The organism is Actinacidiphila sp. bgisy167, from assembly GCF_057707665.1.
Genome location: NZ_JBYIQP010000010.1, coordinates 57,672 through 113,816, shown reverse-complemented (window position 1 = coordinate 113,816; position 56,145 = coordinate 57,672). Strand labels below are relative to the sequence as shown.

The 56,145-nt window shown below is 73.0% G+C and carries 52 protein-coding genes and 1 pseudogene (2 of these 53 running past the window's edge); 25 read left to right on the top strand and 28 right to left on the bottom strand.

All coding sequences use genetic code 11. The annotated features are described in order from the left end of the window. The 9 genes in view from AC3ET4_RS06550 to AC3ET4_RS06510 are tightly spaced (at most 43 nt apart) and all read left to right on the top strand, a layout consistent with a single transcriptional unit that may run on beyond the window. Positions 1-336, top strand: the end of a protein-coding gene (locus AC3ET4_RS06550) for a carbamoyltransferase family protein (protein WP_431946872.1). It extends 1,326 nt beyond the left edge of the window; the window shows 336 of its 1,662 coding nt (coding positions 1,327-1,662); the start codon falls outside the window, past its left edge; the stop codon is at positions 334-336. Then, positions 333-1,376 carry a glycosyltransferase gene (locus tag AC3ET4_RS06545; protein WP_431946870.1) on the top strand — a complete coding sequence of 348 codons (1,044 nt, stop codon included), beginning with the start codon at positions 333-335 and terminating at the stop codon, positions 1,374-1,376. Before AC3ET4_RS06550 ends, AC3ET4_RS06545 begins: the two co-directional genes overlap by 4 nt. Before the next feature lie 4 nt (positions 1,377-1,380). Continuing rightward, positions 1,381-1,998: a D-glycero-alpha-D-manno-heptose-1,7-bisphosphate 7-phosphatase gene (locus AC3ET4_RS06540; RefSeq protein WP_431946868.1), complete on the top strand. Its 618-nt coding sequence runs from the start codon at positions 1,381-1,383 to the stop codon at positions 1,996-1,998. Next, positions 1,995-3,026: a glycosyltransferase family 9 protein gene (locus AC3ET4_RS06535; protein ID WP_431946866.1), complete on the top strand. Its 1,032-nt coding sequence runs from the start codon at positions 1,995-1,997 to the stop codon at positions 3,024-3,026. The genes AC3ET4_RS06540 and AC3ET4_RS06535 overlap by 4 nt, the downstream gene beginning before the upstream one ends. Then, entirely contained in the window at positions 3,023-3,988 is a 966-nt protein-coding gene (locus AC3ET4_RS06530) for a glycosyltransferase (protein WP_431946864.1), read from the top strand. The genes AC3ET4_RS06535 and AC3ET4_RS06530 overlap by 4 nt, the downstream gene beginning before the upstream one ends. Continuing rightward, a complete protein-coding gene (locus AC3ET4_RS06525; protein WP_431946862.1) occupies positions 3,985-5,232 on the top strand; it encodes a glycosyltransferase in 1,248 nt (415 codons plus the stop codon). The genes AC3ET4_RS06530 and AC3ET4_RS06525 overlap by 4 nt, the downstream gene beginning before the upstream one ends. Positions 5,233-5,275: 43 nt before the next feature. Then, a complete protein-coding gene (locus tag AC3ET4_RS06520) occupies positions 5,276-5,905 on the top strand; it encodes a D-sedoheptulose-7-phosphate isomerase (RefSeq protein ID WP_431946860.1) in 630 nt (209 codons plus the stop codon). After that, positions 5,902-7,302, top strand: a complete 1,401-nt coding sequence (gene rfaE2, locus AC3ET4_RS06515) for a D-glycero-beta-D-manno-heptose 1-phosphate adenylyltransferase (RefSeq protein ID WP_431946858.1) — start codon at positions 5,902-5,904, stop codon at positions 7,300-7,302. Before AC3ET4_RS06520 ends, rfaE2 begins: the two co-directional genes overlap by 4 nt. Next, positions 7,299-8,339: a glycosyltransferase family 9 protein gene (locus AC3ET4_RS06510; RefSeq protein ID WP_431946856.1), complete on the top strand. Its 1,041-nt coding sequence runs from the start codon at positions 7,299-7,301 to the stop codon at positions 8,337-8,339. The genes rfaE2 and AC3ET4_RS06510 overlap by 4 nt, the downstream gene beginning before the upstream one ends. A gap of 40 nt (positions 8,340-8,379) precedes the next feature. Here AC3ET4_RS06510 and AC3ET4_RS06505 read toward each other — a convergent pair whose 3' ends face one another. From AC3ET4_RS06505 to AC3ET4_RS06495, 3 genes are all read right to left on the bottom strand, one after another. Further along, on the bottom strand, positions 8,380-8,901 hold the full coding sequence (locus AC3ET4_RS06505) for an AAA family ATPase (RefSeq protein WP_431946854.1): 522 nt from the start codon (positions 8,899-8,901) through the stop codon (positions 8,380-8,382). A gap of 39 nt (positions 8,902-8,940) precedes the next feature. Beyond that, entirely contained in the window at positions 8,941-10,143 is a 1,203-nt protein-coding gene (locus AC3ET4_RS06500) for a PP2C family protein-serine/threonine phosphatase (RefSeq protein ID WP_431946852.1), read from the bottom strand. A 381-nt stretch (positions 10,144-10,524) separates the two neighbouring features. Continuing rightward, positions 10,525-11,793 carry an MFS transporter gene (locus AC3ET4_RS06495; protein ID WP_431946880.1) on the bottom strand — a complete coding sequence of 423 codons (1,269 nt, stop codon included), beginning with the start codon at positions 11,791-11,793 and terminating at the stop codon, positions 10,525-10,527. A 538-nt stretch (positions 11,794-12,331) separates the two neighbouring features. On the opposite strand from AC3ET4_RS06495, the gene AC3ET4_RS06490 reads away from it, so the two are divergent. Continuing rightward, positions 12,332-13,078: an SDR family oxidoreductase gene (locus tag AC3ET4_RS06490; protein ID WP_431946850.1), complete on the top strand. Its 747-nt coding sequence runs from the start codon at positions 12,332-12,334 to the stop codon at positions 13,076-13,078. Next, a complete protein-coding gene (locus AC3ET4_RS06485; protein ID WP_431946848.1) occupies positions 13,069-13,878 on the top strand; it encodes an SDR family oxidoreductase in 810 nt (269 codons plus the stop codon). Before AC3ET4_RS06490 ends, AC3ET4_RS06485 begins: the two co-directional genes overlap by 10 nt. Before the next feature lie 89 nt (positions 13,879-13,967). On the opposite strand, the gene AC3ET4_RS06480 is transcribed toward AC3ET4_RS06485, so the two are convergent. Together AC3ET4_RS06480 and AC3ET4_RS06475 are read right to left on the bottom strand one after the other, a co-directional pair. Next, the gene (locus AC3ET4_RS06480) at positions 13,968-14,318 is read right to left on the bottom strand and encodes a DUF3140 domain-containing protein (RefSeq protein ID WP_431946846.1); all 351 of its coding nucleotides are present in this window, start codon (positions 14,316-14,318) and stop codon (positions 13,968-13,970) included. A 3-nt stretch (positions 14,319-14,321) separates the two neighbouring features. Continuing rightward, positions 14,322-14,537: a hypervirulence associated TUDOR domain-containing protein gene (locus AC3ET4_RS06475; RefSeq protein ID WP_431946845.1), complete on the bottom strand. Its 216-nt coding sequence runs from the start codon at positions 14,535-14,537 to the stop codon at positions 14,322-14,324. Between the two features lie 397 nt (positions 14,538-14,934). Between AC3ET4_RS06475 and AC3ET4_RS06470 the strand changes: the two genes are divergently transcribed. Further along, positions 14,935-16,128: a hypothetical protein gene (locus AC3ET4_RS06470; RefSeq protein ID WP_431946843.1), complete on the top strand. Its 1,194-nt coding sequence runs from the start codon at positions 14,935-14,937 to the stop codon at positions 16,126-16,128. A 32-nt stretch (positions 16,129-16,160) separates the two neighbouring features. Continuing rightward, positions 16,161-16,745, top strand: a complete 585-nt coding sequence (locus AC3ET4_RS06465) for a hemerythrin domain-containing protein (RefSeq protein ID WP_431946841.1) — start codon at positions 16,161-16,163, stop codon at positions 16,743-16,745. Between the two features lie 72 nt (positions 16,746-16,817). Here the strand turns inward: AC3ET4_RS06465 and AC3ET4_RS06460 are convergent. After that, positions 16,818-17,017, bottom strand: a pseudogene (locus AC3ET4_RS06460) (cold-shock protein). Positions 17,018-17,402: 385 nt separating this feature from the next. Between AC3ET4_RS06460 and ctaD the strand changes: the two are divergent. Further along, the gene (ctaD, locus tag AC3ET4_RS06455) at positions 17,403-19,127 is read left to right on the top strand and encodes an aa3-type cytochrome oxidase subunit I (protein WP_431946839.1); all 1,725 of its coding nucleotides are present in this window, start codon (positions 17,403-17,405) and stop codon (positions 19,125-19,127) included. Continuing rightward, positions 19,124-19,495: a hypothetical protein gene (locus AC3ET4_RS06450; RefSeq protein WP_431946837.1), complete on the top strand. Its 372-nt coding sequence runs from the start codon at positions 19,124-19,126 to the stop codon at positions 19,493-19,495. Before ctaD ends, AC3ET4_RS06450 begins: the two co-directional genes overlap by 4 nt. 28 nt (positions 19,496-19,523) lie before the next feature. Here the strand turns inward: AC3ET4_RS06450 and AC3ET4_RS06445 are convergent, their stop codons facing one another. The 5 genes from AC3ET4_RS06445 to AC3ET4_RS06425 form a co-directional block, all read right to left on the bottom strand. Continuing rightward, positions 19,524-20,051: a hypothetical protein gene (locus tag AC3ET4_RS06445; protein WP_431946836.1), complete on the bottom strand. Its 528-nt coding sequence runs from the start codon at positions 20,049-20,051 to the stop codon at positions 19,524-19,526. A 212-nt stretch (positions 20,052-20,263) separates the two neighbouring features. After that, positions 20,264-20,503, bottom strand: a complete 240-nt coding sequence (locus tag AC3ET4_RS06440) for a DUF6480 family protein (RefSeq protein WP_431946834.1) — start codon at positions 20,501-20,503, stop codon at positions 20,264-20,266. A 105-nt stretch (positions 20,504-20,608) separates the two neighbouring features. Beyond that, entirely contained in the window at positions 20,609-21,241 is a 633-nt protein-coding gene (locus AC3ET4_RS06435) for a UdgX family uracil-DNA binding protein (protein ID WP_431946832.1), read from the bottom strand. Positions 21,242-21,334: 93 nt separating this feature from the next. Continuing rightward, positions 21,335-22,225 (bottom strand): Rieske (2Fe-2S) protein, encoded by an 891-nt coding sequence (locus tag AC3ET4_RS06430; protein WP_431946830.1) that lies wholly within the window; start codon positions 22,223-22,225, stop codon positions 21,335-21,337. 130 nt (positions 22,226-22,355) lie between these two features. Next, positions 22,356-24,068: a PP2C family protein-serine/threonine phosphatase gene (locus tag AC3ET4_RS06425; protein ID WP_431946828.1), complete on the bottom strand. Its 1,713-nt coding sequence runs from the start codon at positions 24,066-24,068 to the stop codon at positions 22,356-22,358. A gap of 277 nt (positions 24,069-24,345) precedes the next feature. On the opposite strand from AC3ET4_RS06425, the gene AC3ET4_RS06420 reads away from it, so the two are divergent. Beyond that, the gene (locus tag AC3ET4_RS06420; RefSeq protein ID WP_431946826.1) at positions 24,346-25,002 is read left to right on the top strand and encodes a HemK2/MTQ2 family protein methyltransferase; all 657 of its coding nucleotides are present in this window, start codon (positions 24,346-24,348) and stop codon (positions 25,000-25,002) included. Between the two features lie 16 nt (positions 25,003-25,018). Next, the gene (locus tag AC3ET4_RS06415; protein ID WP_431946824.1) at positions 25,019-25,258 is read left to right on the top strand and encodes a CDGSH iron-sulfur domain-containing protein; all 240 of its coding nucleotides are present in this window, start codon (positions 25,019-25,021) and stop codon (positions 25,256-25,258) included. Positions 25,259-25,279: 21 nt separating this feature from the next. Here the strand turns inward: AC3ET4_RS06415 and AC3ET4_RS06410 are convergent, their stop codons facing one another. Both AC3ET4_RS06410 and AC3ET4_RS06405 read right to left on the bottom strand, forming a co-directional pair. Continuing rightward, entirely contained in the window at positions 25,280-25,444 is a 165-nt protein-coding gene (locus AC3ET4_RS06410) for a hypothetical protein (RefSeq protein ID WP_431946822.1), read from the bottom strand. A gap of 158 nt (positions 25,445-25,602) precedes the next feature. Further along, positions 25,603-26,793, bottom strand: a complete 1,191-nt coding sequence (locus AC3ET4_RS06405; RefSeq protein WP_431946820.1) for a zinc-dependent alcohol dehydrogenase — start codon at positions 26,791-26,793, stop codon at positions 25,603-25,605. Between the two features lie 294 nt (positions 26,794-27,087). Between AC3ET4_RS06405 and AC3ET4_RS06400 the strand changes: the two genes are divergently transcribed. Beyond that, positions 27,088-28,896 carry a thiamine pyrophosphate-requiring protein gene (locus tag AC3ET4_RS06400; protein WP_431946818.1) on the top strand — a complete coding sequence of 603 codons (1,809 nt, stop codon included), beginning with the start codon at positions 27,088-27,090 and terminating at the stop codon, positions 28,894-28,896. Between the two features lie 123 nt (positions 28,897-29,019). On the opposite strand, the gene AC3ET4_RS06395 is transcribed toward AC3ET4_RS06400, so the two are convergent. The 9 genes from AC3ET4_RS06395 to AC3ET4_RS06355 form a co-directional block, all read right to left on the bottom strand. Next, complete coding sequence (locus AC3ET4_RS06395) at positions 29,020-30,021, bottom strand: ABC transporter permease (protein ID WP_431946816.1); 1,002 nt, start codon at positions 30,019-30,021, stop codon at positions 29,020-29,022. Continuing rightward, positions 30,018-30,938 (bottom strand): ABC transporter ATP-binding protein, encoded by a 921-nt coding sequence (locus AC3ET4_RS06390; RefSeq protein WP_431946814.1) that lies wholly within the window; start codon positions 30,936-30,938, stop codon positions 30,018-30,020. Before AC3ET4_RS06390 ends, AC3ET4_RS06395 begins: the two co-directional genes overlap by 4 nt. Positions 30,939-30,979: 41 nt before the next feature. After that, the gene (locus AC3ET4_RS06385; protein WP_431946812.1) at positions 30,980-31,249 is read right to left on the bottom strand and encodes a hypothetical protein; all 270 of its coding nucleotides are present in this window, start codon (positions 31,247-31,249) and stop codon (positions 30,980-30,982) included. Between the two features lie 318 nt (positions 31,250-31,567). Then, complete coding sequence (locus AC3ET4_RS06380; RefSeq protein WP_431946810.1) at positions 31,568-31,783, bottom strand: hypothetical protein; 216 nt, start codon at positions 31,781-31,783, stop codon at positions 31,568-31,570. An 82-nt stretch (positions 31,784-31,865) separates the two neighbouring features. Next, positions 31,866-32,150 carry a winged helix-turn-helix transcriptional regulator gene (locus AC3ET4_RS06375; protein ID WP_431946878.1) on the bottom strand — a complete coding sequence of 95 codons (285 nt, stop codon included), beginning with the start codon at positions 32,148-32,150 and terminating at the stop codon, positions 31,866-31,868. Between the two features lie 173 nt (positions 32,151-32,323). Continuing rightward, positions 32,324-32,692 carry a hypothetical protein gene (locus AC3ET4_RS06370; RefSeq protein ID WP_431946884.1) on the bottom strand — a complete coding sequence of 123 codons (369 nt, stop codon included), beginning with the start codon at positions 32,690-32,692 and terminating at the stop codon, positions 32,324-32,326. A 153-nt stretch (positions 32,693-32,845) separates the two neighbouring features. Next, complete coding sequence (locus AC3ET4_RS06365; RefSeq protein ID WP_431946808.1) at positions 32,846-34,162, bottom strand: ATP-binding protein; 1,317 nt, start codon at positions 34,160-34,162, stop codon at positions 32,846-32,848. A gap of 1 nt (position 34,163) precedes the next feature. After that, positions 34,164-34,946, bottom strand: a complete 783-nt coding sequence (cseB, locus tag AC3ET4_RS06360) for a two-component system response regulator CseB (RefSeq protein WP_431946807.1) — start codon at positions 34,944-34,946, stop codon at positions 34,164-34,166. 144 nt (positions 34,947-35,090) lie between these two features. Continuing rightward, the gene (locus AC3ET4_RS06355) at positions 35,091-35,942 is read right to left on the bottom strand and encodes a DUF3152 domain-containing protein (RefSeq protein WP_431946805.1); all 852 of its coding nucleotides are present in this window, start codon (positions 35,940-35,942) and stop codon (positions 35,091-35,093) included. 189 nt (positions 35,943-36,131) lie between these two features. Between AC3ET4_RS06355 and AC3ET4_RS06350 the strand changes: the two genes are divergently transcribed. The 4 genes from AC3ET4_RS06350 (at position 36,132) to AC3ET4_RS06335 (ending at position 43,159) form a co-directional block, all read left to right on the top strand. Next, positions 36,132-36,812, top strand: coding sequence for a response regulator (locus tag AC3ET4_RS06350; protein ID WP_431946803.1), 681 nt, complete (start codon positions 36,132-36,134; stop codon positions 36,810-36,812). Continuing rightward, entirely contained in the window at positions 36,809-38,449 is a 1,641-nt protein-coding gene (locus AC3ET4_RS06345) for an ATP-binding protein (RefSeq protein ID WP_431946801.1), read from the top strand. Before AC3ET4_RS06350 ends, AC3ET4_RS06345 begins: the two co-directional genes overlap by 4 nt. Further along, positions 38,446-39,027, top strand: coding sequence for a hypothetical protein (locus tag AC3ET4_RS06340; protein WP_431946799.1), 582 nt, complete (start codon positions 38,446-38,448; stop codon positions 39,025-39,027). Before AC3ET4_RS06345 ends, AC3ET4_RS06340 begins: the two co-directional genes overlap by 4 nt. A gap of 409 nt (positions 39,028-39,436) precedes the next feature. Further along, positions 39,437-43,159: a S8 family serine peptidase gene (locus tag AC3ET4_RS06335; protein ID WP_431946797.1), complete on the top strand. Its 3,723-nt coding sequence runs from the start codon at positions 39,437-39,439 to the stop codon at positions 43,157-43,159. 125 nt (positions 43,160-43,284) lie between these two features. Here the strand turns inward: AC3ET4_RS06335 and AC3ET4_RS06330 are convergent, their stop codons facing one another. Together AC3ET4_RS06330 and AC3ET4_RS06325 are read right to left on the bottom strand one after the other, a co-directional pair. Then, positions 43,285-44,199, bottom strand: coding sequence for an NAD-dependent protein deacetylase (locus AC3ET4_RS06330; RefSeq protein WP_431946795.1), 915 nt, complete (start codon positions 44,197-44,199; stop codon positions 43,285-43,287). Between the two features lie 143 nt (positions 44,200-44,342). Next, on the bottom strand, positions 44,343-44,780 hold the full coding sequence (locus AC3ET4_RS06325; RefSeq protein ID WP_431946793.1) for a TIGR03618 family F420-dependent PPOX class oxidoreductase: 438 nt from the start codon (positions 44,778-44,780) through the stop codon (positions 44,343-44,345). 287 nt (positions 44,781-45,067) lie between these two features. Between AC3ET4_RS06325 and AC3ET4_RS06320 the strand changes: the two genes are divergently transcribed. Then, positions 45,068-46,387 carry an epoxide hydrolase family protein gene (locus AC3ET4_RS06320; protein WP_431946791.1) on the top strand — a complete coding sequence of 440 codons (1,320 nt, stop codon included), beginning with the start codon at positions 45,068-45,070 and terminating at the stop codon, positions 46,385-46,387. A 517-nt stretch (positions 46,388-46,904) separates the two neighbouring features. Beyond that, on the top strand, positions 46,905-47,726 hold the full coding sequence (locus AC3ET4_RS06315) for an MBL fold metallo-hydrolase (RefSeq protein ID WP_431946790.1): 822 nt from the start codon (positions 46,905-46,907) through the stop codon (positions 47,724-47,726). Between the two features lie 492 nt (positions 47,727-48,218). Here the strand turns inward: AC3ET4_RS06315 and AC3ET4_RS06310 are convergent, their stop codons facing one another. Together AC3ET4_RS06310 and AC3ET4_RS06305 are read right to left on the bottom strand one after the other, a co-directional pair. Then, entirely contained in the window at positions 48,219-48,851 is a 633-nt protein-coding gene (locus AC3ET4_RS06310) for a DUF6518 family protein (protein WP_431946788.1), read from the bottom strand. A 72-nt stretch (positions 48,852-48,923) separates the two neighbouring features. Next, the gene (locus tag AC3ET4_RS06305; protein ID WP_431946786.1) at positions 48,924-49,157 is read right to left on the bottom strand and encodes a hypothetical protein; all 234 of its coding nucleotides are present in this window, start codon (positions 49,155-49,157) and stop codon (positions 48,924-48,926) included. Between the two features lie 238 nt (positions 49,158-49,395). Here AC3ET4_RS06305 and AC3ET4_RS06300 point away from each other — a divergent pair, with 238 nt between their 5' ends. Beyond that, positions 49,396-52,779 carry a S8 family peptidase gene (locus AC3ET4_RS06300; RefSeq protein WP_431946784.1) on the top strand — a complete coding sequence of 1,128 codons (3,384 nt, stop codon included), beginning with the start codon at positions 49,396-49,398 and terminating at the stop codon, positions 52,777-52,779. Positions 52,780-52,847: 68 nt separating this feature from the next. Here the strand turns inward: AC3ET4_RS06300 and AC3ET4_RS06295 are convergent, their stop codons facing one another. After that, positions 52,848-53,492: a molybdopterin-binding protein gene (locus AC3ET4_RS06295; protein ID WP_431946782.1), complete on the bottom strand. Its 645-nt coding sequence runs from the start codon at positions 53,490-53,492 to the stop codon at positions 52,848-52,850. Then, on the bottom strand, positions 53,489-56,145 hold the 3' portion of the coding sequence (locus AC3ET4_RS06290) for a S8 family peptidase (protein WP_431946780.1). The gene runs 979 nt beyond the window's last position; 2,657 of the gene's 3,636 nt are visible here — the last part of the coding sequence; its start codon lies beyond the right edge, outside the window; it ends in the stop codon at positions 53,489-53,491. Before AC3ET4_RS06290 ends, AC3ET4_RS06295 begins: the two co-directional genes overlap by 4 nt.

Genomic DNA, 56,145 nt, shown 5'->3' with positions numbered 1-56,145 from the left:
CTGCCGAGCCCGTACATGCTCTTCGTGCACGACGTCGCGCCGGCCTGGCGGGAGCGCATCCCCGCGGTCGTCCACGTCGACGGGACAGCCCGCATCCAGACGGTGGACCCGGCCGCCGAACCGCTGATGGCGCGGGTGCTGGAGGAGTTCGAGCGGCGCACCGGCCTGCCGGTGGTCGTCAACACCAGCCTCAACACCGCCGGCCGGCCCATGGTGGACGACCCGCGCGACGCGCTGGAGTGCTTCGGCTCCACCCCGGTGGACCTGCTGGCCATTGGCCCGTACGCGGTACGGCGCGCGGAGCTGTTCGCCGATGGTGCGGGCGGTCCTCGATGAGGCCCCGCAGGGACGGGCCGGACTACGCCGTGGTCGTCCCCACCCTGGGCCGGCCCAGCCTGGAGGTGTGCCTGCGTGCGCTCGACGCGGCTGCCGGACCCCCTCCCGCGGCCGTGGTCGTGGTCGACGACCGGCCCGGCGACGAGTGCCCGCCGTTGCAGGTGTCCCCCGGCCTGCGCGCGCGCACGACCGTGGTCCGCGGCCGGGCGGCGGGGCCGGCCGCCGCCCGCAACATCGGCTGGCGGCTGGCCGGTTCGGTGCCCTGGGTGGTCTTCCTCGACGACGACGTCGTCCCGGGACCCACGTGGGCCGCGGATCTGGCCGGCGACCTGGCCGCGGCCGGTGGCGGCACCGCCGCCGTCACGGCCCGCATCCAGGTGCCGCTGCCCGAGGGCCGGGCCGCCACCGACTGGGAACGCAACACCGCCGGACTGGCCACCGCGCGCTGGATCACCGCCGACATGGCCTACCGCACCGAGGCCCTGCGCGCCGTGGGCGGCTTCGACGAACGCTTCCGCCGCGCCTTCCGCGAGGACGCCGACCTGGCGCTGCGCGTCCTCGACGCCGGCTGGTCCCTGGCCGCCGGGCGGCGCACCACCGTCCACCCGGTGCGCCCGGCCGGCCGGTGGATCTCGGTGCGCCTGCAGGCGGGCAACGCCGATGACGTGCTGATGACCCGTCTGCATGGACGGCACTGGTGGGGCCGGGCAGGAGCGCCGCGCGGCCGGCTGCGCCGCCATGTGCTGATCACCGCCGCCGCGGCGGCGGCGCTCCCGCTGGCGGCGTTCGGCCGTCGCTCCGCCGCCGCGGGCTGCGCGGCCCTCTGGCTCGCCGGCACCGCCGAGTTCGCCTGGGCGCGGATCGCCCCCGGCCCGCGGTCGCGCGCCGAGGTGACGGCGATGGCGCTCACCAGCGCGGTGATCCCGCCCGCCGCCACCTGGCACTGGCTGCGCGGCCAGGTGAGCACCGGCGTGTCGCGCCGCTGCGCCGGCTCCCGGCGCGGGCGCCCGCGGCGGCGGAACAGCCGGCCGAGGAGGTGAGGACATGACCGCCCGCTTCACCACCGGGACCTCGGGTGGCCCGCCACTCGGCGGCATGTGGGGGCCGTGGCTCTTCCCCGGCGCCTCGACACCGCCGCCCCGAGGCTTTCCGCAGGCGGTGCTCTTCGACCGCGACGGCACCTTGGTCGCCGACGTGCCCTACAACGGCGACCCGGACCGGGTGGAGCCCATGCCCACGGCGCGGGAGGCCGTCGACGCCGTGCGGGACCGCGGCATCCCCGTCGGCGTGGTGTCCAACCAGTCCGGGGTCGCCCGCGGCCTGCTCACGAAGCATCAGATCCTGGCGGTGAGGCGGCGGACGGAGACGCTGCTCGGGCCGTTCGCCGTGTGGGCGGTGTGCCCGCACCTCGTCGGCTGCGGCTGCCGCAAGCCCGCGCCGGGCCTCGTCCTCGCCGCCTCCCACTGGCTGGGGGTGCCGGCCGCGCACGTGGCCGTCATCGGGGACATCGGCTCCGACGTGGCCGCCGCCGAGGCCGCCGGCGCGCATGGCATCCTGGTGCCCACCCCGGCCACCCGCCCGCGAGAGATCCGGGCGGCCCGGTCCACCGCCGAGAATCTTCTCGAGGCGGTGCGGATGGTGCTGGCGGGAGCCGTACGGTGAGCACGCCGCGCACCCTCGTGGTCAGGCTGGACAGTGCGGGGGACGTCCTGCTGGCCGGACCGGCCGTGCGCGCTGTCGCCGCGCACTCGGCGCACACCGCCCTGCTGTGCGGGCCCCTGGGCCTGCCGGCGGCGCGGATGCTGCCGGGCGTGGACGAGGTGCTGGTGCACGACGCGCCCTGGGTGGGGCTGGACCCGGCCCCGGTGTCCGCGGAGGCGACGCGCGAGGTGGTGCGGCGGATCAGCGCGGGCCGGTTCGACCGGGCTCTGATCCTGGTCTCCTTCCACCAGAGCCCCCTGCCGGTCGCCCTGCTGCTCAAGCTGGCGGGCGTGGGCGACGTCTGCGCGGACTGCGAGGACTACCCCGGCTCGCTGCTGGACCTGCGGCACACCAGGCGGCCCCGCAGGCACGAGGCGGCCGCCGCGCTCGACCTGGCCCGCGCCGCCGGGTTCCCGCTGCCGCACGGCGACGACGGCGGGCTGCGCATCCTGCGGCCGCCCGGCACGGCCCGTCTGACCGGCCCCGGCCCGTACGTCGTCGTGCACCCCGGCGCGGCGGTCGAGGCACGGCGGTGGAGCGTCCGCCGGGCCGCCCGCGCCGTGGCGGCGCTCTCCGCCGCGGGCCACCGGGTGGTGGTCACCGGCAGCCGGGAGGAGAAGCACCTGACCGCCGCGGTCGCCGGTGACCACGGGCTGGACCTGGGCGGCGCCACGGACTGGCCCCAACTCGCCGGAGTGCTGCGTTCCGCGCGGGCCGTGGTGGTCGGCAACACCGGGGCGATGCACCTGGCCGCAGCCGTGGGAACGCCGGTGGTCTGCCTGTTCTCCCCCGTCGTGCCGGCCGGGCGGTGGCGCCCGTACGGAGTGCCGCACGTGCTGCTGGGCGATCAGGAAGCCGCCTGCGCGGGCAGCCGCGCCCGGCGCTGCCCCGTCCCCGGACATCCCTGTCTGGACGCCGTGGACGACGCGGCGGTCCTGGCCGCCGTCGACCGCCTGACCGGCCGCACCCGAGGAGGCGCACTCCCGTGAACATTCTGCTGTGGCACGTGCACGGATCCTGGACGACGGCGTTCGTCCAGGGACCGCACACCTACCTGGTACCCGTCACCGACGGGCGCGGTCCCGACGGACGCGGCCGGGCCGCCACCTTCCCCTGGCCCGCGACGGTCCGGGAGGTGACCCCGGCGCGGTTGCGGGAGGAACCGGTGGACCTGGTGCTCCTGCAGCGGCCGCACGAACTCGAGTTGGCCGCACGGTGGCTGGACGGCCGCCTGCCGGGCCGCGACGTGCCCGCCGTCTATCTGGAGCACAATGCCCCGGCCGGGCGGGTGCCCTGCACCCGGCATCCGTTCGCCGACCGCGACGACCTCACCCTGGTGCACGTCACCCACTTCAACCGCCTGTTCTGGGACAACGGAAGCACCCGCGCGGTGGTCATCGAGCACGGCATCGTGGACCCGGGCCACCGCTACAGCGGGACCCTGCCCCGCGCGGCGGTCGTGGTCAACGAACCCGTCCGGCGCGGCCGGTTCACCGGAACGGACCTGCTGCTGTCGCTGTCCGAGGCCGTGCCACTGGATGTCTTCGGCATGCGCACCGAAGGACTGGCCGAGCACCTGGAGGTGCCCCCCGAACGGTGCCGCACGGCCGACCTGCCCCAGTTCGAGTTGCACGACGCCATGGCGCGGCGGCGCCTCTACCTGCACCCGGTGCGCTGGACGTCACTGGGGCTGTCGCTGCTGGAGGCCATGCACCTGGGCATGCCCGTCGTGGCCCTGGCCACCACCGAGGTCGTCGAGGCCGTCACCCCGGGCACCGGCACCGTCTCCACTCGCCCCGAGGTGCTGGCCGCCGCGGCCCGCCGCTATGTGCACGACCCCGCCGCGGCGGCCGAGGACGGCGCGCGGGCCCGTCAGGCGGCGCTCCAGCGCTACGGACTGAAACGCTTCCTGCACGACTGGGAGCGCCTGCTCAAGGAGGTGTGCCCATGAACGGTCGCCACACCGCCGACTCCATGGCGATCGCCCTGGTGTCGGAGCACGCGAGTCCGCTCGCCACTTTGGGCGGCGTCGACGCGGGCGGTCAGAACGTGCATGTCGCCAGGCTGGCCGCGGCGCTCGCCGGACGCGGCCACCGCGTCACCGTCTACACCCGCCGGGACGCGCCCGACCTGGCGCAGTTGGTGCCGCTGTGCCCGGGCGTGGAGGTCCATCATGTGCCGGCGGGCCCGCCACATCCGGTGCCGAAGGACGAACTGCTCCCGCATATGACCGAGTTCGCCCGTCACCTGGCACGGTCCTGGCGGCTGCGGCCGCCGGACGTCGTCCACTCGCACTTCTGGATGTCGGGCGTGGCCTGTCTGCAGGCGGCCCGGCAGCTGCGCCTGCCGCTGGTGCACACCTACCACGCGCTGGGCACGGTCAAGCGGCGTCACCAGGGAGCCGCCGACACAAGTCCCGCCTCCCGCGTCGTCTGGGAGACGGAAGTCGGCATCGGCTGCGACCGGGTGATCGCCACATGCCGTGACGAGGTGCTGGAACTGGCCGCGATGGGGATACCGGAGCACCGGGTGAGTGTCGTGCCCTGCGGGGTGGACACGGACCGCTTCACCCCGCTGGGGCCCGCCGCCCCGCGCGGCCCGTACCGGTACCGTCTGCTGCAGGTGGGGCGGATGGTCCCCCGCAAGGGCGCCGCCGTCTCGATCGCCGCACTGCCGAGGCTGCCCGGCGCCGAACTGGTCGTCGTGGGCGGCCCCGCGCGGGAGCGTCTGCACGAGGACGCGGAGGTGCGCAGGCTGCGGGGCCTGGCGCTGGCGAGCGGGGTGGCCGACCGGGTGCGCTTCACCGGCGGAGTGCCCGGCGAGCAGATCGCGCTGCTCATGCGCGGCGCGGACCTGGTGGTCTGCCCCGCCGACTACGAGCCGTTCGGCATCGTCCCGCTGGAGGCGATGAGCTGCGGCCGCCCGGTGGTGGCCACGACCGTGGGGGGCCACCTGGACACCGTCACCGACCCCGGCACCGGACGGCTCGTCCCGCCCCGCTCCCCCACCGCTCTGGCGCTGGCCGTCCGCGGGCTGCTCGCCGACCCGGCCGCCCGCGCCGCCTGCGGGGCGGCAGGCCGGCGACGCGTCCTCAGCCGCTTCTCCTGGTCCCGCGTCGCCGAGTCCACCGAGCGCGTCTACCAGGACGTCCTCACCTCCCGCGCGGGGACGCCCGCCGCCGCGGCCCGCAACTGACCGGCCGCCCCACCAACCACCCAGCCGACCGAGGAGGACCGGGATGAGCGACTACACACGCGACAGCGTGCAGCGGCACTGCCAGTCCCTGCAGGAGGCCCTGTCCCGGTTCCGCCGGCAGAACGTGGAACAGGTCGCCGCCTGGGGCGCCCACCTGGCGGCGGTGCTGCCGTTCGGCGGCCGTCTCCTCGCGGCGGGCAACGGCGGAAGCGCCGCCCAGGCCCAGCATCTGACGGCCGAACTCGTCGGCCGCTACCAGCAGGAGCGTCCGGCGTACTCGGCCATCGCCCTGCACGCGGAGACGTCCAGCGTGACCGCCATCGGCAACGACTACGGGTACCAGGAGGTCTTCGCCCGCCAGGTCGCCGCGCACGGCCGCCCCGGTGATGTGCTGGTGCTGCTGTCCACCTCGGGCCGCAGCCCCAATCTGCTCGCCGCCGCCCGGACCGGACGGGCCGCCGGCCTGCGCGTGTGGGCCCTGACAGGGCCCCGGCCCAACCCGTTGGCGAACGCCGCCGACGAGGCGCTGTGCGTGGACGCCGACGGTGCGGCCACCATCCAGGAGACCCACCTGGTCGCCGTCCATCTGCTGTGCGCGTGCTTCGACGACGCCCTCACCTCTCCCGGGGCCGACCCGTTCACCCCCGCCGCCGTGCGCCGGAGGACGTCATGACCGCCCGGGCACCGCTGGTGGTCGTGGGCGACGCCCTGCTCGACCAGGACATCGAGGGGGTCTGCGCGCGACTGGCCCCGGACGCCCCCGCGCCGGTCGTCGACGTGGCCCATGACCGGCACCGGCCCGGCGGGGCCGCCCTGGCGGCGGTGCTGGCCGCCCGCGGCGGCAGGCAGGTGCTGCTGGTCACCGCACTCGGCGGCGACCCGGCCAGCGCGACCGTACGCCGTCTGCTGACCTCCCGGGTCAGGGTGGTGGAACTCCCGCTGCACGGGACGCTGCCCGTCAAGACGCGGGTCCTGGCCGACGGGCGCCCCCTGGTCCGGGTCGACCGGGGAAACGGCGCCCCGGGCCGCCCCGGCAGGGCCGTCGCCGAGGCGCTGCGGCAGGCGCACACCGTCCTGGTCGCCGACTACGGCAGGGGCACCGCCACCGCCGTCCGGGAGCACCTGGCGGCGCTGGGACGCCGGGCGACGGTGGTGTGGGACCCCCATCCGCGGGGGCAGACCCCCGTGCCCGGCGCGCGGCTCGTCACGCCGAACGCCGCCGAGGTGCGGGCGTTCGCCGACGGAGCCGCGGCCGACGCCTCCCTGCGTTCCTGCGCCGAAGCCGGCTCCGAACTGGCCGGCCGCTGGCGCGCGGCGGCCGTCGCCGTCACCCTCGGCGAACGCGGCGTCCTGCTCACCAGGCCGGGAGCGGCATCACCGATGCTGGTGCCGGCCCCGTACCGGGCCGCCGGCGACGCCTGCGGCGCCGGCGACTGCTTCGCCGCCGAGACCGCCGGGGCACTGGCGGACGGCTGCCTCCCCGAGGAGGCCGTCCAGCGCGGCGTCGCCGAGGCCGCGGCGTTCGTGGCGGATGGCGGGGCGGGCAACCCGGCCCTGTGGAGCACCGGCCACGCCCAGCCCGCCGTCCGGGCCGAGGCGCGGACCGACCCCTTCGCGCTCGCCGAGCAGGTCCGCGCGCGCGGCGGCACCGTGGTCGCCACGGGGGGCTGCTTCGACCTGCTGCACGCGGGCCATGTCGGGTTGCTGGAGAGCGCCCGCCGGATCGGGGACTGCCTGATCGTCTGCGTCAACTCCGACGCGTCGATCACCAGGCTCAAGGGCCCGGGACGGCCCCTGTCGCCGCTGGCCGACCGGCTGCGCGTCCTGGCCGGACTGGAATGCGTCGACGCCGTCGCCGTCTTCGACGAGGACACCCCCACCTCGCTGCTCGGCCGGCTTCGCCCCGAGGTGTGGGCCAAGGGCGGCGACTACGACGCCGACGCGCTTCCCGAGGCCGCGGCCGTACGGTCCTGGGGCGGTCAGTGCGTGGTCCTGCCCTACCTGAACGGCCGTTCCACCACCCGGCTCGCCCACCGCGCCGCCGCCAGCGTGCGACCCCCCGCGCCATGACGGGCCCCGCACGGCCGCGGGTCCTGGTGCTGCGCGCCCTCGGCCTGGGCGACCTTCTGACCGCCGTCCCGGCCCTGCGCGCGCTGCGCCGGGCCCTGCCCGACCACGAGCTGGTGCTCGCCGCCCCCGCGCGACTGGCGGGCGTCTGCGCCGCGACGGGGGCGGTGGACCGCCTGCTGCCCGCGGCGGCCCCGGGCCGGGCCGTCCCAGACTCCCTCCCCTGGCGCGGCCCACCGCCCCGGCTCGCGGTGGACCTGCACGGCAACGGGCCGCCCAGCCACCTCCTGCTCCAGCGCCTGCGGCCGGAACGGCTGCTCGCCTACGCCCGTCCGGGCAGCCCCGCCCTGGTCGGCCCGGTCTGGCACGAGGACGAACACGAGCGTGCCCGCTGGTGCCGTCTGCTCACCTGGTACGGCCTACCCGCCGACCCCTCCGACCTGGCCCTGCTCCGGCCGCGCGCCGCCTCGCCGGCCCCCGGTGCGGTGGTGGTCCACCCGGGCGCCGACGCACCGGCACGGCGCTGGCCCGCGGAGCAGTTCGCGGCTGTCGCGGACCGCTTGCGGCGCACGGGCCACCGGGTGGTGATCACCGCGGGCGCCGGAGAGGCCGAGCTGGCCCGGCGGGTCGCGCACCGAGCGGGCCTCGCCGCGGGAGACGTGCTGGGCGGCACCGCCGACGTGCCCTTCACCCGCCTGGCCGCCCTCGTCGCGCACGCCCGGTGCGTCATCGTGGGCGACACCGGTCTGGCGCACCTGGCCTCGGCGTTCGGCACCCCCTCGGTGGTGCTCTTCGGCCCCGTGTCGCCGCGCTTGTGGGGCCCTCCGCACCGCCCCTGCCACCGTGTGCTCTGGCACGGGGACCGGCACGGCGCGGCCCGGCCGGGCGACGCGCACGGCCTGCGGCCCGACGAACGGTTGCTGCGCATCACGGTGGACGAGGTTTTGCACGCCGCCCGCGACGCGATGCGGGCGCCACGCCCGGTGAGTGCCCCGGACGGCACCACCCGCGTCCGCGTCCACCGGGGACGAGCCGGGTAGGGCCGAGGACCGCGCCCCGTGAGAAGGCGGCCGCCGGTCTTCAGGACCCGGCGGACTCCGCGATGCGCCGCGCCACCGCTACCGGCGGCTGGTCGGTGGTGTCCACCACGGTCCCCGCCGCCCGCAGCCACGGCAGGGCCTTCTCGTACTCCGCCAGGTGGTCCAGCCTCCACCGCCGGGCGCCGGTCTCCACCGTGTCGCCCTCGATCCGCCGGGTGAGCGTGTCCGGGTCCGCGTGCAGCACGACGTGCCGTACGGGCAGGCCCGCCCGCTCCAGTCCGGCCTCGATCTCCCGCCAGTAGGCCTCCACCAGCACGGTTTGCGGCACGACCAGCGTCCCGCCGACATAGCCGTGCACCTGGACCAGCGAGGCGACCGCGAGGGTCCGCCACGGGGGCCACTCCTGGAAGTCCCGCACCGGAACGGCCTTCTCGAGCACGTGCCGAAGCATGTAGCCGACGTGCTCGGTGTCGAAGACCCGCGCACCGGGCACCCACCGGGTGAGCTCGGCCGCCGTCGTCGTCTTGCCTGCGCCGAAGGTTCCGTTCAGCCAGATGATCACCGCGCGACCCTATCCGGTCGCCGGGCGCCAGAGGTGCCGTCAGGGCATTTGGGCCTGGCGCAGGGGATGCCATTCGAAGAGCAGGATGGTCGCGTCGTCGCTCAGGCGCCCGGCCTGCGATCCGAGGATCGCGTGGACGAGGCGCCTCAGCACCTCCGGCGCCGGCTCCCCGGCCGCGGCCGCACGGTTGATGTAGTCGATGAAGCGTTCCTCGCCGAAGGCGCTCCCGGTCAGCCGGGCCTCGGTGACGCCGTCGGTGTAGAGCAGGACGCGGTCGCCCGGCTCCAGGCGCACCTCGTGCACCTGCCGCTGTCCTGCCGCTCCGATACCCGTCCCCAGCGGCAGTCCGGGTTCCCTGTGGAACGCCCCGGGCACCAGGGCGTCGTCCCGCAGCAGATAGGGCGGCGGGTGCCCGCAGTTGACCCAGCGCAGACGCCCGGTGGTCGTCTGCAGGCTGAGGAAGGTCCCGGTGGCGTAGCGCTCGGGGAAGAGCCGCTGGAGGTGCTCTTCGACGGTGTCCAGGATCTCCGGCAGGTCGGCGCCGGCGCGGCGCGCGTTGCGGCAGACCGCCAGCACCACCGAGGAGGTCAGGCCGGCCGCCAGGTCGTGGCCCATGGCGTCTACCACGGCGGTGTGCAGGACGTCGTCGACCACCGAGTGGTCGAAGACGTCGCCGCCGACCTCGTAGGCGGGCTCCACCACGGCGGTGGAGGTGATCAGCTCGGTGCCGATGGTGCGGGGCGGCAGGAACGCCCACACCATCTCCGCCGCCACGCCCATCGGCGCGGCGCGCTGCGTACGGGCCAGCACGTCGCTGTAGGCGCCCTTGGTCGCCAGGGCCATCGCCACCAGGGCGGCCACGGACTGGCAGCGCCGGACGGTCGCGGCGTTCAGCGCGCTCGTCTCGACGCGCAGCACGCCCAGCCGCTCCACTCCGTCGATGATCGGCACGAACAGCACGACGGTGTCATGTTCGCCCGGCTCGATGCGCGGGGACTCGGACCGGTAGGCCCAACCGGCCAGGCTGGCGTCGATGGGCAGCTGCTGCGGAGGCCGGCCGCCTTCGTCGTCCGGCAGCGCCACCAGGACGTTCTGCTGAAGATCAGCCACATAGATGGTGGTCTTCTCCAGCCCGAGGTCCGCGTAGTGCCGCTGCACGACGTGCGGCAGCCGTCCCGGTTCTGCGCGGTGCAACGCGTCCAGCAGCGCGTCCATGGCCGAGTCACTTTCCCTGGCACCCATCCGTCCCGCCGATCCGCGACGACATCCCGTCTCCATCTCACGCCAGACGGGCACCCGGTGCATCCGCTGGACGTCCTGAGGTCACGGTGTACCTGTGCGGCCCTGCGCCTTGCCGGGGACGGGGCGCGGCCGGCCGGGGGCTTCCTCCGACTCCAGGTGCGGCTTTCGGCGTCTCGGCGACCGCGTTCTGCAGCGAGGCGAACGCACACTGCTACGCTCACCCCGGAGCGAAGTGCGGGAACGCGTCAGCGTCGGCCCAGGCCATCTTCCGCCGCGCCATTCCCGACGGCCACGGCCCGGCCGCGCTCCCCCAGGCGGTCCTCGCCCGCGTCCGGCGAGGGCCGCCCCGTGCGGAGATCGAGCCGTGATGCCGCCGGTGGGCTACGCCGCGGTCCTGAGCGCCGCTCGCGAGGCGGCGCCCGCCCGGCTCCACAGCCGCACGAGCACGGGACGGGCCGTACGGCGCTGCCGCACCAGGCAGCCGGCCGCCACGGTGGCGGCGATGAGCGCCCCGCCTCCGACCAGGGCTCCCCGTGCCCCCGCCAGCTGCATGAACAACCCGAGCGCCGGCGGTCCGGCCAGCCCGCTGAGGGTGCGCACGCTCCCCCAGATGCCCAGCACCCGGCCCCGCAGGTGCGGCGGTGGGTCGGTCTGCAGCACCGTGGTGCCGGCCGTGTCGGACACCGCTTCGACCAGGGCCATCGGCAGCACCATCACCAGCAGCAGCGCCAAGGACGGCGACAGCCCGGCCACGATCTGCAGCAGACCGCCCGCCGCGGCGAGCACGCCGACCAGGCGCACCGAGGGCCGGCGCAAGCGCGCGCCGAGCACCGCGCCGCAGATTCCGCCCAGCGCCAGCACCGTGGAGACGGTGCCGAAGGCGCCGGCGCCCGCCGCCAGCGGCCCGGTGACCAGGACGGCGAGTGTCAGCTGGTAGTTGCGGCCGAAGACGGCGCTGAGGGTGGTGACGCCCGCCAGAGCCATCAGCCGAGGGCGGCGCACGAAGAAGGCCAGGCCCTGCCGCACGGTCAGCGCCTCCTGCTCCTGCGCGGCCCGCGCACGAGGCGCCGGGCGGGCGCCGCCCCTGGAGCGGGTGAGCGCGCCGCCGACCGGGCGGAGGAACGGGATGACAGCGGCGACGAAGCAGAACGACAGCCCGTTGGCGGCGTAGGCCGCGGCCGTGCCGAACCCGGCGACGGCCACCCCGGCCAGGGCGGTGCCGGCCAGCCGGCCGGCGTTCGTGATGAGCGAGCCTACTCCGATCGCCGAGGGCACGTCCTCCTTGCGGACCAGGTCGTTGCCCAGCAGCGCGCAGGCGGGCCCGTCGACGGTGGCGATGACGCCGGTCACCGCGGCCAGCGCCATCAGCACGCCCATCGACAGGCCGCCGGTGGCCACGAGGGCCGCCGTGACGAAGGCCACCACGCCGAGCAGCAGCTGGCTGACTCCGGCGGTGAGCTTCCGCGGCCACCGGTCCACCGCGGCGCCGCCGAAAAGGCTCGCCAGGACGCCCGGAGCGGCCTGTACCGAGATCGACAGGCCCGTGGCGGCGGCGGAGCCCGTGAGGTGCAGCACGAGCAGGTTCTGCACGGTCAGCTGCATCCAGGTGCCGGTGTTCGACACGAAGTTGGCGACGGACCACCAGCGCATGCTCCGGTAGCGCAGGGAACGCCACGGGGAACGGGAGTCGCCGGCCGCGGCAGGGGCGGCGCTCGCGGCGCCTTCGGCGCTCTGGGCGCTCACGGCGGCGGACGGGACGGACGAGGAGAGGGACATGGTGATGTGTGATCGGGGACGAGCCCTGCGGCGCACAAGGCGGGCGAGGGCGGAGGGCCGCGACCCCCGCGATGCCGCGGGAGCGGCGCGGCGCCTTCGCCGACGGACGGTTGCCACGGCATCGGGTCCGACCCGGCCATGGCGCCGCCCAGCGTGTCAGAGCGCCCCCTGTGAGCGGGGCCACGCGGCGGCGCGGGCGCCCGGTCCGCGCCGCCGCAGCCCGCGTGCGCCTTGGGCTCCGGGGCATCGCGTGGGCTTGGTCACAGCCCGGCCCCACGCCGCCGGGCACACCGTTGCCCTGCCCGGCATGCCCGGGGCCGTGACGGCGCCCAGAGTGGAGAGCGACAGGGCGGCGCCGCCGCGGCACGTCCCTTCCCGGTCTCCCGGGTCTCCGAGCGAAAGGCGGATCGGCATGAGTGAGGCGGTCCACGTCGACCTGTACGGCCGGCAGGCCCTGGTGACCGGCGCGGCGCGCGGACTGGGCGCGGCCGTCGCCCGCCGCCTCGCGGCCGCCGGGGCGCCCGTACTCGTGGCGGACGTACGCAAGGACCTGGCCCAGGAGGTGTGCGACGGGATCACCCGCGACGGCGGCTCGGCCCGCGTGGTGGAACTGGACATCCGCGACGCCGCGGCCGTCGCGACCGTCTTCCGCGATCTGGACGAGGAGCGGACGCCGGTGGACATCCTGGTCAACAACGCCGCCGTCGACGTGTCGAAGCCGATCGAGCGCCTCAGCGCGCAGGAGGTGACCGGGGTGGTCACCACCAATCTGCTCGGCCCGGTGTACCTGGTCCTGGAGGCCTACCGGCGCATGGTCGCCCGCGGCGGCGGGCACATCGTCAACATCCTGTCGACCGCGGCGACCCGGACCTGGACCGAGGCCGGACCCTACGCCGCTTCCAAGGCGGGCCTGCGCGCCTTCACCCACACCCTGTTCCAGGAGGCGCAGCGCGACTGCCCGGGCATCGGGGTGACAGGTGTCATCGCGGGCGGCATGCACACCCCGTTCATCCTGGAGCGGTTCCCCGACGCCGACGTCTCTCTGCTGCAGAGCCCGGAGATCGTCGCCGACACCGTCCTGTACGCCCTGTCGGTGCCCGTCGGCAGCGCGCTGTCGGAACTGGTCGTCGTGCCGCGCAGGGAGCCCTCGTGGCCGTGACGGCGGACGCGACGGGCCGCGTCGCGGTCGTCACCGGGGCCGACTCCGGCATCGGCCGCGCCACCGCGGTGCGCCTGGCCGCCGACGGCCTGGACGTGGGCATCACCTACCACTGCGACCGCGACGGGGCGGAGGCCACCGCGGAGGAGGTCCGCCGGCACGGCCGGCGGGCCGAGGTCAGCCGGCTCGACCTGACCGACCTCCCCGCGGCCGCCGATGTCCTCGACGGGCTCGTCGACCGTCTCGGACGCGTCGACATCCTGGTGAACAACGCCGGTACGGGCACCATGACGGCGTTCCTCGAACTGGATCTGGCGACGGTGCGGGAGGTGGTCGACGTCGACCTGGTCGGGCCGTTCCTGTGCGGCCAGCGTGCGGCCCGCCGCATGATCGCCCAGGGCGGCGGCGGGCGCATCGTGAACGTCACATCGGTCCACGAGCACCAGCCGCGGGTCGGCGCCGCCCCCTACTGTGCGGCGAAGGGCGGCCTCGGTCTGCTCACCCAGGTGATGGCCCTGGAGCTGGCGGAGTACGGCATCACGGTCAACGCCGTGGCACCCGGGGAGATCGCCACCCCGATGACGGGCCAGGAGGACGCCGATGTCCACGCCGTGCCACGGCCCGGCATCCCCTTGCGCCGTCCCGGTGACGCCCGGGAGGTCGCCGCCGTCATCGCCTTCCTCGCCGGCCGCGACGCCGCTTACGTCACCGGCGCCTCCTGGGCGGTCGACGGCGGCATGCTGCGCATGGGGCCGATGGCTGGTTCCCATCTCGGGGACGACTCCTGGCGACGCCCCTGAGGCACCACGCGACAGCGGTGGGAGGTGGCGGCAGGTCCGTCAGAGCGGGGGGCCTCGCTCACCAGTGGCCTCATCCCGCGCGAACCGGGTCACTTGAGCGGATCGTGGCCCCAGTTCATCAGCGAGGACCGCCACCTGGTGTCGGTGACGTCGCCGCCGGGCCGCTGCTTGATGTGGCGGTGGACGTAGCCCACGACCTTGCGCATGTGCGCCAGGTCGTCGTCGCTGAGATCGCCCTTCCTGGTGCGCAGGAGTGTGACGATGCGCCGGCCCGAGGCATGGCCGACGCTCTCACCACCGCCGTGTCCGTCGCTCTGTCCGACGCTCTGCGACGCCTCGGTGCCGAGCCACTTCTCGAGCTGCGCCGCGGTCATGTTGACGGCCTCCTCGAAGGCGGCCACGGTCTGCCTCCGGTCGTCGCGCCGCTCGGCCTCGGCCATGGCTCAGTCCTCCTTCCGCAGCGCCCCGGGCTTGTGCACCGCGGTGCGCCCTGACCTGTCGCTCTCCACCTCGTACTGCGGCTCCTCGCGCGAGGCGTCGACGGTCCGACCCGCCGCCCGGGTCCGTTTCGTGATCTTCTTCTTGACCCGTCCGGTCACCTTCTGGCCGTGGCTCTTCCACGACACCTGGTCGCCCTTGCCGACATCGCGTTCGGCCATGGCACACCTCCTCGGGACACCCCACCCACCCCTGCCCTCATGCGCCTGCCCCTGCCGTCTCGTCCGATTCCTCACCTCTGCGGGCAGCCGGCCCGCCCGGCGTGCACCGCCTCCTCACACGGACGCGGGCACCCCGAGTGCGGCTCCGCATGGGGGCTGCCAGGCTGTTCACGGCGCCGCAACGCCAGGTCCGACCTCCCCGATCCTTCCTGGGCCGTGCGCCGGCCCCGCCGTACGGCCGGGGCCCGGCTACGGGACGTAGCCGCCTCGCGGGAGCACAGGGGGGCGCCTCGCCGGCGCAGTCGACCACAGCACGGGACTGCCTCGCACATGAGGCCGTCCCGGCAACGAACCCCAGGCCTCACCACGGTGAGGGCGCTGAAGCAGGAGTAGTGCCGTGACCTTCAACCCCCTGGAGCAGCGGGGCATCCCGCTCGACCGTCAGCTGCGCAGCTGGCGGGAGCTGAACGTGGAGCCCATCGACCCGGACGCGGCGGACCCGTACACGCGGTGTCGCATCATCGCGATGAACGGGATCGAGACGGAGGCGATCTTCTTCGGCCACCACCTCGCCCGCAACTGCGACGACGTCCAGGTCAAGCAGCAACTCGCCAGGACGCGGTACATCGAGGCACAGCAGCAGAAGGCCGTGAACTGGCTTCTGCCGGGCGTGTCGTCGGTGCTGGAGACGACGATCGCCTACGAGCAGGTCGCGGTCGACCTGACCGCCTGGGTGGCCCGCATGGAGCCGGACCCGTACCTGAAGCAGGCCTACGAGTTCGGTGTGCTGGAGGACTTCGACCACCTGTACCGGTACGCGAACCTGTACGAGATGATCGAGCACCGCAAGGCCGAGTCGATCGTCGACGGCCTGACCGAGGTCATGCCCGGACGGCCCACACCGCTGCACCACCGCAACCCGGTCGACAATGTCCGCGAGCCGTACGACCGCACCAGCGTCAATCCGCTGTCCAAGCTCCACGCCCTGACGATCATGGCGGCGGAGCAGCAGACGATGAACTTCTACATGAACACCGGCCCCACCTACATGGAGCCGATCGCCCGCCAGCTGTACCAGGAGATCGGCCTCATCGAGGAAGAGCACGTCACGCACTACGAGTCCCTCGTGGACCCGGGTGAGACGTGGTGGGAGCAGCTGGTCAACCACGAGTACAACGAGTGCTACCTCTACTACTCCTTCATGGAGCAGGAGAGCGATCCCAAGGTGAAGGCCATCTGGGAGCTGCACCTGAACATGGAGCTGGAGCACCTGCGGGTGGCCTGCGACCTGATGCGCCGCCACGACGGCCGGGAGCCCGAGGAGGTTCTGGCGCCCGCGCTGCCGAACGTGCTGACCTTCGAGCCGAACAAGGCGTACCTACGCGAGCTGCTGGAGACCCAGATGGACCTGACGACCCTGGGCACCGGCTATGTGCGCGAGGCGCACGAGCGGTTCGAGCAGATGCAGGAACGCCTCCACGAGGGCGAGGCGCCGCCCAGCGACCGGGTGATGGCCCAGCACCAGGAGATGTTCGGCCGGGACTACCGGGAGGAGACGGAAGGCCCGCACCCCGTGGACCCGCAGCGGTAGCGGGCGCGACCGATTCTGCGAGAGGAGATCCCGTGACGCAGCAGGCTCAGCCCGGCGACCCGGTGGCCGGCGACGACGTGGTGGCGCTGCTGACGCGCCAGCACGGCGACATCCACGATCTGTTCGACGAAGTACGCACCTGTGACGGCGAGGCCCGGCGGGACGCCTTCCAGCGGCTTGTGCGGCTGCTGGCCGTGCACGAGACCGCGGAGGAGGAGGTCGTCCACCCCGCGGCGCGCACGGCCTTCGACGGCGGTGAGCAGGTGGTCGACGACCGGCTGGAGGAGGAGCGGGCCGCGAAGGAGGCCCTCTCCACCCTCGACGAGATGGACACCGACGACCCGGAGTTCATGCCCGCGCTGCTCGCGCTGCGGGACGACGTGCTCAGGCACGCCAGGGCCGAGGAGCGGTACGAGTTCGCGCAGCTGCGGCACAGGACCAGCCCGCAGCGGCTGGCGATGATGGCGAAGGCCGTGAAGGCCGCCGAGAAGATGGCGCCCACCCGCCCCCACCCGGGGGTGGAGACCGCCGCGAAGAACATCGCCGTGGGACCGGTCGCGGCCCTGATGGACCGCACCCGCGACGCCATCCGCCAGGCCATGGACCGCGAGGAGTGACCTGGGGCAGCCGCCCGCCCGCCGCACGGTATGGCGGGCGGGCCGTTGCCCGTGCCGGCGGGTGCCACGGCCTCAGCGGCGGACGATGTCCTCCGCCCGCGGACCCTTGCGCCCGTGGACGATCCGGAAGGTCACCTGATCCCCGCCGCGCAGCTCGCGGTGGCCGGAACCGGAGATGCCGGAGAAGTGGGCGGACACGTCAGGCCCTCGTCCTGTGCGATGAAGCCGTAGCCCTTGGCGGCGTTGAACCACTTCACCACGCCCGTGGGCATCGTCTGTTCCCTTCCCCCGCAACGACGCGCCCTGGTCCGGCCGCCCGGCGGTTCGGAAGGCGGCGGCGCACTCGGCGAGGTCGAGTGCACCGCCCTGCGGGCCACCACCGGACTGGATCGCGGTCAACGCATACCAGATCGGCGAAGCACGACGGCCGAAGCGCCGGACGAACCGAGTGCGGGTCGCCCTTACGGCCCTGCAGGACGGAGGGGAAGGCCCGCTTCCGGTCATTTCATCCGTGTTCGCACCACGCCCACCAAAGAGGCAATCCGCTCCGGTGGCAGGCGACCGCAATACGAAGGACCTGTGCAAAGGCGCCCGAACACCGTGACGCACGGCGAAGGCGGCGGGCATCGCGATCCAGGTGAAAGGGCGGCACCAGATATGGCACTGCAGGTGGAACCGACACAGGGGGCGGAACGGGAGCGGCGCAAGCCGGGTGCCGTCGTCGTCGACTGGCTCACCACGACGGACCACAAGAAGATCGGGTCGCTCTATCTGGCGAGCGCCTTCGGCTTCTTCACGTTCGGCGGTGTGCTGGCGCTGGTGATGCGCGCCGAACTGGCGCGCCCAGGCATCCAGATCCTGTCGAACGAGCAGTACAACCAGGCGTTCACCATGCACGGCACGATGATGCTGCTGATGTTCGCCACCCCGCTGTTCGCCGGGTTCGCCAACGCCATCATGCCGCTCCAGATCGGCTCCCCCGACGTGGCCTTCCCCCGGCTGAACATGCTGTCGTACTGGCTGTTCCTGTTCGGCTCACTGATCGCCGTGGCCGGCTTCCTCACCACCGAGGGCGCGGCGGACTTCGGCTGGACCGCCTACACCCCGCTATCGGGCGGCGAACGCACTCCCTATGTCGGCGGCAACATGTGGATCCTGGGCCTGGCGATGTCCGGGTTCGGCACGATCCTCGGCGCGGTCAACTTCGTCACCACGATCATCTGCATGCGCGCCCCGGGCATGACGATGTTCCGGATGCCGATCTTCACCTGGAACATCCTGCTGACCTCGGTGCTGGTGCTGTTCGCGTTCCCGGTGCTGGCCGCCGCCCTGCTCGCCCTGTTCGCGGACCGCAAGTTCGGCGCGCACGTCTACGACCCGGGCAACGGCGGGCCGCTGCTGTGGCAGCACCTGTTCTGGTTCTTCGGACACCCGGAGGTGTACATCATCGCGCTGCCGTTCTTCGGCATCGTCACGGAGGTCATCCCGGTCTTCTCCCGCAAGCCCGTCTTCGGCTACGTCAGCCTTATCGGAGCGACGATCTCCATCGCCGGGCTGTCGGCCACGGTGTGGGCGCACCATATGTTCGCCACGGGTGCGGTCCTGTTGCCGTTTTTCGCGTTCATGACCTATCTGATCGCCGTGCCGACAGGGGTGAAGTTCTTCAACTGGATCGGCACCATGTGGAAGGGGTCACTGAGCTTCGAGACACCCATGCTGTGGTCGATCGGCTTCCTCGTCACCTTCCTCTTCGGCGGCCTGACCGGGGTGATCCTCGCCTCGCCGCCGCTGGACTTCCACGTCACCGACTCGTACTTCGTCGTCGCCCACTTCCACTACGTCGTCTTCGGCACCGTGGTCTTCGCGATGTTCGCCGGCTTCCACTTCTGGTGGCCCAAGTTCACCGGGAAGATGCTCGACGAACGGCTCGGCAAGATCCACTTCTGGACGCTCTTCATCGGCTTCCACGGCACCTTCCTCGTCCAGCACTGGCTCGGGGCCGAGGGCATGCCCCGCCGCTACGCCGACTACCTGGCCGCCGACGGCTTCACGTTCCTGAACACCGTCTCCAGCATCGGCGCCTTCCTCCTCGGCATGTCCACCCTGCCGTTCCTGTACAACGTGTGGAAGTCCGCCCGCTACGGCAAGCCGGTCGAGGTCGACGACCCCTGGGGCTACGGCCGCTCCCTGGAGTGGGCCACCTCCTGCCCGCCGCCGCGGCACAACTTCCTCACCCTGCCCAAGATCCGCTCCGAGTCCCCCGCCTTCGACCTCCACCACCCCGACGTCGCCGCCATGGACCAGGAACTCAACGCCGGCCGCCGCGACGTCGTCGAGCCCGGCAAGGGAGTCGCGAAGCCGCTCGACGAGGGGCAGGCATGATGCGCCCGGCCAAGAAGGCAGGCGATCCGGCCGCCGCGGACGGCATCGCTCGCTGCGAGGACTTCCTGTCCTGGCACGCGGAGGCAGGCGACGCCCGGATCGCCGCGGGGGCCTTCGCCGACCGCATGCCGTGGCTGACCACCGGCCAGCGGGAGGAGGTGCTCCGGCTCTACGTCGCCGACCGCCTCGATCTGACCGGCGTGATACTGCGACGTCTCTCGCGGCGCGAGGGGGCTCTGCGGGACGCGTACGAGGAGCGCTACCGCAGCCTGCGGCAGCGACTGCTGTGCACGGTCGTCACCGTCGCCCTGCTGGCAGCGGCCGTCTGCGTCCCCGTGCCGCTCCTGGTGCTCCTGACCGGGGACTGAGCCCGGACCGGGGATGGTCCGGCGCCGTTCAGGCCGCGTCGGACCACCCCCGGGACAGGCCCAGGCGCAGGGTCAGGGCGTCGCGGTGCAGGACGGCCACGGGTTCGAGCAGGTCGGGATGCCGGAGCAGCGCCGCGGCCCTCAGGTCGGTGTCGTCGGGCGAGAGCAGGCGGCGGAAGTCGAACGCGAGCCCTGCCATGTGCTCCCGGTGCGCCACGAGGGCCACCGCCTCCTGCGCCAGGTCGGGTCGGCCGAGCAGGCACGCCGCCCAACTCGCCACCACCTCGTCGACCCAGGACCGCCAGGCCGACTCCTCCTCGCCGGCCCATTCGACTGCGCCCACCAACCGGTCCAGGCGCCCCGAGCCTCCTGGACCGGCCATGGTGACGAGCGCGGCCTCCGTCGTCGTGGGGTACCGCAGCCACGCCGCGACGGTGACTGCCTGCCGGGCCTGGGCCTCGGCCAGGGCGGCTCCGAGGACACCGCCGGCGTGGGGGTAGGAACGCAGGAGCCACTGCGTCGTGGCGGTCGTGACGGGGGTGAGGTCGGCACCCATTGACTGCTCCTTCGGCGTGGCGGGCACGCCGACTGAAAGCATCAGGGCGCCCTTCGCTGAAGGAAATCTACAACCTCACCCAAACAGGTGAAAATGGCGCGTGTCACATTGCTACAGGTCACATCGCCTTAAGTCACCACATGGGGCGTCTCGCCGGACGGAAGCCGGACCGCACCCTCGCGGCGCCGCACAGCGGCGGCGCCTTCGAGTGCCTACGAGGACAGGGCGACGATCATGGCGATCACGCCCGCGACGAAGACGGCGACCACGCAGAGGATCAGCACCAGGGGGGTGAAACCCCACGCGTTGTGCAGTTCCGGGCGCTCAGGCAGGGAGATCCCTTCTGTCGTGCTGCTCTCCGCCGGAGGCGTCTCCGTGGGCGGCACCTTGTGTTCGGCGTGTTCGGTGCCGCCATAAGGGGCGGAACGGTTGCCGGTGGGCGGCGTACTCATGGCGCACCTCCCTGAGGACGGTCCCCCCATCTTCTGTGCGGCTGCCCCGCGGGACGGGACGGAAACGGGCGCGACCGGGGTCGGCCGAGGTCGTCCGCCATGTGCTCAGCCCAGAACGTCGGCGGCCACGCGCAGGTCCGCGACCAGCCCCGCGTACATCTCCTCGCGGTTGTCGCCGGCGCGCAGCACGGCGGAGGGGTGGACCGTGGCGACGATATGAGCGCCGTCGATCGGTACGCCAGGGGTGAGAAGTCTCCCGCGCTGCCTTGTGACCCGGAATTCGGGCCCCATCAAAGCCTTCGCCGCGGTCGCGCCGAGGGCCACGACGACCCGCGGGGCTATCCGCTCCAGTTCCGCGTCCAGCCACGGCTTGCAGGCGCTCACCTCGCGCAGCGAGGGCTGCTTGTGGATCCGCCGCTTGCCGCCCTCGGGGACGGTGAACTTGAAGTGCTTGACGGCGTTGGTCACATAGGCGTCGCCCGGGTCGATCCCAGCCTCCTCCATCGCCTTGTGCAGGATTCTTCCGGCCGGGCCGACGAAGGGGCGGCCCTGCCGGTCCTCGTGGTCCCCCGGCTGCTCGCCCACCAGGACGACACTCGCTGAGGGCTCGCCCTGCCCGAAGACGGTCCGGGTGGCATCCGCGTACAGCGGGCAGCCGTGGCAGCGGGCGGCCGCGCTGCTGAGTGCCGCGAGGTCGGCGTCTTCGGGGACGTAGGGCGAGGCGTCGTAGTCCGCCATGCCGTGCGCCTACCCCGCGGCCCGGCGCGAAAGCCACGGGCACGCGCTCGTGTGCCGTCTGCGGCGGGTTTCGCGGCGGGCTCTGCGCCGGGCTCAGCTCTGGGCGAGCCGGACCTCGACCTGTCCGTCGGCCGATATCCGGCAGTCGAACCGCGGCTGCGGCGCGGTCGCCGGTCCCTGCACATTGGCGCCGTCCGAGAGCCGGAACTGGCTGCCGTGCCAGGGGCACTCGATGCAGCCTTCCAGCACCTTTCCCTCGTGCAGGGGGCCGTCCATGTGGTTGCAGCGGCCGGCCAGTGCGTGGAAGCGCCCGTCGTACTCCCGGACCACGACCACCGCCGCCTCATCGGCCATGCGCTGCACGGGCTCGCCGACCGGGAAGTCCTCCGGCACCCCGACGCGGTGCCAGCCCGGCTCGACCAGCACGGGCACCGCCTCCGCATGGTTCACGCCCGCGCCCTGCCGGTAGGCGAGGTGGCCGCCCAGCACACCACCCGCGGTGGCGAGGGCCATGCCGCCGAAACCGAGGGCCCGGCCGAGCACGGGCCGGCCCCTGTAGCGGTGGACGAGGGAAGCGGTGTACGTCGCGACGGCGGCGACGTTGGCGGCCGCGTGCACCAGGCCCACGCGGGCCTGGCGGGGGCGCTGCTCCGCCCAGTCCACCCAGCCGGCCAGCGCCGCGGGCCCGGCCGCGGCCAGACCCACCGCCACCAGGCGGCGGGCGGCGCGGCTCTCGCCGGGCAGCAGGTCGAGTATCCCGGCACAGGTCCAGGCGCCGATCGGCACCTGGACCAGCACAGGATGCAGGGGGTGGCCGAGCCACAGGCCGCGCAATGCGTCGCGCCCCTTGCCCAGGGGCAGCGCGCGCACCGCCCGGCGGACGCCCGTGGCGGCCGTGTCGAGCCACTCCTGGCCTTCCAGGGCGTCGATCGCGGCGGGCAGCGGACCGTTCGGGGAGTCCCGCTTTTCGCTCGTATGCCTCATAAGCCTCATAAGGAGCGGCTTACCGTCACACCCCGGGGCAAACCCGGCACTGTCGCTGCCGCCGTCTCGGACGGCCGCTCCCCCTGCCACGCACGCCGCCCTCGGCCGTCCTCGGCGTGCGTGCGGACCCTCACTCGGGGTCGGGTGTGCGCAGCGCGAGGAAGGCGACGTCGTCGTCGTTGTCCTGAGGACGGACCCGGTCGAGCAGCGCGTCGCTGAACGCGTCCAGGGGACGCCGGGCCAGGCCGGCGGCGTGCCTGCGGAGCAGCTCGAGGCCGTCATCGATGGGGTGCCGCGTGGACTCGACCAGTCCGTCGGTATAGAGCACCAGCGTGGACCGCGGGGGCAGGGTGACGACGGCGTCCTCGCGCGGCCTTCCCGCGCCGGTGCCGAGCAGGATGCCGTGGCCCTCGGTGAGGAAGCGGCTCCGGCCGTCGCAGTCCACCAGCAGAGGCGGCGGGTGGCCGGCGTTGGTCCACCTCAGTCGCCACAGGCCGTCCTCCGCGCTGGTGAGCCGCGCGAGCAGCATGGTCGCCATCGGCACCTGGGCGATGTGCATGAGGGCCTGGTCGAGCCGGCTGACCACATCGCAGGGCGACTCCGGCTGTGTCCAGGCAAAGGCCCGCAACATGTTGCGGACCTGGGCCATGCCACCGGCCGCGTCGAGGTCGTGTCCGACGACGTCGCCTATGGCGAGAGCGGTCGCGCCGTCGGCGAGCGGGAAGGCGTCGTACCAGTCACCGCCGACCTGCGATGCCTGGGGGGCCGCCACGTACCGGGCCGTCAGCGACAGACCGGGGATGGTGGGCATCTGGGGCAGCAGATGCCTCTGCATCGTCTCGGACACCTTGCGCTGCCGCTGGTAGAGGCGCGCGTTGTCCAGCGCCAGGCCCGCCCGCCGGGTGATGTCCTCCAGGAGAGGCAGGTCGGCCGCCGTGAAGGGGTCCGGGCGCGCGGAACGGCCGAGGGTGAGCGCTCCGAGCACGTCCCGCGGGCCGCGGATCGGGGCGATGGCCGCGGAGTGCATACCGGTCGCCTCGAAGAGCCGGTGCTGCTCGACGGCGATACCGGAGTCCGGTGGCCCCTGGTACGTGGAGGGGCACGCGACGCTGGAGGCCGCGCCGCGCAGCGCACGGGACAGCGGCATCGGGGACTCCTGGGGCAGGGGGGGCATCGGCCCCTGGAGGTCGCCGCGCTGCACCAGGACCCCGTCCTTGTGCTGCACGACCAGTGCCCGCCGCACCTCGTCGTTCTCGGTGAGCAGGTCGACGACGGCCCAGTCCGCCAGCAGGGGCACGGTCAGCACGGCCAGCCGGTGCAACGCCTCCTCCACGTCGAGGGTCGAGGTGAGCCGGGTGGTGGTATCCGCCAGCAGGGCGAGGCGGTCGAGTTCGGTCAGGGTGCCGGGGCGCGCCTCCCCTTCCTCCCGCTCCGGAGCGTCCTGCCGCTGGTGGAGCAGCACCAGGGCTCCGGGCCGTCCCGGACCGAGGACATAGGGCGTCATGAACCAGGACAGTCCGATGAGGCTGCCGTCGGCGCGGGCGAACCACCCCACGTCGCTCTGATTCGTCCGCCCCGTGACGAGGGCGTCCCGCAACTCGCAGCGAGAGTGCGGCACAGCACCGCCGTGCATGTCGCGGTGCAGCAGGTCGTGGGCGTTTCGGCCGAGGAGTTCCGCGCCCGACCGACCCAGGAGCCGCTCGACGGCGCTGTTGACCGCGACGATCACTCCGTCGCCGTCCACCACATAGGCGGGGGCCAGCACAGCGTCCAGCAGGCCGCCCTGCGCGGCCCCGGGTCCGGCCGGGACGGGCGGTCCGGTGTCCGGTACAACGGCGTCCATGCTCTCCAGTCCTCGGGGCGGAACCTCGGTCTCTTGGCTTACCCAGGCACCAGCATCCCATGCGGCGCGCCGGCCCCTGGCCGCCGTGTGGCACGTCTCGAGTCCGGCGGAGCCGCGGCGGCGCGACGGTCCGAGCGTGGCGGTCACCCGTCTCCGGCGTCCACGTGGACGTCGCACCCGGTCCCGCGCCCCGCCCAGGGTGCCCTGCCGGGCCGGGACCGGACCACGGGACGGGACGAACCGCGTTTGCCCACCCGCCATGGGGTACAAGCGCTCCATGTGGCTTTTGTGCCCACCGGGGGTCTATTGCCCCCAGGACGACACGCTTCTGCTGGAAGACGCGCTGAAGCGGGAGACCCTCGCGGCGGATGCCGCCGTCCTCGACCTGGGGACGGGCACCGGCGCGCTGGCCCTGACCGCCATCGAGCACGGCGCGGCCCAGGTGACCGCGGTCGACGCCTCCTTCGGCGCGGTGCTCACCGCATGGCTCAACGCCCGGCTCAACGGGCGGCGTGTGAAGGTGCTGCGCGGCGATCTCACGGCCCCCGTCACGGATCGCCACTTCGACCTGATCATGGCCAATCCGCCCTATGTGCCGTCTCCGCGCGCCCGCCCGCCCACCCGGGGACGCGCCCTGGCGTGGGACGCGGGTGCGGACGGCCGGGTGCTGCTGGACCGGATCTGCTCCGACGCGCCACCGCTGCTCACACCGGGCGGCGTCCTGCTGATGGTCCACTCGGGCCTGTGCGGGGTGGAGCGCACCCTGGGCCGGCTGCGACACGCCGGACTGCGGGCGGTGGTCACCGAGCGCCGGTACATCCCGTTCGGGCCGGTGCTGCGCGCCCGGGCGCGGTGGTTGGAGGCGCGCGGGCTTATAGCCCCGGGCGAGGAGAAGGAAGAGCTGGTGGTGGTCCGTGCCGAACGCGAGCGATGAGCCGTACCCGACGAGGGTGACGCTCACCAGGGACGGCCCGATCCTGATCGAGGGCCCCGTCGAGGTCGTCCTGGACGACGGACGGGTCGTGCGTTCCGACCGTTTCGTCGTGGCCCTCTGCGCCTGCCGGCGCAGCCGCACGTACCCCTGGTGCGACACCAGCCACCGTCGGCGCACCGCCGCGTCCAAGCGGCGTGAGGGCGGGACCGGTGAGCGGCAGCCATCGTCCACACGGAACCGGCAGTCGGCCGGCTGACCCCGGGGCAGCCCGCGCCGGTCACCGCGCGGGCGCTGAGGGATGGTCGGCCGCCGCCGCCCCCGTGCCCGGTAGTCTCAGCGCGAGCAGACCGCGGGAGCACAGCTCCCGTACGACGAGACACAGCACGTCGCCCTCGTCCACTCCGCGCTCCCACGGCGATCGCGGGTCGGGCTGGGCGTCCACGGGCGACGTCTCCCGTGGACGCGGGACTCGGGCCGTCTCGTCACGGAGATCCTCAGCGCACTCCCGCGATATCGGCACCGTGGCCACCGCCTTGATGGGACATACGGGTGACGGGCCCCGGCCGCGCCCCTTGGCGCGCCGCCCGGGCGACGCGGACGTCATGGCACCATCAGGACCTTGACGGCGCCGTCCGCCTTCTTCTGGAACATGTCGTAGGCCTGCGGGGCCTCCTCCAGCGGGACGTGGTGCGTGGCGAAGCCGTCCACGCCCAGAGGGTCCTCGTCGGTGAGCAGGGGGAGGATCTCGTCGGTCCACCTGCGGACGTTCGCCTGCCCCATACGCAGCTGGATCTGCTTGTCGAAGAGCGTGAGCATCGGCAGCGGGTCGGTCATGCCGCCGTAGACGCCGCTGACCGAGATCGTGCCGCCGCGCCGGACCAGCTCGATGGCCAGGTGCAGCGCCCCGAGGCGGTCGACGCCGACGCTCTGCATCAGCTTGGCCGCCCACGGACGCGGGAGCAGCCCGGCGGACTGCTGGACGGCCTTGCCCAGGGGGCTGCCGTGAGCCTCGGTGCCCACGGCGTCGATGACGGCGTCCGGGCCGCGGCCGTCGGTGGCGTCCCGGACGGCCTTGACGAGCTCTTCCTGGTCCTCGTACTCGTCGAGGCTGAAGACCTGCGCCCCGTCGTGGCGCGCCCGGGTCAGCCGTTCCGGTACGAAGTCGATGCCGATGACCTTGCCCGCGCCCAGGTGGCGGGCGACGCGGCAGCACATGTCCCCGATCGGCCCCAGGCCCAGGACGGCCACACTGCCGCCCTCGGGGAAGTCCGCGTACTTCACCGCCTGCCAGGCGGTGGGAAGGACGTCGGAGAGGTAGACGAAGCGGTCGTCGGCCGGTCCGTCCGGCACCTTGATCGGCCCGAACTGGGCCTGCGGAACACGCAGGTACTCGGCCTGGGCGCCGGGGACGCGTCCGTACAGCTTGGTGTAGCCGAAGAGCCGCGCGCCGCACCCGTACTCGGTGACCTGGGTGGTCTCGCACTGCGTGGGCAGCCCTTGACGGCACATGTAGCAGGTGCCGCAGGCGATCTGGAACGGCACCACGACGCGGTCGCCCGGCCGGAGGCCGTCCACCTCCGCGCCGGTTTCCTCGACCACGCCCATGGGTTCGTGCCCGAGGATGTCGCCGGGCGTCATGAACGGCGCGAGGACCTCGTAGAGGTGCAGGTCCGAACCGCACAGGCCGGTCGACGTGATGCGCACCAGCGCGTCGGTCGGCTCCTCGATCCGGGGGTCGGGCACGGTCTCGACGCGTACGTCGCGCTTGCCGTGCCACACGGTGGCCCGCATGTCGATCACTTCCTTGCGCTCGTCTTTTCACGGCAGGACCATCGGGTACCCATGGGGCCGCCGGTGAACCGCGCGCCCGCCGAATGGGGCGGGCGATCAAGCCGCCGCAGGCGTTAGAGACCGGGCGCGCGGGGCACGCGTGAAGGGGGCGCCGAAGCGGAGTGTCGCGGGCCCGCCTTGCGGCGCCCGGCACGGCGAGCAGGCAGGCGTACGGACGCGGGCCGTCTGTCCCCGGCCGGAACGCCCGCCGGCGGCGCCGGCAGAGAGCCGAAGCCGACAGAAAGGCGGATCCCCATGTCCGGCAAAGTGTCCGACCATGTTCTGCGGCGGCTGCGGGAATGGGGGGTCGAGCATGTCTTCGCGTATCCGGGCGACGGAATCAACGGACTGCTCGCCGCCTGGGGACGGGCCGAGGACAGGCCCCGGTTCGTGCAGGCCCGCCACGAGGAGATGGCCGCCTTCGAGGCGGTCGGCTACGCCAAGTTCTCCGGCCGGGTCGGCGTCTGCGCGGCCACCTCCGGCCCCGGCGCCATCCACCTGCTCAACGGGCTGTACGACGCAAAACTCGACCACGTGCCGGTGGTGGCGATCGTCGGGCAGACCGACCGCAGTGCCATGGGCGGCTCCTACCAGCAGGAAGTGGACCTGCTGAGCCTGTTCAAGGACGTCGCCTCGGAGTACGTCGAGATGGTGACCGTCCCCGAGCAGCTGCCCAACGTCATCGACCGTGCCCTGCGGGTGGCGGCCGCGCGCCGCACCGTCACCGCCGTGATCATCCCGGCCGACGTCCAGGAACTCGACTACTCCCCGCCCGAGCACGCGTTCAAGATGGTGCCCTCCAGCCTCGGCATGTCCTCCTCCGCCCCTGTGCCCGACGACGCCGACCTCGACCGGGCGGCCGAGGTCCTCAACGCGGGCGAGAAGGTGGCGATACTGATCGGCCAGGGCGCGCGCGGCGCGCGGCCGGAGGTGGAGCGGCTGGCCGACACGCTCGCCGCCGGAGTGGCGAAGGCACTGCTCGGCAAGGACGTCCTCTCCGACGAACTGCCCTATGCCACGGGGGCGATCGGGCTGCTCGGCACACGGCCCAGCTACGAGCTGATGCGGGACTGCGACACCCTGCTGGTCCTCGGCTCCAGCTTCCCCTACACGCAGTTCCTGCCGGAGTTCGGCACGGCCCGCGCGGTGCAGATCGACGTCGACCCGTTCATGGTGGGGCTGCGCTACCCGTTCGAGGTGAATCTGGTCGGCGACGCCAAGGCGACGCTGACGCGGCTGCTGCCGCGGCTGGAGCGCAAGAAGCACGGCAGTTGGCGGAAGAAGATCGAGAAGGACACGGCCCGCTGGTGGGAGGTCATGGAACGGCGGGCCGGCGTGGCGGCGGAGCCCGTCAACCCCGAGTTCGTGGTGCACGCTCTGGACGCCCTCCTGCCCGAGGACGTCATCCTGGCCGCCGACTCCGGTTCCGCGGCCAACTGGTACGCCCGGCACCTGCGGATGCGCGGCGGCATGCGCGGTTCGCTGTCCGGCACGCTCGCCACCATGGGGCCCGGAGTGCCGTACGTGATCGGCGCGAAGTTCGCCCATCCCGACCGGCCGGCGATCGCCCTGGTCGGCGACGGCGCGATGCAGATGAACGGGATGGCCGAACTCATCACCGCCGCCAAGTACTACCGCGACTGGACTGATCCGCGACTGGTCGTCGCCGTCCTCAACAACGGCGACCTCAACCAGGTGACCTGGGAAATGCGCGCCCTGTCCGGCGCTCCGCAGTTCCTGCCCTCACAGGACCTGCCCGACGTCCCTTACGCGGACTTCGCCCGCTCCATCGGCCTGGACGGCCTGCGCGTGGAGAAACCCGACGAGGTCGAGGACTCGTGGCGGCGGGCGCTGGCCGCGGACCGGCCCTTCGTCCTGGACTTCCGCACCGACCCCGCGGTCCCGCCGATCCCGCCGCACGCCACGCTCGACCAGATCGAGGCGGCGAGCGCCTCCATGCTCAAGGGGGACTCCGACCGCGCCGCCATGATCCGGCAGGGCTTCAAGGCGAAGGTCCAGGAGATGCTTCCCGGGCGGGGACGCCACGGGCACGGCGAGGAGTGAGTCCGACCGGCGCCGACCTCCGGCACACCGAGGCATCGGTGTGCCGGCGGTGACCGGCGTCAGCGGTGGGAGCGCTTACGCGCTGGAGGCCGCCGCCCCGCGCCCACCTGCACGCCGCCGCGGTCAGGCGGGGTTGCGGCGGGTCCACCACACGGCCAGGGCGACGAGCACGGCGCCCAGCGCCACACACACGCCCGTCGTCGTCCACTGCAGCGGCCACAGGTGCGACGCGGGGTGGTACTCCGCCCAGCCGCCGGAGATGCCGCGGGAAGCCAGGCACTGCTTGATGTTGTCGTAGGCGTAGCAGTCGAAGGGCAGTGCCACGCGGTGCCCGTCCGTGGACAGCGAGCCCGACGCGATCACCCAGGCGCCGTCGGGCACCGGCGCCTCGGCGACGTGCTGCACGTTCACCGTACGAACGGGCACCAGGTGCGGCCGGACCGCCTCGAGGAGGGCGAACAGCCCGGCGCCGAAGGCGAGCGTGGCGCCCATGGCCAGGACGGTGCGGCGCAGGACGAGCCCGAGGGTCGCCCCCAGGAGGTACAGCAGGACGCTCAGGCCCACCACGACGGGCCCCACACCGTAGAACGGGTACCACCAGAACCAGGAGAACGCCGCGCCCATCCCCTCGGCGACCGGGTGCCACCACCAGGTCATGGCGGCGGCGACGACACCGCTGACGACGACCGTCATGGCGAGCGGCACGCCCAGCTTCGCCGCGAACCAGCGCATGCGGGTCACCGACTGGGTGACGACCGTGCGGTACGTTCCCGACTCCATCTCCTGCGCGAACTGCGGAGCGCCGAGGAAGAGGCCGAAGAGGAACGGGAGCAGCAGCATCGCCTGGAGCGGCCGCCGTATCGGACGCTGGTACTGCTTCCCGAAGGTGTTGATGCGGCGGGAGCACTCCTGGGTGAGCTGGTCGCCGCCCTCGCACGCCTGAAGGTGCTGGACCGCCGCGGCCACGTGGTGGTGCTGGACGAGGGCGTACACCGCGACGGCGGCCGCGAAGGCCAGTCCTGTCCAGAAGGCGATGCGGTTCTGCCGCCAGGCCAGCCAGATCAGTCCGCGCAGTCGCGGACCGCGGCGGACGGCGGTGCGGGGACGGACGGTCGCGGTGCTCATGCGGACACCTCGATGTCGTCGGTGATCTGTGCGCTGGGGGTGAGGAGGGCGGGCGCGTCGGGCGTCCGGAGGTAGCCGAGGACGAGTTCCTCGAGGGTGGGGGGTCGGTGCTCCGAACCGGCCGGGGAGGGGTGAGGGGCCCGGACGAGCGCGCTGAGGCTGCCGCCGTCGGCGTTCGAGGTCGCGATGACCTGGTGGCCCTCCAGGTCCAGCTTCTCCCCGGGCCGCGCGGTGAGCTGCCGGTGCTCGGCGAGGAGGAGGTCCACCTCGCCGGCCAGCCGCACGGTTCCGTTGTTGACGAGCACGAGGTAGTCGCAGGCGTTCTCGAGCTCGGAGACCAGGTGCGAGGACATGACGACGGTCGAGCCGTTGCGCCGGGCCTCCGCCTGCAGGATGTCGGTCATCTGGTGGCGCACCAAGGGGTCGAGGTCGGCCATCGGCTCGTCCAGCAGCATCAGCCGGGGGCGCTTGCCCAGGGCGAGGGCGAAGGCGACGCGAGTGGCCTGCCCGCCGGAGAGGGTGCCGATCCGGGCGTCCATGGGGACCTGGCCGGCGTCGATGACGGACTCGGCGGTCTCGTGGTGCCAGGTGGGGTTGAGCTCACCGCCCATGCGCAGGACCTCGCTGACGCGGAAGCGCGGGTAGAGAGCCTTCTGCTGGCTGAGGAAGGCGGTGCTCTGGCGGGCCTCGACGCTGCCGGGCCGGTGTCCGGACAGGGTGATCGTGCCGGTGGTCGGCGTGATCAGGTCGGCGGCCAGGGACAGCAGGGTGGTCTTGCCCGCGCCGTTGGGGCCGACGAGACCGCACACACGGCCGGCCGGCAGGCGGAAGGAGGTGTCGCGCAGCGCCCATCCGCGGCGGTAGCGCCTGCCCAGCCCGACGGTCTCGATGGCGGGGACGTTGGGGGATGTGGTCATGACGTGGTGGTCCGGGTGCTCTTCCTGTGCGAGTCCGTCGTTCAGTGGTGGTGGGCGGCCGGATCGGCCGCGCCAGGGCGGCGGCGTGCGAACAGGGCGCACAGCCCGGCGCCCGCGACGACGAGCACCAGGTGGGGCAGTCCGGGGACGCTCACGGCGGCGCCCCACACGGCCACGTGGGCGAGGAACCGCTCGGCGAGCGGCACACCGCCCAGCAGGAGGAGCGCGACACCGGCGAGGCCGACGAGCAGCAGCGCGGGGCGCTGGGTGAGGGAGGGGGGTGAGAGGGGTTCTGTACGCGTGTGGCTCATGTCCCCGACGGTATGGGGCGGGCTGGGGCCCGTACTTCGGCAGAAAGTCTGTGTTCCACGGGTGACCGGAGGCACGGCAGGAGACGGCACCTATACCTTCGTCTATGGCGCGCGGCGCAGCCCGTGTCCCGCAGCGGTCGCCACCCGGCGGGTGCCCGGCACGCCTCCGGCGCACCCTGGAGGTGCGGCCCCGCTCCTGCTTGCCGGATCCGCCCTCGGGGCGGGGCCGCCCGGGCGGGTGTCGCCGGCCCCGCGCCGGGGCATGGCGCGGGGCCGGTCAGCAGCCGGTACAAGGGGGCGGGAAGGCGGGGCGACCGGTCAGCGGGGGGAGACGTAGCGGGAGCCGGGGCGCAGGCGCACGGCCCTGACGCGCCCTGGTGTGACGAGTCCGCCGTCCTGGCAGTCGGGGCACAGTTCGTGGCGGCCATTGTTGGTGACGACCGTCCCCCAGCCCAGACACGCACCGCAGTCACGTGCGAGGTCGACGTCGGCGCGGGGAGTGGGTCGGGTGGTTGCCTCGGCTCCTCGGGTCATGTGGCACCTCTCTGCACTACCTCTGAAGATTTTGCATGCTTATTAACCATAATGTCCGAAATTCATCCATACGGGGTCATACCTATCTCAAGCGGCGCGGTCGGCGCATGCCACGTCCCAGCGGCTGCAGCGCGGCGACGAGCGCCTCGCCGTCGGGAGCGAGCTCGTGGCGGGCCTGCACGGGAGTGCTGGGGATGACGTATCTCTCGATGAGGCCCCCGGCCTCGAGCTCCCTCAGGCGCTGGGCGAGCAGACGGTCGGAGATACCGGCGATGACGGCTCGGTACTCCCGAAGCGGCGCGCGCCCTCGGACGCCGCGACGTTTCCAGGGCGCGGTCGCAGGCGGCGCCGGCGGCCGGTGGCCCATCTGCTCAGGTGATCCGTTGGCCAACCTTCGAACGTAGCCGCAGGCGGTCGGGCGACGTGCCTGGTACCACCGTTACCAGGCAGGTTCTGTCCCCGGAGCCGGGAAGTGGCGGGGCCACGGCCGACGGGACGGCTCCCGCCCGGGCCCGGCCCCGAGCCTGGCACGTTCGGGCCCTACAGGCGGATCGCTGCCGCCACCGGCAGATGGTCACTGCCGTCGGCGGGGAGGGTCCAGGCCGAGCGCGGTTGCATGCCGCGCACCAGGATGTGGTCGATGCGGGCCACGGGAAAGGCCGCCGGCCAGCTCCCGCCGTTCCCGGACCCGCCGTTGCCGGACCCGCCGCGTCCACGGCTCCCGCCGTATGCCGTGGCCATCACCAGCAGGGTCAGGACGATCAAGGTGACCAAGGCGACGACACCGGCTGCGATCGGCACGGGCACCCGCCGGCGGCCGGGTGACCCGCGCCATGGCCCGGTCAGTACGGCGGGCTGCCGCCGAGGACGTCCGGTGTCCGGCTCGGGGTGGTCGAACACTGAGCGCATGAGCGGGGCACCTCCACGGGGAACGGCGTGGCTGTCACGCACACCGCCCACCCTGGGGGTCGCCGATGTCGGCCCCGCGGTGATTGTGTCTCCGCCGCCGCTCAGTCGGTCATCCGCCGTGTATCGACCGCTCACCCGGTCCTCCGCCGCGCATCACGCCGCCCCGTGCGTGCAGGCACCGCCGCGCGGCGGCCCCGCGGTGCCTCCGCGCGCCGCGGGCAGCCGGAGCGTGGCGACGGCGCCGCCGCCGGGTGCGTTGGCGAAGGACAGCGACGCGCCGATGACGCGTGCCTGCCCGAGCGCTATGGTCAACCCCAGGCCGTGGCCCCGCCCGCGCTCCGACGCCCCGGTGCGGAACCGCTGGGGCCCGTCCGCGAGCAGCTCACGCGGGAAGCCAGGGCCGTGGTCCCGCACGGTCACAGTGGCGCCCGCCACCGCGACCTCGACGGGTGCGCCGCCGTGGCGGTGGGCGTTGACGACCAGGTTGGCCACGATCCGGTCGACCCGGCGGGGGTCGGTGCTGACAGACCCGGCGCCGTCCGCGTCGAACCGCGTCGGCAGTCCGATGCGGGCCAACAGGTCCTCGACGACCGCGCCCAGCGGAACCGGCCTGAGTTCGGCCCGCTCGGCGCCCGCGTCCAGCCGGGAGATCTCCAGCAGTTCCTCCACCAGGGCTCGCAGTACCCCCACCCGGTCCCGGACGAGGTCGGCGGCCTCCCCCTCGGGCAGCAGCCCGCTCGCGGTCACCAGGCCCATCAGCGGGGTGCGCAGTTCATGGGCGACGTCGGCGGTGAAGCGCTGCTCGGCCGTCAGCCGCCCGAGCAGGCTGTCGGCCATCGAGTCCACGGTTGCGGAAATCTCGGTGATCTCGTCGCCGCCACGGCCGGCGGGGTGGCCGCCTGCGGTCCGCGCGGCGAGGTCACCGGCCGCGATGCGGCGCGCGGTTCGCGCCACGCGCCGCAGCCTGCGGTGCGGAAGCTCCGCCGCCAGCACCGTCAACGGGAGGACGACGGCCAGCACGACCAGGGAGTACTTCCACATGTGCCGGTCGAGGGCGCGCCGGGTGAGCAGGTCGGACGTCATGTCGGTCGGCAGCGCCACCGGTCGGCCCTCGTACATCCGCGCCGCCCACATCTGCGGATGGTCCCCGCCGCCGTCACCCTCGTACCAGGTGGCGTGCCGGATGCCCGGCCCCTGCGCGTGGCGCACCGCGTCCAGCAGCGGCCCGGGCACCGCGTCGGGCGCCGTCACCAGCCCGACGGGCGGAACGCCGTCCCGCCCGTAGTCCTCCAGGGCCCGGTCGAGCTGCGCGACGGCCTTCGCGCCGCCGTCGTTCATCGACCGCGCCAGTGTGCTGCGGTGGACCAGCACCCCGACGGTCAGCGCCACGGCACAGCAGGCCACCGTGACGAGAAGGGCGATCTTCCAGCGGAGCGAACGCCAGTTGAGCAGGTCGCGTACGGTCTCCATCTCAGCGCCGCAACTTGTATCCGAAGCCGCGGACCGTCTCGATCCGTTCGGCTCCGACCTTCTTCCGGAGCCGCTGCACGCAGAGGTCGACCACCCGGCTGTCGCCGTCCCAGCCGTAGTCCCACACATTGCGCAGCAGTGTGTTCCGGTCCAGCACGACACCGGGGTTCGCGGCGAACTCCAGCAGCAGCCGCAGTTCGGTGGGCGCGAGCGCGACGGGTGCGCCCGCCCGGGACACCTCGAGGCCCGCGGTGTCGATGGTCAGGTCGCCGAAGACGAGCCGTGCGGGGTCGTCCGGCCGCTCCGGCCGGGCCGCCGGTTCCGGAGCGGGTCCGGGGGCGGCCGCGGCGGAGCCCGTGGCAGCCGCCGCGGGGCCGGGGGCGAAGCTCGCCCGCCGCATGAGGGAGCGGATCCGGGCCACCAGGACGGCGGTGTCCACGGGTTTGACCACGTAGTCGTCGGCGCCCGCCTCCAGGCCCGAGACCACGTCCAGGGCGTCGCCGCGCGCGGACATCATCAGGATCGGGTCCATGCTGGTCTCCCGGATCCGGCGGCACAGCCCGATGCCGTCCAGGCCCGGCAGCATCACGTCCAGCAGGATCAGGTCGTGGCGCGCCTCCCGGAACATCTCGAGTCCGGTCAGGCCGTCGGCGGCCGAGACGACGCGGTAGCCGTAGCGTTCCAGCGCCATGGTGACCGACCGCCGGATCACCTCGTCGTCCTCCACGAGCAGGACGGCCACGGCGGCGGGGGCCGCCGCCTCCTCAGTCACGGAAACCGGCATGTCTTCCCATCGGACGCGTGTACACAACCTCCCCATGATGCGCGAGGCGGTTCCGCAGCGGGCATCCGAGGCCGCTCGGTCGTGCGTCGATCGTGTATCAGCGCGCGCTCCCGACCGCGGCGGCCCCGACCCGGTGGGCGTGCTTCACGGCACGTGCGGCCCGGTCACGAAGCGCCCCTTCTTGTCGTAGGGCCAGGCGTTGGCGACGCATCCGTGCAGGCCCTTGATCTGCTGCATCATCACCGGGGCCAGCTGTCCGGGGCCGGCGCAGGTCGAGTGCGTGTACTGCAGGAAGTGCCCCATCTCGTGGTTGATGATCAGCGCCCGGTAGTCGTGGATCGGTCCGTCGAACATGGGCGAGCCCTCGACCCAGCGCTTGAGGTTCACCACGACGCCGCCGGGGACCTCGCAGTTGTACTCGCCCTGGGTGTCCTGGTGGATGCCTTCCCAGCACAGGGCGTCCGCTGTCCCCGGGGTCGCGATCCGGAACGTGAGGTCATGCGGCTGTCCGGCCCCGACGAGCTGGAACGCGAAAGCCGGGTTGCGGCTCCAGCCCCGGGCGGCGGCGAGGATGTCGGCGATCTCGGCGGCCGCCTGGTCGGGTGAGATGTCCAGACCGGTCTCGACCTTCACCACATACCGGAGCGGACGCGGACCCCGGCCGACCTTCTCGCCGCTCGCCTGCGCGGTGACGAACGAGCCGCTTCCCGTCGCGGGCACATCGATCTTCGTCGGCGTCGGTTTCACGGTGGGCGTCGGCGTGGGCGTGGGTGTCGGTGTCGGGGTGCGTGTCGGCGGGGAGGTGACGGGCACCGCACCCCGCGCCTGCCCCGCACCACTGTCGGCCTCGCCGCGCCCGTCGCCCAGGAAGAACGCCACGGACCCGAGGAGTCCGGTGAGCACCAGCGCGCCGACCAGGTAGCTCCGGCCCCGGCGGCGCTGACGGCGTCTGCGACGGGAGGAGCGGTGGCGTCCGGCGCGGTGGGTAGCGTGCATGGCAACCCAAGCTGGTCATCTCAAATGATCGCCGTGAGGCAGCGCAATAACGAACGGATAACGAGCCCCTTGCGGCAGCCTACGCACGGGAAGTCAGCCGCGCACCCCGCGTATGACCCTTCTGTAACAGCTCGCGGGAGGGCCCCCGTCCGGGCCGGTCGCCGATCCTCGCCTGCTTAGACTGGCGAGGTGCCACGAGTCCTTATTGTCGAAGACGACCCAGATATCCGTAAGGCCGTCCAACTGGGACTGCGCCACCAAGGGCACGAGGTCTTCGCCGCCCCCACGGGCGAAGACGGGCTGCGACAGCTCCACCCCTTCCGTCCGGACGTCGTCGTCCTCGACCTCATGCTGCCGGGGATATCCGGTCTCGACGTGTGCCGGCGCATACGTGAGCGGGACCAGGTGCCGATCATCATGGTCACCGCGAAGGGCGACGACATCGACGTCGTCGTGGGGCTGGAGGCCGGCGCGGACGACTACGTCGTCAAGCCGGTGCAGGCGCGGGTCCTGGACGCACGCATACGCGCCGTACTGCGCAGGCACGACGCGTCGGCCCCCGACACCGTCCGGCCCCGGGCGGAGTCGCACGGGGAGCTGATGATCGACCGCGCCGGGCTCGTGGTGACGCACCGGGGTGAGAACGTGGCACTCGCCCCCTCCGAACTGCGGCTGCTGCTGACCCTGTCGGCCTCGCCCGGACAGGTCTTCAGCCGCCAGCAGCTGCTGGAGGCGGTCTGGGAGCACAGCTACTACGGCGACATCCGGCTCGTGGACGCCTGTGTGAAGCGACTGCGCGGCAAGCTCGGCGGCGCCCCCCGGTACGTCCAGACCGTCCGCGGCTTCGGCTACCGCTTCGGGACCACGTGAGCCGCCGTGGAACCGTACGGTCGCGCAGGTCCTCACGCGGGTGGGAGGACGTCGCGGCCGAGCGGCACGATCAGCCCGGGCACCGCCCCGGGTGGAGGCGCTTCCACCGGGCGGCACTGGCGAAACTCCCGCTCCCGCTGCGCGGCCTGCGCTTCCGTCTGGTCGTGGCCTTCGTCCTGGTGACCATGGCCGGCGCCCTGAGCACCGGAGCCGTGACCTTCCGCGAGGCCCGCACGGGGGTGCTGCAGCAGAGCCAGGACGCCGTGATCCGGCAGTTCCGGGCCGGCGTCAACGACCAGGCGCCCACGATCCCCCTGCCGCCGGACCAGTCGGACCTGGACGCTGCGGTGAGCCAGGTGCTCAGCTCCAACCAGTCGCAGGGGTGGCGGGTCCTGGCGACGTACGGCAGCCTCCGCGCCTCCGCGCCGAGTACCGACTTCGACAAGCTCACCCCGGAACTGCGCCGGTCCGTGGCGACCAAGCGCGCCGCGGTGTTCCAGCGGGTGAACGACGGCGGGCGCCCCTGGCTCGTCGTCGGAATGCCGGTCACCTACGACGACGGCGGGAAGCAATTCGGCTTCTCCGGGCTCGTGATGTACCTGGTCGTGCCGCAGGATACCGAACAGGCCTATGTCAAGGCGATGGTCAGCGCCATCGAGCACGCCACACTGGTCGCGCTGGCCCTGGCCGTCGTCCTGGCGCTGGTGGCCGCGAGCGGCGTGCTCCGTCCGGTGCGGGCCCTGCGCGGGGCGACGCGCCGGATGGCCGAGGGACACCTCGACGTCCGTCTGGCCGTCAACGGATCCGACGAACTGGCCGACCTCTCGCAGTCCTTCAACCACACGGCGGCAGCGCTCGAACGGTCGGTCGCGGAGTTGCGCCGCATGGAGGCCCAGGCACGCCGCTTCGTCGCGGACGTCTCCCACGAACTGCGCACGCCGCTGGCGGCGATGTCGGCGGTCACCGACGTCCTGGACGAGAACGCGCTGCGGCTGGACCGGGAGACCGGCGAGGCGCTGCGGCTCATCAGCGAGGGGACCAGCCGACTGAGCGTGCTGGTGAACGACCTGATGGAGATCTCCCGGTTCGACGCGGGCGCGGCCGAACTCAACGTCGACGAGATCGACCTGGCGGACTTCGCGCAGCACACCCTGGCCGCCCGGGGGTGGCAGGGCCGGGTGGAGACCCGCCTGCCCGCGCCCGGCGCGCTCCGGGCGCGGGTCGATCCTCGCCGGCTCGACGTGGTGCTCGCCAATCTGGTCGGCAACGCCCTGCGGCACGGGGAGCCGCCGGTGCGGCTGGGCATGAGCATGCGGGAGGAGCCCGCGGGCGCGGCGTGGGCCGTCATCGAGGTGTCCGACAACGGGCCGGGGATAGCCGAGGAAGCCATGCCGCACATCTTCGAACGCTTCTACAAGGCGAGCAGCTCGCGCACCAGGAGCGAGAGCAGCGGGCTGGGCCTGGCCATCACGGCGGAGAACGTGCGCCTGCACGGCGGCCGGGTCGCTGCGGCCAACCTGCCCTGGGGCGGCGCGGTGTTCACGGTCGAACTCCCGCTGCACCGCGACTCCGCCGCCGCGGCAACCGGTGAGCACACCGTCGGCGGCGGCGCCGGTGCCGGCGGGAGTGCCCGGTGAAGCGGGCGCGGCTGGCGGCGCTCGTGACGGGGCTGACCGCCGCGACGACGCTGACGGCCTGCGGGGTCCCCCCGTCCGGCGTCATCGAGGCGGGCGAGGCGGCGCGCGGTGTGCCTCCCCGCTCGCGGACCGCGGAGCTGGGAACCGTCTATCTCTACTTCCTGCGGGACGGCCGGTTGATCGCCCACGCGCGCGACACCACCGAGCCCGGGAACCTCGAAGGCGCCGTCGACATGCTCTTCGGCGGACCCAACCACGACGAGACCGCGAAGAAGGTCACCACGGAACTGCCCGTGGTGACGTACGGGCCGAAGGTGTCGACGGAGTCCGACGGCACGGTCTTGGTGCTGCTGCCCGAAGGCGTCACGCCGCTCACGGATCCGGCCATGCTGCAGCTCGCCTGCACGGTGTCCGCGGTGGGCAGCTCACTCGCCGCGCGCTCGTCGGGGGGCGGCGGCGCCGAAGTGAAGCCCAAGCCGCCCGCCGGCAAGGGGGGCTTCCTGACGTACAGCGGCGTCAAGGTGATCGGCGACGGTTGGACGAGAACGCGGACGGCCGACTCCTGCCCCGACGCGTAGCCGCCCGATCGAGGAAGGACGGCTTTCCGCCTCGCGCACGCGCCTGGGACGCGGAACCGCCATGGCTGCGGCGAAGTCGCTCGCGGCAGGGGTGTCACGCGACAGGCGCTGCACGCACCCTCGGTACTCCCAGGGGGCGGCGGTCACGGGGCCACCGGGCACGGCTCAACCGGCCGCAGTCGCAGGCCCGAACGCGCGCGACGACTCCGGCGGGCGCGAATCTCCCCCAGTGCCGCCGGCTGGACCGGCTCGCGTCGTTGCCCCAAGGTTCACCACAAAAACATGACTCTTCACAGCGATGTGAAACGTCCATATGATCACCCGGCCCAGGCGTGCCGATCCACAACGGCCGGCGCCCTTGAACGGCAGAGGTCGATCGCCCTCTGCCCGGACCCTTACCGGGGACACCTTGAACAGACACCTGAGACGCTGGAGCGTCCCGGCCATCGCCGGAGCCTCCGTGCTCGCCCTCGTGAACCCTGTCACGGCGCGAGCCGCGACCTCTTCCGGCACTCCCGCTCCCCCGCCCGCCTCCGCCGCGGCCGAGGTGCCCGCCGGCGAGCACTCCGTCACGCTGATCACCGGCGACGTGGTGCGCACCCGTCAGGCGGCGCGAGGGCTGGGGCGGTCCGGCGGCACCGTCACCGTGCGCGGCGCCGACGGGCTGCCGACGCCGACCCGCATCGTCACGGCGGGCGACGACCTGTACGTCTACCCCGTGTCCGTGCTGCCCTACCTGGCCCAAGGCGCCCTGGACCGGGAGCTGTTCAACATCACCGACCTCGTAGCGGACGGGTACGACGACGCGCACAGCGACCGGCTGCCGCTGATCGTCTCCTACACGCAGGCCGGTGCCGCGCGTCGCGCGTCCGCCGTTCCCGTTGGCGCGACCAGGGTGCGGAATCTCGACAGCATCCAGGGCGCGGCCCTGACCGCGGACCGCTCGCGCGCGGACGACTTCTGGAAGTCCGTGGCCGGGACGGCCACAGGGGACGGCGCCAGGGCCCGGAACACCCGGCCGTCCTTCGGCGGCGGCATCGCGCACATCTGGCTCGACGCGCCCATCCGCGCCGACCTCGCCGACAGCACCGCGCAGATAGGCGCCCCGCAGGTCTGGCAGGGCGGTGACACCGGCGAGGGCGTGGACGTCGCCGTCCTCGACACCGGCGTCGACGCGGGCCACCCGGACCTGGCGGACCGCATCGTCAGCCGGCAGAGCTTCGTGCCGGACGAGAACACCGACGACTATGCCGGGCACGGCACCCACGTCGCCTCGATCATCGCCGGCACCGGTGCGGCCTCCGGCGGCAAGGAGAAGGGCGTCGCGCCGGGCGCCCGGCTGCACGTGGGCAAGGTGCTCGACAACTCCGGCGGCGGAAACATCTCCTATGCGCTCGCCGGCATGGAGTGGGCGGCCCTCGACCAGCACGCCAAGATCATCAACATGAGCCTCGGCACCGACCAGCCGTCCGACGGGACCGACCCGATAAGCCAGGCCATCGACCGGCTGAGCGCCCAGACCGGCGCGCTGTTCGTGGTCGCCGCGGGCAACGTGGGAGGTCCGGGCACCGTCGGCGCACCGGGAACGGCCACGTCCGCGCTCACCGTGGGCGCGGTCGACTCCGCCGACTCCCTCGCGTCCTTCTCGAGCCGGGGCCCCCGCATCGACGGCGCGCTGAAGCCGGAGATCACCGCCCCCGGCGTCGACATCCTCGCGGCCAACTCCCGATTCACCGGCAACGGCCAGGGCGCCTACCAGTCGATGAGCGGCACCTCCATGGCCACCCCGCACGTCGCGGGCGCCGCCGCCCTGCTCGCCGCGGCCCACCCGGACCTCAGCGGTGCGCAGTTGAAGGACCTGCTGGCCAGCAGCTCCCGGCAGACCCCGGCATACGACGCCTTCGAGGCGGGGAGCGGCCGGCTGGACGTCGCGGCGGCAGCACAGGCCGGAGTCTTCGCCTCGGCCACCGCCTACGCGGCCCAGGCCGGGGGCGGCGCCACTTCGCGCCCGGTGGCCTACACCAACATGACCGCCACGCCGGTCTCGCTCACCCTGTCCGTCGACGCGGCGCAGGCCCCGGACGGGATGTTCCGCCTGTCGGCCTCCCACGTGGTCGTGCCCGCACACGGCACCGCCGAGGTCACGGTGACGATCGACGGAGCCGCGGGCACCTCCGGGAACCACTACTCGGGCCGGATCATCGCGACCGACACGGTCGGCAGGCCCGTGGCGCACACCGCCGTCGCCCTCGGCTTCGCCACGATGCACAAACTGACCCTGAGGTTCAAGGACTCCGAGGGCAATCCCACGTCCGGCGACTTCTGGCTGCTCCGGGCCGGCGACACGAACCCTTTCATCCTGTCCGTCGGACCCTCGGGCACCGAGGAGCTGTTCCTGCCTGACGACCTGTACTCGGTGCTCTCCTACCAGGAGGTTCAGGGCGCCGGCGGTCCCCGTTCCAAGGGCCTGGCCCTGCTGGGCGACCCCGACGTCATGCTGGACCACGACGCCACGGTCACGTTCGACGCGTCCAAGGCCAAGCGCATCGAGATGACCACCCCGCAGCGCAGTGACGTGACGTTCCAGAAGCTGGGTTACAACCGCGTGATGAACGGCGTCAGGTCGGGTCTGTCCGCCGACGGCGTGTACTACGACAGCATCTGGGCGCAGCCCACCAGCCGCAAGGTCACCCACGGGGACTTCCAGCTGACGGCCCGTTGGCGCAGCGAGAAGCCGGCGCTGGCGGTGTCCACCCGCTCGACCGAGTTCACCGGCATCCTCCGCCAGGAGGGCGTCACCCCGCTGGCCAGGGGAACCCACGAACTGCCGCTGGTCCTCGCGGGCCAGGGCTCAAGCGCGGACTACGCCCACCTCGACGCCCGCGGCAAGGCCGTGGTGGTCCGGCACAGCGACGAGGTCAGCGACATCGACCAGGCGGCACACGCGATCGCCGCCGGCGCGAAGCTCATGCTGGTGGTGGAGAACGGGTACGGCCGTCCGCTGCGCTCCTACGCGCCATGGGGCCAGCGGGCCGTCGCTCTCGACGTCGGTCTGCTCGGCGCCGACGAAGGCGAGCAGCTGATCCGGCAGGTCGAGGCCGGCCAGACCGCGATCACCGTCGAATCCGAGACCGCGAGCCCGTACGTCTACGACCTCGCGCACGTCTGGCACAACGAGATCCCGTCGAAGATGACGGTCAAGGGCGACGCGAAGAACCTGGCCCGGATCGACGTCACCTTCGCGAGCCCCAAGCGGGACGTACCCGGCAGCGAGTTCCGCTACGAGTGGCTCGACGGCGTCGACTGGACCTCCGGCCCCCTCATGCCGGAGCCCGCGAACGGGAAGCGGACCGACTGGGTGTCGACCGACGGCGTCAGCTGGCACCAGCAAGTGAACGCCGAATCGGTGGGCTTCGAGGAGGGTGCCAGGACCGCCTACCGGGCCGGCAGCAGGCAGTCCGAGGAGTGGTTCAAGCCGATCCAGCGCCCCTTCCTCAACGACACCTTCTTCAACAACGTCCCGCCCTCCCGCAAGGGCGACCAGATGTACATCGACATCCCGGGCTGGGGCGGCGGCAACCACGTCGGGTGGAACCAGGACCCGGCCGGTACCCAGCAGCAGACCCTGTACCAGGGCGCCACCCAACTGGCACAAGGGAACTTCACGAACGTCTTCGGCGACGCGCCGAGCGCCGGCAAGCTGCCGTACAGGCTGGTCGTCACCAGTGAGCGGAACGTGGACTACACCCCGTACTCCACGCGGACACGCACCGAGTGGGACTTCGTCTCGGAGGCGCCGACCGACGCCGCCACCGGAGTTCTGCCGCTGCTGCAGCTCGACTACCGGGTCGGCACGGACGCCGCGGGACGCGCGGGACGGCACGACGCCCTGTCCGTCACCGCCGCCCACCTGTGGGGCGCCGGGCTCACCGGCACGATCGGAAAGGCCGGCCTGGAGCTCTCCTACGACGACGGCCGGACCTGGCACAAGGCCGCCGGCGGCGGCGCGGACGGCCGCTTCCGCCTGGACGCCCCGCACAAGGCGTCCTTCGTCTCACTGCGTGCGACCGCGAAGGACTCGGCGGGCAACGCCGTGCACCAGACGGTGATCCGGGCCTTCGGCCTGCGCTGAGACGGGGCCCTCTCAGGGCCCCGGGCATCCGTGCAGCAGTGGGCCGGTCCGTCGGCGGCGAACGACCGCGGACGGACCGGCCCCGTGCTCGCGCCGCACCCACCCGGCACGGCCCCGGCCCGCCGTCACCGGTTCGCCGGGGCCCCAGCCTCCTGGCCGTCGAGGGGGACGCCCAGCCGGTCGGCCACGGCGGTGAGGGCGGCCCCCAGCGGGAGCGCGACCCGGCTGAGGGCGTAGCGGTCGCCGCGGGTCTCGTCCCGGTTGACGATCAGCACCGGCTTCCCCGCCTCGGCCGCCTGCCGGACGAAGCGCAGCCCGGACATCACCGTCAGGGAGGAGCCGAGGACGAGCAGCGCGGTCGCCCCACGGACCAGTTCGCGGCAGTGCTCGACCCGCCGGGGCGGCACGGACTCGCCGAAGAACACCACGTCCGGCTTGAGGACGCCGCCGCAGACCGCGCAGGGCACGACAAGGAAGTCGCCGACCTGCTCGTCGGTGAGGTCGGCGTCCCCGTCGGGGTTGATCCCCGCCGCCACCGGCTCGAAGCCGGCGTTGGCCTCCTCCAGCCGCCGGGCGACTTCGCCGCGCGAGGTGAGGGCGCCGCAGGTGAGGCAGACGACCCTGGCCAGGCTCCCGTGGAGCTCCACGACGCCCTCGCTGCCGGCGGCCTGGTGCAGACCGTCGACGTTCTGGGTGATCACTCCCTTGAGCAGTCCGTGCCGTTCGAAGGCGGCCACCGCCCGGTGCCCGGCGTTGGGGCGGGCGCGGCCGAAGGTACGCCACCCGAGGTGGCTGCGGGCCCAGTAGCGCCGCCGGGCCTGGGCGCCGCCGACGAAGTCCTGGTAGGTCATCGGGGTGTGCCGGCTCAGGCTGCCGCCCTCGCCCCGGTAGTCGGGGATGCCGGACTCGGTGGAGATGCCCGCCCCGCTGAGCACGAGCACACCGCCGCCGTCCAGCGCCTCGGCGACGGGACCGACGTCCGCGGTGCCCGGCGGCAGGTCCTCGGTGGGCGTCCAGCTCAATGTGGGGCGCATGCGCATGCCGCAAGGGTACGCAACAGCCCACCGTGCCCCGCGTCACCCTGCGTCGAGCGCACCGCCCCGCGCACCGGCCGAGCCGTGACCGCGGCGTCGGCGTGCCCCGTCCGCGGTCGCGGTCCGGCAGAGCGCGGCGGCGGACGCGTTCAGACGCCGTAGACCCTCTCGGGGCGCACCAGGACGGCCGCCCGGCGGTCCGCGGCCATGACCCTGTCGTACTCGTCCCAGTCGTCATGGGTGCCGCCCGCCGCGGTGAAGATCTCGCGGAGCAGCAGGCGGGTCCTGTCCGCGTCGAACGCCGGGTGCGGGTCATCGGGGCCGATGATCCCGGCCGCGCCCTCCACCGTCACCCAGCGCCACCCGGAGCGCACACAGGCGGCGAGCCGCGGGCGCTCCCTGAGGTTGCCGAGCTTGACCCTGCCGTACGTCACGAACGCCACCACCTCGCCATCGGCGAGCGGATGCCCCATGACCCCGAGGTTGACCACGGAGGACTGGATGCTCCGGTCGGCGCGGAGCGTCGACACCACGCCGAGGCCCTGCTCGGTGCGGGCGAGCTCCGCGAAGTCGCGCAACGATGCCACTCGGTCTCCCCTGCCGTCTCGGGCGCGGGCCGCGCGAGGTGACCCGCGCGTGCCCGCAGCGTCGTGAGAACCACGATGACACGTCGGCGGCGTCAGCACTCGGCGGCGCCAGGGGCCGCGGGGTACCGGCCCGCGCTGACGAGTTGCAGGGGCAGGAAAGGCCTCATAGCGTCTCGTCTCGCCGCGCTCCCTCGACATGCGGCGATTCCGAGCGGCATGTCCGTCGACGCCCATGAGGGAGGCGGCACGGGACTGCCCACCATCATCGGGACGACCGGAGATCTGACATGCCCGGCTTTTCCAATGTGCTTTCCAGGCGAAAGATTCTGCTCTCCTCCGCCGCCGTGACGACCGCCGCGACCACGGGGGCCTTCGGCTTGGCATCGCGCAGGTCGGAGACGGCGATGGCGGCGGCGGACGACGCCGGCGTTCGGCCTTTCCACATCGACATCCCGGAAGCGGATCTCGCCGAGCTTCGCCGCCGCGTCGATGCGACGCGCTGGCCCGACCGTGAGACCGTCCGCGACGGGTCTCAGGGCGTCCGACTGGGCACGATGCACGACCTCATGCGCTACTGGGCGAAGGACTACGACTGGCGGAAGATCGAGGGGAAGCTCAATTCGCTGCCGCAGTACAAGACCAGGATCGACGGGCTCGACATCCATTTCATCCACGTACGGTCCCGCCACCAGGACGCCCTGCCGATGATCCTTACCCACGGCTGGCCCGGCTCGGTCTTGGAATTCCTCAAGGTCATCGGCCCGCTCAGCGATCCCACCGCCCATGGCGGCCGCGCGCGGGACGCGTTCCACCTCGTCATCCCCTCGATGCCCGGCTACGGCTTCTCCGAGCGGCCCACCACCACCGGCTGGAACCCCGATCGCATCGCCCGCGCCTGGGCGGTGCTGATGCGGCGCCTGGGGTACGACCGCTATGTCTCGCAGGGCGGCGACTGGGGCGCGGTGGTGTCGGACAAGATGGCGGCGCAGAAGCCTCCCGGCCTGATCGGCATCCACGTCACCATGCCGGCCACCGTCCCCCCGGACATCGCCGAGAAGCTGCAGTGCCAGGACCCGGCGCCACGCGGCCTGTCCAAGGAGGAGAAGGCCGCGTACGACAAGCTCAACGCCTTCTACCAGAGGGGCTCGGGCTACTCGGCGATGATGGTCACCCGCCCGCAGACCGAGGGCTACGGGCTGACGGACTCCCCCGCCGGTCTGGCCGCCTGGATGTACGACAAGATCGCCGCGTGGACCGACAGCGACGGCGACCCGCTTCGAGTGCTCACCAAGGACGAGATCCTCGACGACATCAGCCTCTACTGGCTGACCGACACCGCGGTCTCCTCCTCACGCCTGTACTGGGAGAACAACGCGAACAACTTCAACGCCGTGTCGGTGTCGATCCCCGCGGCCATCACGGTGTTCCCCGGCGAGATCTACCAGGCACCGCTCAGCTGGGCGGAACGGGCCTACCACGACCTCGTCTACTTCAACAGGGCGCCTCGCGGCGGGCACTTCGCGGCCTGGGAGGTCCCCGGCATCTTCACCAGGGAACTGCGCGCCGCGTTCTCGGCCCTGCGCGATTCCGGAACGCCGGGCAAGTAGCGCAGGAGCGAAGCGGCCCCCGTCTCCGGGAAGGCGCGCAACCGGGCGGTACCGGGCCTTCGCCGTCCGACTGGCCGAGCGCCTGCTCGAGGTGCTGTGACGGGCCGCGACAGAACGGGCTCCGCACGGCATGCCATGTGCGGCCTCGCGGTGGCTCATCACCGCAAGGCCGCGTCCCCATGTTCCGGGCAAGGGGCGTCCCCACACCGCGGTGCTTGCCCGTGCAATTAGTAGTAGAACATTGAAGGAAATTACGGGCAAGTAGTTTGATTTGCCGTCACCCGCGACGAGCGACCGCTTCGGTCCAGCCGCTCGCCGGGCCTGCCGCTCCGCCGGGTGCCGACGGCCGCACCGGCCGTCGCCGACCCCGGCGTCCGAGGGCGCACGGCCCCTGACGGGGCGGCAGCCGCCGCCGCGGGGCGCCTGCCGGTGGGGGCCGCGCGACGGAACGCGGCGACGGACGGCAGGACCGGCGTCAGCGGGTACGGTGGGACATCCCCACCGGAAAGGTGCCGTCATGAACGATCGGGTCACTCCCGCCCGCCACCCGGGGGCGGTCAGCGTCCTCGGGGGACCCACCACGGTGATCGACATCGGCGGGCTGCGCCTGGTGGCCGATCCCACCTTCGACGACCCGGGCGAGCACGGATACCTCACCAAGACCGCGGGACCCGCGGCCGCGGAGGACGACCTCGGACGGGTGGACGCCGTCCTGGTCAGCCACGACCTCCACCCCGACAACCTGGACACGCGGGGCCGCGCCTTCGCCCTCGGTACGCCCCTGGTGCTGACCGGCCCCGCCGCAGCACGGCGTCTGGGCCCCCCGGCCCAGGCGCTGCCGCTCTGGGAGAGCGTGGAGATCCCCCGTCCCTCCGGCGGCACCGTCGCCGTCCACGCGGTCCCCGCCCAGCACGGCCCCGACGACGGGGAGCGCGACGAGCAGGGCCATGTGAACTGCGAGGTCACCGGCTTCGTCCTGTCCGGTGACGGACTCCCCACCGTCTACGTCAGCGGTGACAACGCCTCACTCGCCGTGGTGGCGGAGGTCGCCCGCCGCATGCCGCCCGTCGACGTGGCCGTGCTGTTCGTGGGCGCCGCGCGCGTGCCGTCGAAGATGCGCGGCCGACCGCTGACGCTCACCGCGCAGCGGGCCAGCGCCGCCGCCGCGGTGCTGGGGTCGCCGGTGGTGGTGGCCGCTCACTGCGACGGATGGGCGCACTTCAGCGAGGGCCGCTCCGACATCGAGCGGGCCTTCGACGACGCCGGTCTCGCCCGGCGCCTGCGCACGGCGGGCAACGGCGAGTGGATCGACCTGGGCCGACCCGTCGCCACGCGCTGACCGCGACGGGCGAGGCGGGCGCGGCAGGGGCGGCGGGCGACGCGGGCGAGGCGACGTCACCATCGCGGGTCACCCAGGGGGGCGAGCCCGCCGACGAGGCTTCCCGCGGACGGCGGGGCGGCTTCCGGCCGGCGGCCGGAGTCGTCGCGGGCGCGGCGGGCGCGGCGGGCGAGGCCGGCCGACGGCCTCTGACGCGATCCGCGCCTCACCGCCCGCATGCGGCAACCCCCGCCCGGAAGCGGTACGTTGAACGGACGATCACGGGCTTGTCCGGGTCGGTGGACAGCGCGCCGCGCGACAGTCAGGGAGGGTTCAGGACATGGACGACATCTTCGGGGATATCGTCGAGGAGATCGTGGAGGAGATCGCCGAGGAGATCGGCGGTGAGGCCGCGGAGGACCTCGTCGAGGAACTCTTCGACTGACGCGCCCACCGGCGCCCGGCCCCGCCCCACCCGGAAGCAGGCGGCGGGGCCCGACACCTCAGCCCTCCTCACAGCAGCGCGTCGAGGACGTAGAGCTCGGCGAGGTAGAGGACGAAAGCGCCCGCCGGGGTCAGCAGGGGGCACAACCAGAAGCGGCGCACCCCGGCGCGCGCCAGGCAGACGGTCAGGAGGGCGGTCAGCAGCGCGCCGGCGGACAGGAAGACGGCCGCTTCTCCCCAGTAACGGAGGGTCAGCCCCAGCCAGAGGCCCTCAGCCGGCACCACCATGGCGATCACGGCCCCGGCGACGGCCCTGACGGCGCCCTGCCCGCGCCGCACCGTCCATCCGGCCCATCCCAGCAGCGGTCCTCCGGCGAGCCCCGCCGCACCCCACACGGCGGCGGTTCCCAGCCCCCCGGCTCCGAAGGTGTGCCCGAGTGCGGATGCCGTGTAGTAGCCGCAGCAGGTGGCGAGCATCATCGCCGCGCCACCCCAGACGGCCAGGGCCCTCACCGGGATCAGCGCACCCGCAGCGGCCGTCCACAGGATCCACGTCGACGACGAGTTGGTCGCCCGCTCCAACCAGGGTGAGGTGCCGTGCAGACGATAGGTGGCCCAGCCGAGCAGCAGCCCGAAGGCCATCACGGCGGCGGCCTGGACGGCGGCTGTGCCGCCACGGCGGGGCGCGAGAGTGGTGACCATGACCCCTGACTATACATGCCGTCTATACATCCAGTGCATAAGCGATGGTGCAAGGACCGCAGCCGGCCGCGCTCACCGCACGCCGGGCTGCCGCGCCGCGCGCCGGCCGGCCTCGTCCGCGCGGTGCGCCCGAAGGAAGACGAACAGCCCGGCCACGATGTCGTCCGACAGCCCCGCCACGACCGATTCCGGCGAGTCGCCGGTGGAGCGGGCGACGGCCTCGACGAGGCGGGTGAGGTCGTCGACCGCCGATTCCTCGGCGTCGGCCGGGCAGGTGAGGTCCTCAGCGGTCGGCTGACCGGTCATCGTGGGTTCTCCTCGCACTACGGGGACGGGCGGGCGCACGGGCTCCGACACCACGTAGACGAGGCCGCTCGCACGAATGTGACGGCGCGACGGCGACGAGGGCCGGCCGACCGCGTCGGCCTCTCGACCGCGCGAGGCCCCGTCGGACGCTGCGCGCCGTGGCGCAAAGGTGACTTGTCCTGTGAACGCCAGCTCCATGGGGCTGACCACGGCGGGCACCGGGGGTCACGCTGCCCCCATGAGGCACATGGACAACAGATGGCGGACGGGTGTCACAAGCCCCCGGCCGCAGTTGGTGGCGGCGGCGGCCCTCGCGGCCCTGCTGGCGGGACTGACCGTGACCCCCGGCACCGCCCACGGAACCGGGCCGGGCACCGTGACGGCGCAGGGCCAGGCCGAAGGAGACCGAACCGCGCGGCGGCAGGTCACCCTGATCACAGGGGACAAGGTCACGCTCGAGACGGACCCCTCGGGCAGGCAGAGCGTGTCGGTCGAGCCCGCCGAGGGCCGCGCGGACATCAGGTTCGTCAAGCGGCAGCACCGCGGCGAGTGGACGGTCATACCCGTCGACGCGCTGCCGCTGCTCGCCGCGGACCGCGTGGACCGTGCGCTGTTCAACGTCACGGCGCTGGCGAACGGCGAGCACGGGCGGCGCGAGAGTCTGCCGCTGATCGTCCAGTACACCGGTGACGCCGCCACCGCCCAGCGGCGGCTGTCCGCGGCGGGCGCCGGCGAGGTCGACACCATCGCCGGGACCTCCTTCGCCACGCTGTCCGAACGCCGCGAGGACGCGGGCGCCTTCTGGAAGGGCATCGCCCCCGGCGAGGCGGGCGCGGCGGCCTTCGGCGCGGGGGTGCGCCGGGTGTGGCTCGACGGCCGCGCCAAGGTGCAGCTCGACACGACGGTGCCGCGCGTCGGCGCGCCGCACGCGTGGGAGAAGGGCCTGACCGGTGACGGGGTCAAGGTCGCGGTGTTGGACACCGGTTACGACCCGAACCACCCGGACCTGAAGGGGCTGGTGGTGGACTCGGCGAATTTCACCAGCGAGCCGGACGCCGCCGACCGGAACGGTCACGGCACCCATGTGGCGTCCACGGTGGCCGGTTCTGGTGCGGCCTCCGGGGGCCGGTACAAGGGTGTGGCGCCCGGGGCGCGGATCCTCGCGGGCAAGGTCTGCACGGCGGACGGCAGCTGCGACAACTCCGCCGTCATCGAGGGGCTCGCCTGGGCCGCCCGGCAGGGCGCGAAGGTGGTCAACCTCAGCCTGGGCGATACCGACACCCCCGACACCGACGCGATGGAGGCCATGATCGAGGCCGTCACGCGTGACTACGGCACGCTGGTCGTCGCAGCCGCCGGCAACAACGGGGCGAGCAGCCCGGTCTCCTCGCCGGCCTCCGCCGACCGGGCCCTGGCCGTGGGCGCCGCCGAGGCCGACGACGACCGCGCCGAGTTCAGCTCGGTCGGTCCGCGCACCGGTGACTCGGGGCTCAAGCCCGACCTCATCGCCCCGGGTGTGAACGTCACCGCCGCCATGGCCGGCGGGACCTCCGCCGATGACGGCTATGTCGCGATGAGCGGCACCTCGATGGCCACCCCGCACGTCGCCGGCGCCGCGGCCATCATGTTCCAGCAGCACCCGGACTGGACTCCGGAGCAGGTCAAGCGGCAGTTGATGCACTCCACCGCCGGCGCCAAGGAGCTCGGCGCCTACTACCAGGGCGCGGGCCGCGTCGACCTCGCCCGCGCCGTCGACCAGCAGGTCACCGCCGAGCCCACCGCCCTGGACTTCGGCCTCCTCCAGTGGTCCGACGGCGAACGGCCGCCGGTGGCCGAGACCATCACCTACCGCAACCCGGGCACCGCGCCGGTCACCCTGCACCTGACGCACACCGCGCGCCACGGCAGACTCGGCGAGCCCGCGCCGCAGGGGCTCTTCCGGCTCAGCGCCGATCAGGTCACCGTGCCGGCCGGCGAAAGCGCGGACGTGACCCTCACCGTGGACCCGCGGGCCACCACCGCGTACGCCGCTTACAGCGGTGTCGTCCGCGCGACCACCACCGACGGCGGTGTGTCGGTCCGGGTCCCGTTCGGCATGGACCTGGAGCAGCCCTCCCACGAGCTGCGCCTGGAGCTGAAGGACCGCGCCGGCGAGGCCCCCGAGTACGCCTACCTGCTGATCGACTCCGCCGACGGCAGGACCTACGAGCGCGAACTGCTCGGCAAGGCCGGCACCGCGCTGCGCCTGCCCAACGGGACCTACTCGGTGAGCGGTTTCTTCTTCGACGGCGACTTCACCGAGGCCACCGTCGTGGGTGTGCCGAAGGTCGTCACGACCGCCGACCGGTCGGCGGTCATCGACGCCCGTGCCGCCAAGCCCGTCACGATCTCCGCCCCCAGCCGGACCGCCCGGATCATCTCGACGGAGATCGGCACCATCAGCCAGGGTGACGAACTGCTGTCCGTCACCGTGAACGACGCGGTCGGCGACGACCACATCGAGAACCTGTACGCCACCCCCACGGCACGGGCCAAGGACTCCGCGTTCACCTACCTGGTGAGCTCGGTCTGGGGCGAACCCGCCCCGGGCGGCGGCAACCCCTCCTCCGCCTACTACCTGACCCGGCCGGTGCACGGCGCCATCCCGGCCGACCCCGGCTACCGTCCCCGCAAGTCCGAACTGGCCGCGGTGACCACCACCTTCGCCGCCACCGCGCCCGGCACCACCGCGACGCGCCTGCTCTACATGTACGTCGACAACGTCCGGTTCCCCCTGCAGCGGATGGACGGGCTGCGCCTGCCGGACCGGCGGGTCGACTACTTCTCGGCCGCCGATGGCCTGCGCTGGCAGACCGGCTTCGACCAGTGGAACATCTTCGACCCGGACAGCCCGCGCGGACAGATGTACCTGAGCACCCTGCGCGGCTACCGGGCCGGGGGCGCGTTCGAGGAGCGCTGGAACCAGGCGGTGCAGGCCGTCGGCTTCTCGCCCGAGCAGATGGACACCTACCGCGAGGGCGGTGACATGTGGTTCGGCGTCCAGGAGGCCGCCAACGGAGGCATGGACCTGCTGGCCGGGACAAGCAGCAGCAGTGAGCCGAAGTGGGAGCTGTCACGCAACGGCGAGGAGGTCCCCTACCTCTACGGGTACGCCGCCGTGCCGGAGGACACCGAGCCCGCCGACTACCGCCTGACGCTCGAGCAGGACCGCGATCTGGCCCCGCGCAGCTCCGTCTCCACGCAGTTGCGGGCCGAGTGGCGGTTCCGGTCGCAGACCCCGACGGCACGTCAGGCGCTGCCGCTGTACGCGGTGCGCATGGCCCCCGAGCTCGACGAGTGGAACCGCGCCCGGGCCGGGCACAAGCTCCGCGTGCCGGTGGTCATCCAGCGTCCCGTGGGCGCCGCGGAGGTGGCGATCCGCACCTTCACCACCGAGGTCTCCTACGACGAGGGGAGGACCTGGCGCCCGGCCGAGGTCGCCGGCTCCGGCACCGAGCGCACCGTGACCGTGGACCACCCGCGCAACGCCAAGGGCGGATCCGTCAGCTTCCGCACGTACGTCAAGGACACCGCCGGCAACTCCTTCCGGCAGACCGTCGTGAAGGCCTACCTCCTCAAGTAGTCCCGAACCGCACGGCAGGGCCCGCCGGTCACCTCCGGCGGGCCCTGCCTGCGTCGTGCGGATCCCCGTCAGCGCAGGGTGTACGCCGTCGGGATGGTCTGCCTGACGGTGTCGCCCTGGCTGTCGGTCGCGCTGATCCTCAGTCCGACACCGCCTGGGGCCTTGTCCCGCAGGGGGTTGTCGATCGTCGCGGTGAAGGTGTCCTTGCCGGCGGCCCTGGTGGTCGCCGGGTGCCACGTCCTGCCCCCGTCGAAGGTGGTCTCCGCCTTCAGGGACGTCACCTTGGGCAAGGCGGTGAGGCTTTCCTGGTAGTAGGCGACGACGGTGATCTCGTGCTTCTTGCCGGCCGGGGCGGTGTTGTCCAGGGCCAGGTCGAAGTCGTAGCGCAGGAAGATCAGCGGCTCCGGCCGGCACGCCGCCTTGTTGCTGCCGAGCACATCGCCCATGCACGGGCTCAGGGACGGTGCGCCGTTCTTGGTCGCCGTGGCCGAGGTGTACTCCCACACCGTCTTGACGCCGTCGGTCTGCGCCTCGAACGTGTACCGGGCCGACTTCGCCGGCAGGTCGTAGGAGACGAGGTCACCGCCCTTGCAGCCGGAGAGCGCCAGCACCGCCGCGGCGGCGAGCACCGCGAGGGCTCCTCTGCGGCGCCGTGCTGATGGCACACCGGTGTTCATCGTGTAGGTCTCCTTGAGGTGTTGGGGTGCCGTCACAGGGGGAGCTCGTAGCTCTCGTCGGGGAGGTGCTCGGTGCGGCGCTCGATCTCGTCACCGGACGCGTCGCGCAGCTTGACGTCGCAGGTGTAGTCGAGGTTCGGCAAGGTGGGCGAGACGACCGGCCCGCAGCTCGGGACATCCGAGAAGGTGTGCTGGATGAGCTCGTCGCCGATGATGCCGATGAGCGCCTGGCGCCCGCCCCCGCTGCCCGTCAGGTAGACAGTGGGATAGAAGGTGTCCCCCTGCCGACAGCCCGCGCACAGTCCGACCGGGACCGTGAAGCCGGACTCGGTCCGCACCTGCGGTACCGCTCCGGGTACGGAGGGGCCCGCGTTCCAGTGGATGGCGTCGCTGCCCGTGAGGACCATGTCCCTCATCTCCTGGCGGTTGTGCTCCAGGAAGGAGTCCGTTCCGGGCTCGGCCCAGGATGCGGTGAACCGGCTGATCGCGTCGTCCTGCCGCTTGACGAAGACGGTCATGCTCTGCTGCGTCGCCGGCTGGGGCAGGGACACCTGCGAGGTGTTGGGCGTGGCCTTGAGGTGCTGCATCCAGCTCAGCTGGTGGACCACTCCGGGCCGTGCCGCGTGGAAGGAGAGGTCGACCTTGTCCAGGTCGCCCTTCTCGACCCGGTAGTCGTTCGGCCGGATCTGCCCCTCGTCGTGGTACCGGGCGACGTACACCTTCGGCACGGCGCTGCCGCCCAGATCGATCTTGACCTGCCCCCGGTCGGCCTTGAGGCGCTTGATCAGTCCCTCGGCCTCGGCGTAGGGCACGCTCACGACGGGCAGGGCGCCGTACGTCTGGAGCGCCGGGCAGCTCTGCGGCCCGACCAGGCACTGGTCGAGTTCCGAGGGACGGCCCAGCGAGGTGAGCTCCGGGGCCGCGACCAGCACGCCGACGGCGCCGGCGGCGGCCGCCGCCGCCACCCGCTCGTCGCGCAGCTTGGTGAAGTCGCACGTGCCGGCGCAGATGTCGGACGGCGTCAGAAGGACGAGCTTGCCCCGGGCGTCGACGTCCGCCAGCTCGGCGGCGGACCCGCCTCCCCCGTAGACCACCGGGAGGTGCCCCTTGACCGGCAGTCGCGGGACCGGGATCGCGGCCTCACGGAAGACCGGGTCGCCGTCGTTGCCGAACCACATCTGCGTCTCGCCCAGCGAGACGTCAGGGGTCACATAGCGAGCGGACAGGCTGATGGGCGCGGCGCCGCCGGTGGCCCGCAGGGTGACGACGGGAGTCGTCCGCGAGCTGTAGAAGTCATGGGTGAAGGCGCCCATGCTCACCTTGCCGGTCGGCAGCACCCACCAGTGCGGTTCGCCGGCCTGGTAGTCCGCCTGGAGCACCGTGCTGTGCGACCACGCGCCGGTCGCCGAGACCCGGTTGGCGGTTGCGGACGCGGAGTAGGTCTCGGTCGACTCCGGGTACCGCACGCTCAGCGGCTTGGCCTCGCGCAGGTCCAGGGTGACCGTGGTCGCCTTGGTGAGGTTCACCTCGGGTGCGAACGGTGCGGCCTGCTGCCACTCACCCGATGCGTCCCGCCAGCTGACGGGCATTTCCGCCGCATAGGCGCCGCGGAAGAGCTGCTCCGTCACGGTTTCCGCGCCGGTGGCGGTGTCCACAAGGGCCGGGTGCAGGTAGACCTTGTCGTCGACCGGCATGAAGGTGGCGGTGCCGTAGCGGACGTCGGTGGCGCCCGCGGGCGGGACGACCTTCACCGTCAGCGGGAACTTCTGGTCCTCGACGAAGCTGTGCACGCCCGAGCTCAGCCGTATCGCGCCCGAGTCGTCCCGGGCGGTCAGCACCCCGTTGTAGGCCCCGTACGCCCCGTCGGTGCCCAGCACACTGCCGTCGAGCGTCACCGACACCTCGGCGGAGCCGCCCGCCGGGAGGACCACCTTGTCCGCGCTGAGAGTGAACAGGCCGGACCTGGCGGGCGTGCCGTCGGCGAAGGAGACCGGCATCGTGAGATGCAACGTGGTCGCCTCGTCGCCGCGGTTGGTGTAGGTGATCTTCTTGGTCACCGGCGCGTGCGGGTAGGCCTCGCGGCCGAAGTTCAGGTTGCCCTTCGGCACGACCCGCGGGTTGGTGGCTGTCGCCAGGTCCACCAGGCCGGCGCCCTGGGCGTACAGGTCGTGCCCCAGGTCGTCGGCGGTGTCCATCAGCAGCGCCTTGATCTGCTGACCGGAGAAGTCCGGGTGCTGCTGGGCGACGATCGCCGCGGCGCCTGCCACGTGCGGGGTGGCCATCGAGGTGCCGTCGGACGCGGTGTAGTACTCGTCCACCGGCGCGCCCATGGACGTGCCCGCGGCGCGCGCCGCGACGATGCCGACGCCGGGCGCCGCGATGTCGGGCTTGGCGGCACCGTCACCTATCCGCGGTCCGCGGTTGGAGAAACCGGCCATGTCGCCGTTCTTGTCGACGGCCGCCACGGTCAGGGCCTCGTCGGCGGAACCCGGGGTGACGACCTTCTGGGCGACAAAACCCGAATTTCCGGCCGCGGCCACGAACAGCGTTCCCGTGGCGCGGCTCAGCTCGTTGAGCGCCTGGCTCTTCGGGTCCGTGCCGTCGGTCGGCTCGCCGCCCAGGCTCATGTTGACGACCTTGGCCCCCGAGTGGGCGGCCCAGTCCATGGCCGCGATGACCGCGTCGTCGG

What these genes read in the sequence shown, in the direction of transcription:
- AC3ET4_RS06365 (WP_431946808.1), bottom strand. Translation starts at nt 34,162, where the DNA reads ATGGAGACCGTACGCGACCTGCTCAACTGGCGTTCGCTCCGCTGGAAG.
- AC3ET4_RS06400 (WP_431946818.1), top strand. Translation starts at nt 27,088, where the DNA reads ATGTCCGGCAAAGTGTCCGACCATGTTCTGCGGCGGCTGCGGGAATGG.
- AC3ET4_RS06440 (WP_431946834.1), bottom strand. Translation starts at nt 20,503, where the DNA reads ATGAGTACGCCGCCCACCGGCAACCGTTCCGCCCCTTATGGCGGCACC.
- AC3ET4_RS06320 (WP_431946791.1), top strand. Translation starts at nt 45,068, where the DNA reads ATGCCCGGCTTTTCCAATGTGCTTTCCAGGCGAAAGATTCTGCTCTCC.
- AC3ET4_RS06310 (WP_431946788.1), bottom strand. Translation starts at nt 48,851, where the DNA reads ATGGTCACCACTCTCGCGCCCCGCCGTGGCGGCACAGCCGCCGTCCAG.
- AC3ET4_RS06405 (WP_431946820.1), bottom strand. Translation starts at nt 26,793, where the DNA reads ATGCGGGCCACCGTGTGGCACGGCAAGCGCGACGTACGCGTCGAGACC.
- AC3ET4_RS06540 (WP_431946868.1), top strand. Translation starts at nt 1,381, where the DNA reads ATGACCGCCCGCTTCACCACCGGGACCTCGGGTGGCCCGCCACTCGGC.
- AC3ET4_RS06425 (WP_431946828.1), bottom strand. Translation starts at nt 24,068, where the DNA reads ATGGACGCCGTTGTACCGGACACCGGACCGCCCGTCCCGGCCGGACCC.
- ctaD (WP_431946839.1), top strand. Translation starts at nt 17,403, where the DNA reads ATGGCACTGCAGGTGGAACCGACACAGGGGGCGGAACGGGAGCGGCGC.
- AC3ET4_RS06510 (WP_431946856.1), top strand. Translation starts at nt 7,299, where the DNA reads ATGACGGGCCCCGCACGGCCGCGGGTCCTGGTGCTGCGCGCCCTCGGC.
- AC3ET4_RS06380 (WP_431946810.1), bottom strand. Translation starts at nt 31,783, where the DNA reads ATGACCCGAGGAGCCGAGGCAACCACCCGACCCACTCCCCGCGCCGAC.
- AC3ET4_RS06330 (WP_431946795.1), bottom strand. Translation starts at nt 44,199, where the DNA reads ATGCGCATGCGCCCCACATTGAGCTGGACGCCCACCGAGGACCTGCCG.
- AC3ET4_RS06395 (WP_431946816.1), bottom strand. Translation starts at nt 30,021, where the DNA reads ATGAGCACCGCGACCGTCCGTCCCCGCACCGCCGTCCGCCGCGGTCCG.
- AC3ET4_RS06300 (WP_431946784.1), top strand. Translation starts at nt 49,396, where the DNA reads ATGAGGCACATGGACAACAGATGGCGGACGGGTGTCACAAGCCCCCGG.
- AC3ET4_RS06490 (WP_431946850.1), top strand. Translation starts at nt 12,332, where the DNA reads ATGAGTGAGGCGGTCCACGTCGACCTGTACGGCCGGCAGGCCCTGGTG.
- AC3ET4_RS06500 (WP_431946852.1), bottom strand. Translation starts at nt 10,143, where the DNA reads ATGGGTGCCAGGGAAAGTGACTCGGCCATGGACGCGCTGCTGGACGCG.
- AC3ET4_RS06480 (WP_431946846.1), bottom strand. Translation starts at nt 14,318, where the DNA reads ATGGCCGAGGCCGAGCGGCGCGACGACCGGAGGCAGACCGTGGCCGCC.
- AC3ET4_RS06545 (WP_431946870.1), top strand. Translation starts at nt 333, where the DNA reads ATGAGGCCCCGCAGGGACGGGCCGGACTACGCCGTGGTCGTCCCCACC.
- AC3ET4_RS06495 (WP_431946880.1), bottom strand. Translation starts at nt 11,793, where the DNA reads ATGCGCTGGTGGTCCGTCGCCAACTTCGTGTCGAACACCGGCACCTGG.
- AC3ET4_RS06525 (WP_431946862.1), top strand. Translation starts at nt 3,985, where the DNA reads ATGAACGGTCGCCACACCGCCGACTCCATGGCGATCGCCCTGGTGTCG.
- AC3ET4_RS06315 (WP_431946790.1), top strand. Translation starts at nt 46,905, where the DNA reads ATGAACGATCGGGTCACTCCCGCCCGCCACCCGGGGGCGGTCAGCGTC.
- AC3ET4_RS06430 (WP_431946830.1), bottom strand. Translation starts at nt 22,225, where the DNA reads ATGAGGCATACGAGCGAAAAGCGGGACTCCCCGAACGGTCCGCTGCCC.
- AC3ET4_RS06450 (WP_431946837.1), top strand. Translation starts at nt 19,124, where the DNA reads ATGATGCGCCCGGCCAAGAAGGCAGGCGATCCGGCCGCCGCGGACGGC.
- AC3ET4_RS06520 (WP_431946860.1), top strand. Translation starts at nt 5,276, where the DNA reads ATGAGCGACTACACACGCGACAGCGTGCAGCGGCACTGCCAGTCCCTG.
- AC3ET4_RS06305 (WP_431946786.1), bottom strand. Translation starts at nt 49,157, where the DNA reads ATGACCGGTCAGCCGACCGCTGAGGACCTCACCTGCCCGGCCGACGCC.
- AC3ET4_RS06475 (WP_431946845.1), bottom strand. Translation starts at nt 14,537, where the DNA reads ATGGCCGAACGCGATGTCGGCAAGGGCGACCAGGTGTCGTGGAAGAGC.
- AC3ET4_RS06385 (WP_431946812.1), bottom strand. Translation starts at nt 31,249, where the DNA reads ATGAGCCACACGCGTACAGAACCCCTCTCACCCCCCTCCCTCACCCAG.
- AC3ET4_RS06435 (WP_431946832.1), bottom strand. Translation starts at nt 21,241, where the DNA reads ATGGCGGACTACGACGCCTCGCCCTACGTCCCCGAAGACGCCGACCTC.
- cseB (WP_431946807.1), bottom strand. Translation starts at nt 34,946, where the DNA reads ATGCCGGTTTCCGTGACTGAGGAGGCGGCGGCCCCCGCCGCCGTGGCC.
- AC3ET4_RS06355 (WP_431946805.1), bottom strand. Translation starts at nt 35,942, where the DNA reads ATGCACGCTACCCACCGCGCCGGACGCCACCGCTCCTCCCGTCGCAGA.
- AC3ET4_RS06445 (WP_431946836.1), bottom strand. Translation starts at nt 20,051, where the DNA reads ATGGGTGCCGACCTCACCCCCGTCACGACCGCCACGACGCAGTGGCTC.
- AC3ET4_RS06420 (WP_431946826.1), top strand. Translation starts at nt 24,346, where the DNA reads ATGTGGCTTTTGTGCCCACCGGGGGTCTATTGCCCCCAGGACGACACG.
- AC3ET4_RS06370 (WP_431946884.1), bottom strand. Translation starts at nt 32,692, where the DNA reads ATGCGCTCAGTGTTCGACCACCCCGAGCCGGACACCGGACGTCCTCGG.
- AC3ET4_RS06375 (WP_431946878.1), bottom strand. Translation starts at nt 32,150, where the DNA reads ATGGGCCACCGGCCGCCGGCGCCGCCTGCGACCGCGCCCTGGAAACGT.
- AC3ET4_RS06390 (WP_431946814.1), bottom strand. Translation starts at nt 30,938, where the DNA reads ATGACCACATCCCCCAACGTCCCCGCCATCGAGACCGTCGGGCTGGGC.
- rfaE2 (WP_431946858.1), top strand. Translation starts at nt 5,902, where the DNA reads ATGACCGCCCGGGCACCGCTGGTGGTCGTGGGCGACGCCCTGCTCGAC.